The following is a 42,483-nucleotide window of genomic DNA, read 5'->3' on the forward strand; positions in this document are numbered from 1 at the left end:
ACGCGCGTGCGCAGCCAGTTCGCCAAGCTGTTCGAGCAATCGCTCAGCGTCGAACTGAAAAAGCAGGACGTGCGCCTGCTCGATTCCACCGTCCTGCACCGCAAGACGGCGGCGGGCGGCCGCGCCAGCGACATCGAATACGAGTCGCTGAGCCGCTCCGCGCGCTTTGTGCTCGAAGTCGAACTGCTGGTGGTAAACGGCGAAGTCGAGGCTGTGGCCACCCTGAAGGACCTGCGCAGCGGCGACATCGCGGCCAGCGTACGCCAGAAGGTCGACAACCTGGACAACGCGTCCGAGATCGACCGCGTCAACCGCCGCCTGGTGCAGCGCCTGATGCAATACAAGTCGGTGTAAAACCGCACGCCCCAGAACCGTCGCTCCCCGAGCGACGGCGCTATCTTGCATGGCCGATCGTTTATACTTCCGCCACGCAACTTTCCCACCACCATGAAAATCGATAAGAATATTCCCGCGCTAGCCATCAAAGCGGCAGCGGGCGACGTCGACCTGTCCACCCATCCCAAGTACCGCAGCGACATCGACGGCCTGCGCGCCATCGCCGTGCTGGCGGTGGTACTGTTCCACGCGTTCCCCTCGCTGCTGCCCGGCGGCTTCACCGGGGTCGACGTGTTCTTCGTGATTTCCGGCTTCCTGATTTCGACCATCCTGGTCAAGGAACACGCGCGCGGCAGCTTCACCTTCGGCAGCTTCTACGCGCGCCGCATCCGCCGCATCTTCCCCTCGTTGCTGCTGGTGATGGCGTGCTGCTTCGCGTTCGGCTGGTTCGCGCTGTTCCCCGACGAATTGAAGCAGCTTGGCCTGCACCTGCTCGGGGGCGCCGGCTTCGTGTCGAACGCCGTGCTGTGGAACGAAGTGGGCTACTTCGACCGCGCCGCCGACACCAAGCCGCTGCTGCACCTGTGGTCGCTCGCGATCGAGGAGCAGTTCTACATTTTCTGGCCGGTGCTGCTGCTGGTGGCCGCGAAGCGCCGCTTCAGCTTCATGGCGCTGGCGGCCGGCCTCGCGCTGCTGTCGTTCGCCATCAACGTCGGCTTCATCAAGGCCTTCCCCACCGCCGGCTTCTACTCGCCCGCCAGCCGCGCATGGGAGCTGCTGCTCGGCGCCGTACTGGCCTGCGCGATGCTGTCGCCGCGCGGCCTGCCACTATTGACAAATGCCGCCCCGGCGGCGCGCAACCTGCGCGCCGGCGCGGGCGCGCTGCTGCTGGCGCTCGGCCTGGCGCTGATCACGCGCGGCCACGCCTTCCCCGGCTGGTACGCGCTGCTGCCGACCGTTGGCACGGTGCTCCTGATCAGCGCCGGCCAATCGGCCTGGTTCAACCGCGCGGTACTGTCGAACCGCGTGCTGGTGTGGTTCGGCCTGATCAGCTATCCGCTCTACCTGTGGCACTGGCCGCTGCTGTCGTTTGCCCATATCGTCGAGTCGGGCACGCCGTCCGCACCGCTGCGCGCCGGCGCGGTGGCGCTGGCGGTCGTGCTGGCCTGGCTGACCTGGCGCTTCGTCGAGCGGCCGATGCGCTTCGGCGCCAGCCGCTACACGGTGGCGATCCTGGCCGCCGCGATGACACTGCTGGCGGCCATCGGCGGCATGGCCTGGTTCAATAATGGCGTGCCGGAACGTGCCGCCATCCTGGACAACGCGCGCCACCAGAAATCGCTGGTGATGGTCGAGGACAGGGACAACGCCGCGGCCTGCAAGCAGCGCTACGGCTTCGATTCGATGTACGAATACTGCCTGATGGCGCAGCCTGCCAGGGAACCAACGGTGGCCATGGTGGGCGACAGCCACGCCTACCATGTGTCGGCCGGGCTGCTGAAATACTATTCCAGCATCGGCGAAAACCTGGTCTATTTCGGCACCCGCCACCCGTACTGGAACCTGCCTGCGGAGGGCGACCCGTACCAGGAAGCCACCCAGCAGATGCTGGAACTGGCCCTGTCCACGCCGACCATCAAAACCGTGGTGATCTCGGCCCACGTGCGGATGGACGCCGTTTCCCCGTACGGCAAGCGCCTGGCCGACGCTGCACGCGACACGCTGCGGCGCTTCACCGCGGCCGGCAAGCACGTGATCTTCATGGACGACGTGCCGATCCTGCCGTTCGATCCGCGCGCCTGCATCAAGCGCGCCGGCGTGGCATCGTCCGCCACCCGCATCCCGTGCGCGATGCCGCGCGCCGAGGCCGAGGCGCAGACGCCGGAGCACTTCGCCGTGGTCGACGCTTTGATGAAGGAATTCCCGATGGTCGAGCGCTTCCGCCCAACGCCCTACCTGTGCGATGCGAAGCTGTGCTGGGTGATGAAGGACGGCGAACTGCTGTTCCGCGACAAGGACCACCTCAGCTATGAAGGCGACCTGTTCATTGGTAAAAAATTTGCCGAGGAGCAAGCCCTAAAGGCTGCCCGGCGGGCCGGAAAAACCCTACAATAGAATGATTCAGGGCATCACCCTTTCGATTTGAATCTGGAGCATCAACTTAGTGGAAATCCTTTTGTTCGCCCCTGCCGGATCGCTCGGCGCCGCCCTTGCCGCCGCCCTGCTCGGGCTATTGATCGGCAGCTTCCTGAACGTGGTGATCTACCGCGTGCCGACGATGATGCAGCGCGAATCGGACAACTACGTCGCCAGCGAAAGCGGCAAGGAACTGCCCCACACCGACCGTTTCAACCTGATGCTGCCGCGCTCCGCCTGCCCGCATTGCGGCCACCAGATCACGGCGATGGAAAACATCCCGGTGATCAGCTGGCTGGTCCTGCGCGGCAAATGCCGCGCCTGCAAGGCGCCGATCTCGCCGCGCTACCCGCTGGTGGAAGTCTTCACCGGCCTGGTGTCGGCCGCGATGGTCTGGCACTTCGGCAGCGGAGCGATGGGCCTGGCCACGCTGGTGTTCGCGTGGATGCTGATCGCGATGACCTTCATCGACTTCGACACCCAGCTGCTGCCCGACGACCTGACCTACCCACTGCTGTGGCTTGGCCTGCTGGTCAACCTGGACGCCATGTTCGTACCGCTGCGCGAGGCCGTCATCGGCGCCGCCGCCGGCTACCTGGTGCTGTGGGCGATCTACTGGCTGTTCAAGCTGGTGACCGGCAAGGAAGGCATGGGCTACGGCGACTTCAAGCTGCTGGCCGCCCTCGGCGCCTGGCTTGGCTGGGGTATGCTGCCGACGATTATCCTGCTGTCGTCGGTGGTCGGTGCAGTGGTCGGCATCAGCCTGATCGTCTTTACCAAGCATGGCCGCGAGAAGCCGATCCCGTTCGGCCCCTACCTCGCCGCCGCCGGCCTGATCGCCCTGCTGTTCGGGAACCAGGTGACCGCTTTCACCCAGTCCCTGCTGGCCTGATATGACTACCGGCGCTGCCAGCGACAAGACCAGCCGCTTCAGCGTCGGCCTCACCGGCGGCATCGGCTGCGGCAAGACCACGGTTTCCGACATGTTTGCGGCGCTGGGCGCTTCCATCGTCGACACCGACCAGATCGCGCACTCGATGACCGTGCCGCACGGTCCCGCCATGCCGGCCATCCTGGCCGAATTCGGCGCCGGTTTCGCGGCGCCCGACGGCTCGCTCGACCGCGCCAAAATGCGCGCCCTGGTATTCGCGGACAGTACCGCGCGCCACCGCCTCGAAGCCATCCTGCACCCGATGATCCGCGACGCCGCCTACGCGGCGGCCGCCATCGCCACCGGGCCGTACGTGATGTTCGTGGTGCCCCTCCTGATCGAATCGGGCAGCTGGGCTGACCGCGTCAGCCGCGTGCTGGCGGTCGACTGCCCCGAAGAACTGCAGGTGGCGCGGGTCGTCGCCCGTAATGGATTGGCAGAAGAACAAGTGCGCGCGATCATGGCGACCCAGGTAACGCGCCAGGCGCGACTCGCCGCGGCCGACGACGTGGTCGTCAATGACGCCGGACTGGAGGAACTGCGGCCGCAAATCGCCCGCCTTCATGCAAATTACATGGAATTTTCGGAGAGAATGGCTTGAATACCGCTGGAGCGTTTGTAATTTTGCTTCGCTTGGTTCAGAATCACGTGATTGTCGTTCAGCCTACATTAACAGGGATGTCATTTTGATCGTCTACGAATACCCTTTCAACGAGCGCATTCGCACGTTGTTGCGGCTGGAAGACCTGTACGAGAAATTCAAGTTCTTTGTTCATCAAGAACACGCGATGCAGCACCACGTCGCACTGTCGACGATCTTCGACATGCTGGAAGTGGCCGGCCGTGCCGACCTCAAGTCCGACCTGCTGCAGGAGCTCGAGCGGCAGAAACAAAGCCTGCTTAGCTACCGCTCCAATCCCAACGTGGTTCCCGAGATGCTCGACGCCGTGCTGTCCGAGCTGGAGACGGTCAGCGGCGCGCTGGTGGCGGCGCAGGGCAAGACAGGCCAGAACGTGCGCGACAACGAATGGTTGATGAGCATCCGCGGACGCACCATCATCCCGGGCGGCGCCTGCGAATTCGACCTGCCGTCCTACCACGCCTGGCAACAACGCCCGGCGGAGCAGCGCTTCCGCGACATCACCAACTGGTTCGCGCCGCTGGCGCCGCTGTTCGACGCGCTGGCACTGGTGCTGCGCCTGTTGCGCGACTCCGGCGGCCCGGTCAAGATGATCGCGGTGGCAGGCAGCTACCAGCAGATGCTGCAGGGGAAGGTGTACCAGATGCTGCGGCTGTCGATCGACGAAACGCTGGGTGCGATTCCGGAGATCTCTGCCAACAAATACATGTTGTGGGTTCGCTTCACAACGCAGGGCGGCGATTTGAAACCGAAGCCGCTGGAAGACGATGTGCCGTTCGAACTCACGCTTTGCAACTTTTAACGACGTGAGTTATTTATGCCAGTAGTAGCCTGCCCCACCTGCGGCAAGAAGGTCGAATGGACCGAAGCCAACAAGTACCGCCCGTTTTGTTCGGAGCGCTGCAAGCAGATCGACCTTGGCGCATGGGCCGAGGAGAAGTTCGTGATTCCGGGTCCGTCGGTCGATGACGATACGGTGCCGGATAAGGACAACGGTTAAGGTACGTTGAATTCGGCGGATGCGCTACGCTTATCCGCCCTACCGACCGTGGGATTCGAAGACACGTAGGGCGGATAAGCGAAGCGCATCCGCCGTGCACCGCGTTAGCCTATGCGTAACGCAATCTGTCCAACCACTCCAACAACGGTATCGTCGCCGGCAATAACGGTTCGACACCCACCGTCCCCTGCCACGCAAACGCCTGGCCTTCGAGGCTCTGCGGCTCGCCGCGCCATTCGCGGCTGATGAAGAAGTGCAGCCTCACGTGCGCGTGCTCATACACGTGCTCCACCCCGCACCACTCCTCCGCGCTGACGATCTCGATGCCCAGTTCTTCGACGAACTCGCGCTTCAACGCGTCCAGCACCGTTTCGCCCGGATCCACTTTCCCGCCCGGGAATTCCCAGTAGCCCGCATACGGCTTGCCTTCGGGCCGCTGCCCGAGCAGCACGTCGCCATTCGGCTTCATCAAAATACCTACCGCCACGTCGATCGGGGGCACAGTCGTATCGGTCATTCGGGCAGCTTCCCCGCATAGTCCTTTGCGAACTGCCATGCCACGCGCCCCGAGCGCGAGCCGCGTTGCAGCGCCCAGCGCAGCGCGTCGCCGCGCGCCGACTCCACCTGTGCGTCGTCGCAGCCGAAGCTGCGCAGCCAGTGGCCGACGATATCGAGGTAGTCGTCCTGCTTGAATGGATAGAACGATAGCCACAGGCCGAAGCGCTCCGATAGCGAGACTTTTTCTTCCACGGTTTCGCCCGGATGCAGGTCGCCGTCGCCGGTGGCGGTGTAGCCCGCGTTGTCCGACATTTTTTCAGGCATCAGGTGGCGCCGGTTGGAGGTGGCGTAGATCAGCACATTGTCCGACTGCGCCGACACGCCGCCGTCGAGCGCCACTTTCAGCGCCTTGTAGCCGCCTTCGCCCTCTTCGAACGACAGGTCGTCGCAGAAGATCACGAAGCGCTCGGGACGCCCGGCCACCAGGTCGACGATGTCGGCCAGTTCGGCCAGGTCGGCCTTGTCGACTTCGATCAGGCGCAGGCCGTCCGGCGCGAACTGGTTCAGGCAGGCCTTGATCAGCGAGGACTTGCCGGTGCCGCGCGCGCCCGTCAGCAGCACGTTGTTGGCCGGCCGGCCCTGCACGAACTGGCGCGTGTTCTGTTCGATCTGCTGCTTTTGCGCGGCGATGTTGTGCAGGTCGTCGAGCGCGATCTGCGACACGTGCACCACCGGCTGCAGGTAGCTGGCGCCGGTGCCGCGCTTGCGCCAGCGGAAGGCGAAGCTGCGCTTCCAGTCAGGCTCGCGCGGGTAGCTGGGTGGAAGCACCGCCTCCACCCGCTGCAGCAGCGCTTCGGCGCGCTGCAGGAACTGTTCGAGTGGAGTCATGCGGCTTACGAGCGGTAGTCGGCGTTGATGGTGACGTAGTCGTGCGACAGGTCGCAGGTCCACACCGTGGCGGTCGCATCGCCGCGCGCCAGCTTGACGCGCACGGTGATCTCGCTCTGCTTCATCACGCGCTGGCCGTCCGCTTCCTGGTAGTCTGGATTGCGGCCGCCATTCTTGGCCACCCACACGTCGTCCAGGTACATGTCGAGCTTCGTCACGTCGAGGTCGTCCACGCCGGCATAGCCTATCGCGGCCAGGATGCGGCCCAGGTTAGGGTCGGAGGCGAAGAAGGCGGTCTTGACCAGCGGCGAGTGCGCGATCGAGTACGCGATCTTGCGGCATTCCTCGACATCCTTGCCCTCGTCCACCGTGATGGCGATGAACTTGGTGGCGCCTTCGCCGTCGCGAATGATCTGTTGCGCCAGGTTGCGCGAGATGTCGGTGACGGCGTCGCGCAGTTCGGCGTATTCCGGCGCGTCGGTGGAATTCACTTCCAGGCTGCCGGCGCCGGTGGCGATCAGCATGAAGGAATCGTTGGTCGAGGTGTCGCCGTCGATGGTGATGCAGTTGAACGAGTGGTCGGCAGCGTGGCGCACCAGCTGGTCGAGCACCGGCTGCGCGACCTTGGCGTCGAATGCCAGGTAGCCCAGCATGGTGGCCATGTTCGGCTTGATCATGCCGGCGCCCTTGCTGATGCCGGTCATGGTGACGCTGTGGCCGCCGATGGTGACCGTGCGCGACGCCGCCTTCGGCTGGGTGTCGGTGGTCATGATCGCTTCGGCCGCGTTGTACCAGTTATCCAGCTGCAGGTTGGCGATCGCATCCGGCAGGCCGGCGATGATTTTCTGGACCGGCAGCGGTTCGAGGATAACGCCGGTGGAGAAAGGCAGGATCTGCTGCGGGTCGAGTTCGAGCATGCGCGCCAGCACCTTGCAGGTCTCGCGTGCGTTTTCCAGGCCGGACTCGCCGGTGCCGGCGTTGGCATTGCCTGTGTTGACCACCAGCGCGCGGATCTTCTTGCCGCCCGCGCCAGCCGCGGCCAGGTTGGCCTTGCTGATCTGGACCGGCGCCGCGCAGAAGCGGTTTTTGGTGAACACGCCCGCCACGGTGGCGGTCTCCGCCAGCTTCATGACCAGCACGTCCTTGCGGTCGGGCTTCTTGATGCCGGCTTCGGCAAAGCCGATTTCGATTCCGTTGACGGGTTTCAGGTCTTCGGCGACGGGCAGGGGGGAATTGACGGCCATGGCGGGTTCTCTAGCGGTGGAATGGAAGCCGCTATTGTACTGCCTGAAGCGCAAACGTGAGGTTTCGACCACATTCCCCGCTCGCCCCGCTCCTTCTAGCGGCGCGCCGTCGCGTCGGCGCTGGACCACACCTGCATGCACTGCGAGCCGGTCCAGCTGGTGCTTTCGGGGCAGGTGCACTGCTTGTCCCTGATCTCGCTGTTGGCGGGGCACTGGGCCTGCTGCGACTGGCCGACCGGTCCCGCCACCTCAGGCACATGCCGAGGCGGACGCACGCCCCACCACAAGGCGACCAGCAAGCCAGCAACAACGACAACCGCGGCGCGAAGCGAGTTCATGGCATCCTTCGTTATCAGGAATCGATGCTCCACGATTGCAGCAAGCCGCCGCGCTTGAGTTGGGAATAGTCAACTAATGTGCAGGGTGCCGGCACGCGGTACCGGATCGGTCAAGCGTGGGCGCTACAGCGCGGCCATTTTTCGCAGCGGGGCCTGCGGGCTGCCCTTGTAGCGCCGCAGGGCGTCGAGGGCGCGTTCGAAGCCGGCCAGCGAGATGGGCAGGACGATTTGCTGGCCGCCCTGGTGCAGGTAGGCGAAGTGCGCCTGCTTGCCGGTGCACCAGACCTGCAGCACCTCCGGCACCAGCCTGCCGGCCGCCTCGCAGCGGCTGCGGTCGCAGCTGCTGATGACCAGGCGCAGGGCGGGACGGTCGTCGATCCTGATGCCGATGCCGGCCTTCTGTACGGCGCTTGCGGAGAAGCGCGCGCGCAGGGTCGGCACCTGGTCGGAGTCGGCGAAATCGACCGTCAGCCCTACCACCACCTGGCGCTTCTGCAGATTGACGGCGACCAGCTGCGATACCATGCAGCGCTCGGCCTGAGCGCCGTGGCTGTAGCCTGCCACCGCGCATGAATAACCCCACGCGCCGAAGCGCTCCTCTCGCGTGACCCGCGGTTTGCCATCGGCAGGCGCCATGATGCCGCTGTCCTTCCCAGCCGCGCTTGCGGGCGCGGCGGACAGCAGTGCGGCCAGGGCGAGCGCGCCGGTGCAGCCTGCAGCAAGGAGCGCAAACAGCATTGGTATTGTTTTCATTATTTGCTCGCTTGGTCATGAAAGCGTGCCGACGAACCCTGTCCCAGGCCGACGCAAAAACCGTACCAATGCGAATGAATTTTAAAAATCAAACACTTACATGAAAACGTCGTCCATTTATGTAAGTAAAACCGACATGCACGTATGCATGCTGCGCAACAACCTTCGTTGCGACACCTTGCGCGAATGCGCAGGCCCAAAAGGAAAAGCGCCCCAGAGGACGCTTTTCTTCATTCAGGCGGCGGGTTTCAGGCCAGCTTGCCGTGGCACTGCTTGAACTTCTTGCCGCTGCCGCAAGGGCATGGGTCGTTGCGGCCGACCTTCATGCCCATGTAGCCTTCGTCGCCGTTGGCCAGCGCCGGCATTGGTGCCAGCAGGTCCTCCGGCGCCGCGTCCGGGTTGAAATCGGCGTGCTGGTAGTTGACGTTCTCGACGTGCGAGTGGGCCAGCGCAGCTTCGGCCGCATCGATCTCTTCGCGCGACTGGATCCGTACCGTCATGACCATGCGGACCACTTCATTCTTGATCATGTCCAGCATCGATCCAAACAGTTCGAACGATTCGCGCTTGTATTCCTGCTTCGGGTTCTTCTGCGCATAGCCGCGCAGGTGGATACCCTGGCGCAGGTGGTCCAGCGCGGCCAGGTGCTCGCGCCAGTGCGTGTCCACGCTTTGCAGCATGACGTTGCGCTCGAAGCCGCCGAACGATTCCTTGCCGACGATGGCGACCTTGGTGCTGTACGACTCGTCGGCCGCGGCCAGCACGCGCTCGAGGATGTCCTCGTCGTTCAGGCTCGGGTCGGCGGTCAGCATGTCGGCCAGCGGCACGTTCAGCTGCCACTCGTTGGCCAGCATCGATTCCAGCGTCTTGATGTCCCACTGCTCTTCCACCGATTCGGCCGGCACGCTGGTGCGTACCAGGTCGGTGAACACGCCCGCGCGCAGCGATGCGATCAGCTCCGAGATGTCGGTGGTTTCCAGCAGTTCGTTACGCTGGGTGTAGATCACCTTGCGCTGGTCGTTGGCGACGTCGTCGTATTCGAGCAGCTGCTTGCGGATGTCGAAGTTGCGGGCCTCGACCTTGCGCTGCGCCGATTCGATCGAACGCGAAACGATGCCCGCTTCAATCGGTTCGCCTTCCGGCATCTTGAGGCGGTCCATGATCGCGCGCACGCGGTCGCCGGCGAAGATGCGCAGCAGCGCGTCGTCGAGCGACAGGTAGAAGCGCGACGAGCCCGGGTCGCCCTGGCGGCCCGAACGTCCGCGCAGCTGGTTGTCGACGCGGCGCGATTCGTGGCGTTCGGTGCCGATGATGTGCAGGCCGCCCTGCGCGACCACCAGGTCGTGCAGCGACTGCCATTCGTCGCGCAGCTTCTGCGATTGCGCGGCCTTGTCGGCGTCCGCCAGCTCGGCGTTCGCTTCGATGAACTGGATCTGCTTTTCGACGTTGCCGCCCAAAACGATGTCGGTACCGCGGCCCGCCATGTTGGTGGCGATGGTGACCATCTTCGGGCGGCCCGCCTGCGCGATGATCTCCGCTTCGCGCGCGTGCTGCTTCGCGTTCAGGACGTTGTGCTCGATGCCGGCCTTTTTCAGGATGCCGGACAGCAGTTCGGAGTTCTCGATCGACGTGGTACCAACCAGCACCGGCTGGCCGCGTTCGCAGCAGTCGCGGATGTCGACCAGCATGGCGTTGTACTTCTCGTCGGCCGACTTGTACACCTGGTCCTGGCGGTCCTTGCGCTGCGAAGGACGGTTCGGCGGGATCACCACGGTCTCGAGGCCGTAGATTTCCTGGAATTCGTACGCTTCGGTGTCGGCGGTACCGGTCATGCCGGCCAGCTTGGCGTACATGCGGAAGTAGTTCTGGAAGGTGATCGAGGCCAGGGTCTGGTTCTCGTTCTGGATGCGCACGCCTTCCTTGGCTTCGACTGCCTGGTGCAGGCCGTCCGACCAGCGGCGGCCCGTCATCAGGCGGCCGGTGAATTCGTCGACGATCACCACTTCATTGTTCTGCACCACGTACTGCTGGTCCTTGTGGTACAGCGCGTGCGCGCGCAGCGCCGCGTACAGGTGGTGGATCAGGGTGATGTTGGCCGCGTCGTACAGCGATGCGCCTTCCGGCAGCAGGCCCATCTTGGTCAGGATCTCTTCGGCGTGCTCGTGGCCACGCTCGGTCAGCAGCACGGTGTGCGCCTTCTCGTCCTTGGTGTAGTCGCCCGGTACCTCGACCTTGCCCTTGCCGTCCGGCGTCTCTTCGCCGATCTGCAGGGTCAGCATGCGCGGCACTTCGTTCAGCTTGTAATACAGCTCGGTGTTGTTCTCGGCCTGGCCGGAGATGATCAGTGGGGTACGCGCTTCGTCGATCAGGATCGAGTCCACTTCGTCGACGATCGAGAAGTTCAGGCCGCGCTGAACGCGCTCGCCCGACTCGTACACCATGTTGTCGCGCAGGTAGTCGAAGCCGAATTCGTTGTTGGTGCCGTAGGTAATGTCCGAAGCGTAGGCCTTCTGCTTGGTGTCATGGTCCATCTGCGACAGGTTGACGCCGGTCGACAGGCCCAGCCAGCCGTACAGGCGCCCCATCCACTCGGCGTCGCGCTGGGCCAGGTAGTCGTTGACGGTAATCACGTGCACGCCCTTGCCGGACAGCGCGTTCAGGTAGGCCGGCAGGGTCGCCATCAGGGTCTTGCCCTCGCCCGTGCCCATCTCGGCGATCTTGCCGAAGTGGAGGACCATGCCGCCGATCATCTGGACGTCGAAGTGGCGCATCTTGAGGACGCGGCGCGCGGCTTCGCGGCATACCGCGAACGCTTCCGGCAGCAGCTCGTCCAGCGACGCGCCCGCAGCGACACGCGCCTTGAATTCGGGAGTTTTCGCCTGGAGTTCAGCGTCCGACAGCTTTTCGATCTGCGGCTCGAGTGCATTGATCTCTCGTACCGTTTTTTGGTATTGCTTAAGCAGCCGCTGGTTGCGGCTACCGAAAATCTGAGTCAGTAATGACATGCTTGAATTCTTGAAAAAAACGCCGAAAAAGAAGCCCGGATAATATCAAAATTACATCAACCCGTGACCGGCCATGGCAAAAAGTGTGTGATTTTATCACGCGAACCCGTCCCAATTGGGGATTATGGCCTGAAGTACAAGAGGGGTTGGTTCCGGCGCGCACTGGTACACCGGAAACCCGCAGCTGTGATATGTTTCGCGCTATGCATATTTATGGAACCAAGACTTGGAAGACCTTCGGCGCGACTGACTTCTTGCGCAAGAATGAGCGCATGGCAAGCCTGCTGCCGGCTGCGATGCGCATGGCCAGTCTCCAGAAGGACTGCGCTGACGCCCTGCCCCCGATGTTTTCCAGTTGCGATGTGCTGTCCTTCGAACAGGGCCAGCTGGTGCTGGCCACGCCCACGTCGGCGGTCGCCGCCAAGCTGAAGCAGCAGCTGCCGAAACTGCAGGCGGCGCTGCACAAGCGCGGCTGGCAGGTCGACGGCATCAAGCTGAAGGTGCAGGTAACGCGCAGCGCGCCGCCTGCGGTCGAGATCCGCAAGCTGTCGATGCCGGAAACGGCCGTGACGGCCTTCGAGGAACTGGGCGACACCCTGGCGCCGACGGCCCAGAATGAAAAACTGATCGCCGCCATCAAGTCGATGGCGGCCAAGCGCCGCGCTTATTAACTAGGCGACCACTCGCTCGCCATCTGGCGCGCGTACGATGCCGGCGCCTGGTCCAGCGAATTGAAACTGACGATCTCGTACGAGCTCGGATCCTTCAGCAATTCCAGCAGCAGCAGGTTGTTCAGCGCGTGGCCCGATTTGTGGGCGTGGTAGCTGGCGATCAGCGGATGCCCCACCAGGTACAAATCCCCGATCGCGTCCAGGATCTTGTGGCGCACGAATTCGTCCTCGTAGCGCAGCCCATCCGAATTGAGGATGCGGTATTCGTCCATCACGATCGCGTTTTCCAGCGAACCGCCGCGCGCCAGGCCCATGCCGCGCAGGCTTTCCACGTCCTGCATGAAGCCGAAGGTGCGCGCGCGCGCCACGTCGTGCACGTAGGAGACGTCGCCGAAATCGACCTCGGCGCGCTGCATGGTGCCGTCCACCGCGGGGTGGTTGAATTCGATGAAGAAGTCGAGCTTGTAACCGTCGTGCGGCGACAGGCGCGCCCACTTTTCGCTGTTGCCGGTGCCCTGGCGGACTTCGACATCCTTCAGCACGCGGATGAACTTCTTCGGCGCTTCCTGTTCCTGCACGCCGGCCTGCTGCAGCAGGTACACGAAGGACGAGGCGGAACCGTCCATGATCGGGATTTCTTCGGCCGACACGTCCACGTAAAGGTTGTCGATGCCAAGGCCGGCGCAGGCCGACATCAGGTGCTCGACGGTGGACACGCGCGCGCCGTCGCGGATCAGCACCGACGCCATGCGGGTATCGCCCACGACGTTGGCGCTCGATGGGAATTCGACAACAGGGTCGAGGTCGACGCGGCGGAACACGATGCCGGTATCGGCTGCGGCCGGCGACAGGGTCAGCACTACCTTGGTGCCGGAGTGCAGGCCGACACCGGTGGTACGGACCTGCTGTTTGACGGTTCTTTGTTTAAGCATCCCTCGATTATATCCGGCCTGGATTCGGGCTGCATTTACAGGCTCAGGGATGCTCGCTCTCCGCATGCACCTTCTCGTGGCGGATCAGGTAGATGCCGCTGCCGATAATGATCGCCGCGCCCACCAGGGTGTAATGATCCGGCAAGGTTTGCCACAGCATCCAGTCGATCGCCACGCCCCAGGCCAGCGCCGAATACTCGAAGGGCGCCACGCTGGACGCCTCGCCCGAGCTGAACGCCTCGGTGATGGCGATCTGGCCGAGGAAGCCGCTGATCGCGAGGCCCACCAGCAGCCAGGCATCGGAGGCGCGCACCGCCACCCAGTTGGGCGCGGCGATGATGCTGGCGCCCACCGCGATCATCAGGATCAGCCAGAACATCACGTGTTCCGAGCGGTCGGTACGGGCCAGGATGCGCGCCGCGATGGCGGACACCGCATAGGCGACGGCGGAGCCGAGGATGGCCAGCCCGCCAAGGGTGAGCATGCCTTCGCCCGTCGGACGCAGCACGACCAGCACGCCGGCGAGGCCGACGCCGATGGCGATCCAGCGCGGCGCCTCCACGGTCTCCTTCAGGAAGACCACCGACAGGGCCGTGATCAGCGCCGGGGCGATGAAGAAGATGGTGTAGGCCTCGGCCAGCGACAGGTTTCGCAGGCCGAAGGCGAACATGCCGAGCATCGCGATGCCAAGCACGCCGCGCAGCACCTGCAGCGACCAGCGCACCTTCATGATATTGCGGAAGGCGCCGCGCCATGCGAGGTAGCCGACCATCAGCGGCAGCGACGACAGCGCGCGCAGCGCGGCCACCTGCACGGCAGGATAGTGCTGGGACAGCAGCTTCATTGCCGTGTCCATCAGCGAGAACATGGCGACGGCGATCAGCATCGCGTAGATGGAGCGCAGGTTGCCGTTCACGGTTCGTGTTGTTGTGGTGCTCATATCAGGTACTGCAGAAATAAATGTAGGGCGGATAAGCGAAGCGCATCCGCCATGAGTCGCGTGGACGCATGCAATGGCGGATGCGCTTCGCTTATCCGCCCTACGAGGCGGAAAACGAATCTAGCTAGCTAGAATTTACGCCAGTTGCTTCAGCAAGGTTTCGGCATTCGACACTTCGAAGCCGCCGCCCTGCTCCACGTTCAGTTGCTTGACGACGCCATCTTCCACCAGCATAGAGTAGCGCTGCGAGCGCGTGCCCATGCCGTACTTGGAGAAGTCCGCGTCCAGGCCCAGGGCCTTGGATAACGATGCGTTACCGTCAGCCATCATGCGGACGATGCCGCTGGCCTTCTGGTCGCGGCCCCATGCGCCCATCACGAAGGCGTCGTTGACCGAGATGCACCAGATTTCATCGACGCCCTTGGCCTTGAACTCTTCCGCGAACTGGACGTAGCCAGGCACGTGCTGGACCGAGCAGGTCGGGGTGAAGGCGCCTGGCAGGCCGAAGATCGCGACCTTCTTGCCCTTGACGAGGTCGGCCACCTGGAAGGTATTCGGGCCCAGGGTGCAGCCTTCGGTTTCGTTTTCCACGAATTCAGCCAGGGTGCCTTCCGGCAGGCGTTCGCCGATTTTGATGGTCATGTATGACTCCTTCTAGTGTGTTGGGGAGGGTGAAATGCCTAGACAACCAGTATGCCTGATCCGCCATTTTCTTGCTGGCGGCGGGGCAAAAATAAAAACGGCGGACGGGCAAAATGCCCGTCCGCCGTTCGAACCGGCAGCTCGCGGTGCTTAGTCGGCCTGCTTGCGCAGGAACGCAGGAATGTCGTAGGTTTCCACGCCATTGCGCTGCATCGCCTGCACCTGCTCGGAAGCCGACTCGCGGCGCCATACCGCCGGCTGCTTCATGCCGCCCATCGCGTCCAGGCTTGACGCAGCGCCCATCGACATGCCCTGCGACACGGTGGTCGCGCCAGCCGACATGATCGGCTGGTTGTGGGTGCCGGTGCGCAGCATCGGGGTCTGTACCAGCTGCATCGACTTCTTGGCTTTGCCCAGGCCAGTCGCCACCACGGTCACGCGGATGTCGTCGCCCATCTCGTCGTCGTAGGCGATGCCCTGCGCGATCGACGCGTCAGGCGCTGCAAACGCGCGCACCGCAGCCATGACTTCCTTGATTTCCTTGCCCTTCAGGCCACGGCTCGCGGTGACGTTGACCAGCACGCCGCGCGCGCCGGACAGATCGATACCATCCAGCAGCGGCGACGCCACTGCCTGTTCGGCCGCGATGCGTGCGCGGTCCACGCCCGACGCGGTGGCGGTACCCATCATCGCCTTGCCCTGCTCGCCCATGATGGTCTTGACGTCGTTGAAGTCGACGTTGATGTGGCCCGGCACATTGATGATCTCGGCGATGCCTGCAACCGCGTTGTTCAACACGTCATCCGCGTGCTTCATCCAGTCCAGCATGCTTTCGTCTTCGTAGATCTCTTCCAGCTTTTCATTCAGGATGATGATCAGGGAGTCGACGTGCTGCGACAGCTGCTCCAGGCCTTCCTCGGCGATGTCCATGCACTTCTGGCCTTCGTACGAGAACGGCTTCGAGACCACGGCCACGGTCAGCGCGCCCATCGACTTGGCCACTTCCGCCACGATCGGCGCGGCGCCGGTGCCGGTGCCGCCGCCCATGCCGGCAGCGATGAAGACCATGTGTGCACCGCGCAGGGAATCTTCGATGCGGGCACGCGATTCTTCTGCCAGCGCGCGACCGACCGCAGGCTTCATGCCTGCGCCCAGGCCGGTCTCGCCGATCTGGATGATGTTGTGCGCGGACGATGCGGCCAGGGCCTGCGCATCGGTGTTTGCCGCGATGAACTCGACGCCATTCACGCCTTTGTTGATCATGTGCTGAACCGCATTGCCACCCGCGCCGCCAACGCCGACGACCTTGATGACCGTACCCAGTGCTGCGTTATCGACCATATCGAACTCCATGATGTACTCCTGAATTAATGTGCCGTTTCCAAGCGCCAGGGCTCTTATTAATATGAAACCTGGAGATTGAAAACTGCGGTTATTTATAAAAAATCTCGTTCCTGCAAATCCCAAACCGTGCTGCCCGACCCTGCCATTTGCGACTTAAGAAATACCTTAAAAATTACCCAAGAACCATTCCTTCATACGCTGCCACACCGCCTTCACCGAGCCATCCTGACGCGTCACGATGTGCCCCCGCAAATACTGCTTCTTCGCTTCCAGCAGCAGGCCGAGCACCGTCGCATAGCGCGGGCTGCGCACCACGTCCGCCAGCTGGCCGCGGTAGTCCGGCGTGCCGAGGCGCGCCGGCTTCAGGAAGATGTCTTCGGCCATTTCGGCCATGCCCGGCATGATCGAGGTGCCGCCGGTCAGGACGATCCCCGACGACAGCACGCCTTCGTAGCCCGACTCGCGCACCGCCTGGTGCACCATCGCGAACAGTTCCTCGACGCGCGGCTCGATCACGGCGGCCAGCGCCTGGCGCGACAGGTTGCGCGGGCCGCGGTCGCCCAGGCCAGGCACTTCCAGCGTCTCGCCCGGATCGGCCAGCACCTGCTTGGCGACGCCGTAGCGGATCTTGATTTCCTCGGCCTCGGAAGTCGGCGTGCGCAGCGCCATCGCGATGTCGTTGGTGATCTGGTCGCCGGCGATCGGAATCACCGCGGTGTGGCGGATCGCGCCGTCCGAGAACACGGCGATGTCGGTGGTGCCGCCGCCGATGTCGATCAGGACCACGCCCAGTTCCTTCTCGTCGCGGTCAGCTCACATGGTCGGCCGATGCCATCGCTGCAGGATCAGGTCGATATTTCGAGGCCGCAGCGGCGCCGCACTTGGACGATGTTTCTGCACCGCCCGGTACCGCGCCCGGTCACGATTGTGCACCGCCACTTCCAGGCGCAACGCCCGATCATGCCGCATCGCTCGCGCACAGTCTTCTGCTGTCGACTCATTGAACTCTGCGGCACCGTGTGCACAGCTGCTGTCGTCGGCGAATGGGTGACGGGCCCTTCGCAGGTTTTGTATCACGCGCGCTCACGTCGGTCGCGGTCACATTCTTGTCCTTGATGGATCGCGACCATGCCGCTCGAATTGAACGAACGGATATGGCTGCCCGCGATACCGGCATACACATTGCGGATCTTGCAGTCGGCCATCAGCTCGGCCTCTTCGAGCGCGCGCTGGATCGACTCGACGGTGGCCTCGATGTTCACGACGACGCCTTTCTTCAGGCCTTTCGACTCGTGCTGACCGAGTCCGATGACCTCATGCCGTCCGTCGGCCATCACCTCGGCCACCACCGCCACCACCTTGGAGGTGCCGATGTCGAGTCCGACGATCAGATTTTTCGCGTCTTTTGTCATTTTCCTGGCCTACTGTCTGTTCCGGTTTGTGCTGCTGGTTGATTTCGTTTTTTGTGATACAGCCTTTACAGGCTTGCTTATGTCCGACGGCACCTGCAATCCGTGGGCCGATAAAGCCAGCCCGTTTTGATACCGCATGTCCACCGTCGCGATGCCATCCTTCAGGAGGCTGGACAGCTGCGGGTAGATCCCCACCAGCCGCGCCACCCTGTTCTTCAGCGTCGCCGCATCCTGCTCCCTGCCCAGCGCCACTTCCATCCCGTTGCTGAACTGCGCCGTCCATGCATAGCGGCCGGAGAGGTTCAGCGCGGTCGGCACCAGGCTCGCCGGCGCGAACCAGTTGCGCAAGTCGATGAACCGTGCCAGTACTTCCTTCTCGCTCCCCTTCGGCCCATCGAAGGCCGGCAGTTCATGGTCCTCGTCCGCCTCGGCCAGGTTGGCGGTGAAGATGTCGCCCTTCACCGACAGCAGCCTGCCGTCCTCGCCCCACGTGCCCAGCGCTTCATGCTCTTCCACTTCGACGATCAGCTGGTCCGGCCACTCGCGCCTTACCGTTGCGCGCCGTACCCAGGGCACCGATTCGAACGCGGTGCGCACCTGCTCCAGGTCCGTCGTGAAGAAGTTGCCCTTCACCTTGCCCAGCACGCCCTGCGCCAGCGTCAGCCGGTTCACATGCTTGAGCTCCATGCCGTACATGTGCTCCACATACACCGTGCGCAGGTCGAACATCGGCCGCTGCGAAATCCACCAAACACCTGAAGCCAGCAAAGCGATGACAACCAGTGCCATCAGGCTATTCGCCGTTGCGTTCAAGGCCCTTACGTCTTGCCACATTCGCGCTTAGCCCTGTCCCTTCGCCATCTTCAGGCGTGCCGAACGCAGGATTTCCACGCACAGGTCTTCGTAGCTGATGCCCACTGCGCGCGCCGCCATCGGCACCAGCGAATGCGAGGTCATGCCCGGCGAGGTGTTCGCCTCGATCAGGAACGGCTTGTTGTCCGCCTCGCGCAGCATGAAGTCGATCCGTCCCCAGCCTTCGCAGCCAAGCGCGTTGTACGCCTGCACCGCAAGGCGCTGGATTTCGGCGGTGGTCGCTTCGTCCAGCGCGGCCGGGCAGAAATACTGGGTGTCGTCGCTGAAGTACTTGTTCTGGTAGTCGTAGTTACCGCCGGGCGCCACGATCTCGACGATCGGCAGCGCGAGCGCGGTGCGGCCCTTGCCCAGCACCGCCACGGTGAACTCGCGGCCGGTCACGAACTGCTCGGCCAGCACCGAATCGCCCAGGCTCGCGGCCAGGTCGACCGCCGCTTTCAGTTCACCCTCGGCGCTTACCTTGGTGATGCCGATGGTCGAACCTTCGAGCGGCGGCTTGATCATCACCGGCAGGCCAAGCTGGGCGACGACCTGGGACAGGTCGGAGTCCGCATCCAGCGTCGCATACTGCGGCGTCGGCAGCTTGTGCATCAGCCAGATCATCTTGGTGTAGATCTTGTCCATGCCGACCGCGCAGGCCATCACGCCGCTGCCGGTGTAAGGGATGCCCAGCTGTTCCAGCGCGCCCTGCAGGCTCCCGTCTTCGCCGAAGCGGCCGTGCAGCGCGATGAATACGCGGTCGAACTTTTCGGCCGCCAGTTCGGCGATGCTGCGCTCGGCGGGGTCGAAGGGGTGGGCGTCGACGCCCTTGGACTTCAAGGCGGCCAGCACGCCGGTACCGGACATGATGGACACTTCGCGCTCGGCGGAACGGCCGCCGAACAGCACGCCGACCTTGCCGAATTCAGAAAGGGAATTTGCGCTCACTTCGAGGCCTCTGCATAGGTTGTCAGTTTGTTGGGAATGCCGCTGATCGAGCCCGCGCCCATGGTGATCACGACGTCGCCATCGCGCACGACGCCCATCAGGGTCGAAGGCATGTCGGCCATCGATTCAACGAAAATCGGTTCGATGTTGCCGCGCACGCGCAGCGCATGCGCCAGCGCGCGGCCGTCGGCGGCCACGATAGGCTGCTCGCCGGCTGCATACACCTCGGACAGCACCAGCACGTCCGGCGCGGACAGCACCTTGACGAAATCTTCGAACAGGTCGCGCGTGCGGCTGTAGCGGTGCGGCTGGAAGGCCAGCACCAGGCGGCGGCCCGGATAGGCCGCGCGCGCTGCCTTCAGCGTGACTTCGGTTTCAACCGGGTGGTGGCCGAAATCGTCAACCAGCGCGAACGTACCGCCGCCGGGGATGGCGACGTCGCCGTAGCGGGTGAAGCGGCGGCCCACGCCGCGGAATTCGGCCAGGCCCTGCTGGGTGGCCGCGTCGTCGACACCCAGTTCGCGCGCGATCGCGATCGCCGAGCAGGCGTTCTGCACGTTGTGCATGCCGGGCTGGTTCAGCACGAAGTCGGTGTCGTCATAGCCATCCTGCACGACGGTGAAGTGCATCTGCAGGCCGTTGGCGCGCGCGTTCACGGCGCGCACCTGTGCGTCTTCCGAGAAGCCGTAGGTGGTGATCGGCTTGGTCACTTCGGGCAGGATGCTGCGCACGTGCGGATCGTCGATGCACAGCATCGCGCGGCCGTAGAACGGCAGGCGGTGGGTGAAGTTCACGAACGCCGCCTTCAGCTTTTCGAAGTCGTGCTCATAGGTTTCCATATGGTCGGCATCGATGTTGGTGATCACTTCCAGCATCGGCGTCAGGTTCAGGAAACTGGCGTCCGACTCGTCGGCTTCGGCCACGATGTATTCGCCGGTGCCCAGTTTGGCGTTGGCGCCGGCGCTGGTCAGGCGGCCGCCGATGACGAAAGTAGGATCGAGGCCGCCCTGCGCCAGCACAGATGCGACCAGGCTGGTGGTGGTGGTCTTGCCATGGGTGCCGGCGATCGCGATGCCGCGCTTGAGGCGCATCAGTTCGCCCAGCATGATCGCACGCGGGACAATCGGCACCATCGCGGCGCGGGCGGCGACCACTTCCGGGTTGTCGTTATGGACGGCGGTCGAGGTGACCACCGCGTCGGCGTTCGCCACGTTACCCGCGGCGTGGCCGAGCATCACCTTGGCGCCCAGTTCCGCCAGGCGCTGGGTCGCGGCGTTGCTGCCCAGGTCGGAGCCGGATACGTTGTAGCCGAGGTTCAGCAGCACTTCGGCGATGCCGCTCATGCCGCTGCCGCCGATGCCGACGAAGTGAATGTTCTTTATCTTGTGTTTCATGCTTTTTTACCCGTTCCTGCCAGTTGTTCCAACACGTTTGCGATCGCCTCGTTGGCATCGCGTTTACCCACAGCCTGCGCCGCCACTGCCATCGTGCGGCAGGCGTCGCGGGTGAGCGATTGCAGCAGGGCCGCCATGCTCTTTGCGTTCAGTTCCGATTGCGGCAGGTGGATCGCCGCGTTCTGGTTCGCCATCCACACCGCGTTGTCGCGCTGGTGGCTGGTGGTCGACGCCATGAAGGGCACCAGCACGCTCGCCACGCCGGCCGCGGTCAGCTCGGACACGGTGATCGCGCCGGCGCGGCAGATCACCACGTCGGCGTCGGCGTAGGCGGCCGCCATGTTGTCGATGAAATCGACCACATTGGCCTGCACGCCCGCTTGCGCGTAGGACGCGCGCAGCGCGTCGATGTTCTTCTTGCCAGACTGGTGAGTGACCACCGGCCGCGCATCGGCAGGCAGCATCGCCAGCGCGGCCGGCACGCTGTCGTTCAAGACCTTGGCGCCCAGGCTGCCGCCCACCACCAGGACGCGCAGCACGCCGGTGCGCGCGCCGAAGCGCGTCTCGGGCGACGGCATGTCGAGGATCTCGCGGCGCACCGGATTGCCGGTGACGATGGCCTTGGCGGCGGCGCGGCCGAAGTCCGCCGGGAAGCCGAACAGCACCTTCTGCGCAACCGGCGCCAGGGTCTTGTTCGACAACAGCAGCGCGGCATCGGCGTTGACCAGCGCCAGCGGCACGCCGGCGCAGCGCGCCATCAGGCCGCCCGGCACGGTGACGTAGCCGCCCATGCCCAGCACCACGTCCGGCTTGCGGCGGCGGACGATGCCCATGCAGGTGGCGAAGCTGGCCGCCATCTTGAACGCGCCGCGCACGGTGTGGCCGAGGCCCTTGCCGCGCAGGCCGGCGAAGTCGATCGTGTCCATCGGGATGCCGGCTTTCGGCACCAGGTCGGTTTCCATGCCGTGGGCGGTGCCCAGCCAGCTCACCTCCCAGCCGCGCTGGCGCATGGTCTGCGCGATCGCGATGCCGGGGAAAATGTGGCCGCCGGTGCCGGCCGCCATGATCATCAGTTTTTTCACAGGCGCCCTCCACGCATCAGGACGCGGTTTTCGTAGTCGATGCGCAGCAGGATCGCCAGGCCGACACAGTTGATCAGTACACCCGAGCCGCCGTAGCTCATTAACGGCAGGGTCAGGCCCTTGGTCGGCAGCAGGCCGAGGTTCACGCCCATGTTGATGAAGGTCTGGACGCCGATCCAGATTCCGATGCCCTTCGCAGCCAGGCCGGCGAAAGTCTGGTCGATAGCGATCGCCTGGCGGCCGATATCGAAGGCGCGCTTGACCAGCCAGTAGAACATCGCGATCACGACCAGCACCCCGGCCAGGCCGAGTTCCTCGCCGATGACGGCCATGATGAAGTCGGTGTGCGCTTCCGGCAGGTAGTGCAGCTTCTCGACGCTGGCGCCGAGGCCGACACCGAAGAATTCGCCGCGCCCGAAGGCGATCAGCGAGTGGGTCAGCTGGTAAGCCTTGTCCAGCGCGTTATCTTCCTGCCACGGGTCGAGGTAGGCGAACATGCGCGCGCGGCGGAACGGCGACAGCGCGATGATCGCGCCGAAGATCGCCACCAGCAGCATGCCGATGCCGCCGAACCAGACGATGTTGATCCCGCCCAGGAACAGGATGCCCATCGCGATGCAGACGATCACGCCGAAGGCGCCGAGGTCGGGCTCGAGCAGCAGCAGCCCGCCGACCAGCGCGATGGCGGCGGCCATCGGCATGAAGCCCTTGGTCAGCTTGTGCATGTATTCCTGCTTGCGCACGGTGTAGTCGGCTGCGTACAGCACCGCGGCGATCTTCATCACTTCTGATGGCTGCAGGTTGAAGATCTTCAGGTTCAGCCAGCGCTGCGCGCCGTTGACCGACACGCCGATGCCCGGGATCAGCACTGCCGCCAGCAGCACCAGCGTGGCGACGAACAGGACGGGCGCATAGCGCTGCCACACCGCGACGCGGACGCGGAAGGCGAAGGTGGCGACGATGATCGACACACCCACGAACATGGCCTGGCGTTTCAGGAAGTAGTTATTGGTGTAGTTGGCGAACTTGGGCGAATCGGGCAAGGCGATCGAGGCCGAATACACCATCACCATACCGAACAGCATCAGCAGCAGCGTGACCCAGACCAGCGGCTGGTCGTATTCCATCATTTTCGACGGACGCGCGCTGCCACCCGACAGGGCGGCGGTCGACGATCCGGAGAATTTGAATGGAAGCTGGATGGCCATCAGATCTCCTGCCCCTTGTCGAGCGCCAGCTCGCGCACCGCGTCGACGAACACCTGCGCGCGGTGCGCGTAGTTGGTGAACATGTCCATGCTGGCGCATGCCGGCGACAGCAGCACGGCGTCGCCCGAATGGGCCAGCGATGCGGCCTTCCGCACGGCTTCAGGCAAGGTGGCGCAATCGACCATGTCGACGCCGGCCGGCTCGATGGCGGCGCGGACCAGCGGCGCGTCGCGGCCGATCAGCACCACCGCGCGCACATAGCGCGAAGCCGGTTCCGCCAGCGGGTCGAATTCCTGGCCCTTGCCGTCGCCGCCGGCGATCAACACGATTTTTTGATGCTCGGCGCCGAAGGCCTTGCCCAGGCCATTCAGGGCCGCGACGGTGGCGCCCACGTTGGTTCCCTTGCTGTCGTCGTAGAAGTCGACGCCGTCGATGGTGGTCACCAGCTCGACCCGGTGCGGCTCGCCCTGGTATTCGCGCAGGCCGTGCAGCAGCGGCGCGAACGGCAGGCCGATGGCGCGGCACAGGGCCAGCGCGGCCAGCGCGTTCGATGCGTTGTGGATGCCGCGGATGCGCAGCGCGTCGGCAGGCATCATGCGGTTGACGATGGCAGGCACTTCTTCCACCGGTTCGTTCTTGCGGCGTTTCTTTTCGCTTTCCTCGCCCGGCGTGGCGTTGGCCAGCCACAGCACGCCGCGCTCGTTGACCAGGCCGAAGTCCCCTGCCTTCACGGGTTCGCCGATGCCGAAGGTGACCACGCTGGCGGTCGGCGCGGCCATGCGCATGACGGCGGCGTCGTCGCGGTTAAGCACGCGTACGGTGCCCTCGCCGAAGATGCGCGCCTTGGCGTTGGCGTAGGCGGCCATGTCGCCGTGCCAGTCGAGGTGGTCCTGGGTGACGTTCAGCACGGTGGCCGCGTCGGCGGCCAGGCTGAAGGTCGCGTGCAACTGGAAGCTGGACAGCTCAAGGATCCATGCCTGCGGCAGCGCGTCGGCGTCCATCGTTTCGCGCAGCACGTCGAGCGCCGCCGGGCTGATGTTGCCCGCCACGCGCGTCGCCAGGCCGGCGCGCTGGCACAGCAGGCCGGTCAGGCTGGTAACGGTGGTCTTGCCGTTGGTGCCGGTGATCGCGATGACCTTCGGCGCGTAGCCGCGCTCCTGCTTCAGGTGGGCCAGCGCCTGGGCGAACAGTTCGATCTCGCCCCACACGGGGATATTCCTTTCCAAGGCAGCCGGGGTGATGTCGGCCAGTTCGCGCTGCGGCATCAGGCCGGGGCTGACGGTCACGAAGTCCATGCCGTCGACCAGCGACGCGGCAAACGGCCCGCCGACGAATTCCGCGCCGGGCACGGAATCGCGCAACGCGGCCAGTCGCTGCGGCGCTTCGCGCGTGTCGGCGACGCGGACAAGCGCGCCGCAGCGCGCCAGCCATTGCGCCATCGCGAGGCCGGATTCGCCGAGCCCGAGCACCAGTGCTTTTTTGCCGTCGTAGATCATTCTCGTATTAGCGCAGCTTCAGGGTGGACAGGCCGATGAGGACCAGCATCATCGTGATAATCCAGAAGCGGACCACGACCTGGGTCTCCTTCCAGCCTTTTTGTTCGAAGTGGTGGTGCAGGGGCGCCATCAGGAATACCCGGCGTCCGGTGCCGTAGCGTTTCTTGGTGTACTTGAACCAGCTCACCTGGATCATCACCGACACCGTCTCGGCCACGAAAATGCCTCCCATGATGAACAGGACGATTTCCTGGCGCACGATGACGGCGATGGTGCCGAGCGCGCCGCCGAGCGCCAGCGCGCCGACGTCGCCCATGAACATCTGCGCCGGGTGTGCGTTAAACCACAGGAAGGCCAGGCCCGCGCCGGCCATCGCGCCGCAGAAGATCAGCAGTTCGCCCGCGCCCGCAATGTGCGGGATGAACAGGTATTTCGAATAGGTGGCGCTGCCGGTCAGGTAGGCGAACAGGCCAAGCGCCGAGCCGACCATCACGGTCGGCATGATCGCCAGGCCATCGAGGCCGTCGGTGATGTTGACCGCGTTGCTGGAGCCGACGATGACGCAATACGTCAGCGCGATGAAGCCCCACACGCCGACCGGATAGCTGATGGTCTTGAAGAACGGGACGATCAGGTCGGCCTTGGGCGGAAGGTCCATCGAGAAGCCCGACTGCACCCACGCGTAGAACAGCTCCCACACCTTGGCCGGAGTAGCCGCCGATACCGAGAACGCCAGGTACAGCGCCGCCGCGATGCCGATCAGCGACATCCAGAAATACTTTTCGCCGGAACGCATGCCTTCCGGATCCTGGTGCACCACCTTGCGGTAGTCGTCGACCCAGCCGATCGCGCCGTAGCCGAGCGTGACGACCAGCACCGGCCAGATCAGGCGGTTCGACAGGTCGGCCCACAGCAGCGTGGAGGTACCGATGGCGATCAGGATCAGCACGCCGCCCATGGTCGGGGTGCCGTGTTTTTTCAGGTGGGTCTGCGGACCGTAGGTGCGCACCGCCTGGCCGACCTTCATCTCGACCAGCTTGCGGATCACGGCGGGGCCGGCAATCAGGCCGATCAGGACCGCCGTGATGGTGGCGAACACCGCACGGAAGGTGATGAAGTTAAAAACGCGCAGTGGACCGAATTCGTCCTGGAACATTTGTGCGAGCCAGAGCAGCATATTAGTGGGCTTCCTTGCCAGTGTTGTGTTGACCAAGCAGGTGCTGGACCACGCGTTCCATCTTCATGAAGCGCGATCCCTTCACCAGCACGGTTGCGTCGGATTTGGTGCCCAGTTTTTCGTCCAGTGCCGCCAATAATTCGTCGAACTTCTCAAAATGCCGTGCGCCGGCGGCAGCCATGTGGCGCGCCAGCTCGCCCGTCGCCAGCACCGTGGCAATGCCGCGGCTGGCGGCGTAGGCGCCGATCTCTTCGTGGAACTCGCGTCCCTGGGTGCCGACCTCGCCCATGTCGCCCAGCACCAGCACGCGCGGTTCCGGACAGGCGGCCAGCACGTCGATGGCGGCGCGCACGGAATCGGGATTGGCGTTGTAGGTGTCGTCGATGACGGTCGCGCCGTTTGCGGCCTGCTTGCGCTGCAGGCGGCCGCTGACCGGCACAAAGGCTTCGAGGCCGCGCACGATGGCGTCGCGGCCGATGCCGGCCGCCACCGCGCAGGCGATCGCCGCCAGCGCGTTGCGCACGTTGTGCAGGCCGAAGGCGGCCAGGCGCAGCGCGAAAGTCCCGTCGCCCATGCCGATGCCGGCCACGGTAACAGTCATCTCGCTGCCGAAGTCCGCCGCGCGGTGGGTCGCGCTCACATTCGCCTGGTCGTCGAGGCCGAAGGTAACAATCTTGCGCCGCCCGCGCGACCGCGCCAGGCCTTGCCATAGCGCGGTGTAGGTATCGTCGCTCGGGAACACGGCGGTGCCGTTGTCCGGCAGGCCCTTGATGACCGAGCCGTTTTCCTGCGCCACCGCTTCCACGGTGTGCATGAATTCCTGGTGCTCGCGCTGGGCGTTGTTGACCATGCCGATGGTGGGCGCGGCGATCGTTGTCAGGCGGCCGATTTCGCCGGGGTGGTTCATGCCCAGTTCGATCACGGCCGACTTGTGCGAGGCTTCCAGGCGCATCAGGGTCAGCGGCACGCCGATCTCGTTATTCAGGTTGCCGCGCGTGGCCAGCCGGCCTTCTTCGCCGTGGGCCGCCGCGAGGATCGCCGCGATCATTTCCTTGACGGTGGTCTTGCCGTTGCTGCCGGTGACACCGATGACCGGGATCTCGAAGTTCGCGCGCCAGAAGTTGGCGATCTGGCCCAGCGCGGTGAGCGTGTCCGGCACCACGATGGCCGGCACCTTCAGGCCGGCCGGCAGCTGCTCGACCACCACCGCCGCCACGCCCTTGCCTGCTACTTCCTCGAGGAAGTCGTGGCCGTCGAAGGTCTCGCCGCGCAAGGCGACGAACAGCGCGCCCGGGCCTGCCGTGCGGCTGTCGGTCGATACCGATTCGAAGCTCGCGTTCTGCGTCATGCGCGCTTTGACAATCGACGGAATCATCAGGGCAAGGGAACCGCGCATCAGTGAGTCCTCATCATGGTGACGCGGGCGGCAAACGCCAGCGCCGCGTGTTCGGCGTCGGAGAAAGGCATCTTCCTGCCCTTGATTTCCTGGTAAGGCTCGTGGCCCTTGCCGGCGACCAGGATGACGTCGGCCTTGCCCGCATGCTTGACGGCCGACAGGATGGCCGCCGCGCGGTCCTCGATCGCCTGGTAAGTGGAGGTCGGATGCGCCGGATCCATGCCCGCCACGATCTGGGCAATGATCGCGCCCGGTTCTTCGCTGCGCGGGTTGTCGCTGGTGACCAGCACGTGCTCCGCGATTTGTGCGATGGCGCCCATCTGCGGACGCTTACCCGGATCGCGGTCGCCGCCGCAGCCGAACACGCACCACAGCTGGCCGCCGCGTTCATCGGCCACCTGGCGCAGCGCCTGCAGGGTTTTCTCGAGCGCGTCCGGGGTGTGGGCGTAGTCGACCACCACCATCGGCGCGTCATGGCCGCCGACCTGCTGCATGCGGCCCGGCGCCGGGCTCAAAGCTTCCAGCGCCTCGACGACGCTCTTGAGCGTGGTGCCCTTGGCCAACAGCGCACCCAGTACCGCCAGCGCGTTACTGATGTTGAAGTGGCCGACCAGGTGGGTCTTGACGTTGGCCGCGCCGAACGGCGACTCGAGGTGGAACTCGGTGCCCCCGTGGCGGCTGCGGAACTGCGAGGCGCGCAGGATCGCCACGCCTTCGATGGCCGGCTGGGCGGCGCTGTCGCGCAGCGTATAGCCGGTCAGCGGCAGTGCGTCGCCGAATTTGCCGCGCAGGTGGGAGACGAGGCGCAAGCCTGCCGGATCGTCCAGGTTGAGGACCGCGGTCTTCAGGTTAGGCCATTCAAACAATTTAATCTTGGCCGCTTCGTAGCTGGCCATGTCGCCGTGATAGTCGAGGTGGTCGCGCGTCAGGTTGGTGAACACCGCGACGTCAAAATGCATGCCGGAGGTACGGCCTTGCTCCAAACCGATAGATGATACCTCGATGGCGAGAGAAGCGGCGCCCGCTTGGCGTACCTGTGCAAGCTTTCCTGCGAGCAGCACCGCATCCGGGGTGGTGTAGCCGGTGACGTCGTATTCCGGTTCGCCGAGGCCACTGAACAGGCCGACACCGAGGGTACCGATGACGGCGGTCGGGCTGCCCAGCCGCGAGAGCGCCTGGCCGAGCCACACCGCGCACGAGGTCTTGCCGTTGGTGCCGGTGACGCCAACCGTAAACATGCCCTGGTCGGGCATGCCGTACCACGCGTGGGCTATTTCGCCGGCCTGCAGCTTCAGGCCGTCGACAGCCAGGTGCGGCACGTCGATGGCGTCGTCCCAGGCGAAACCGGCGCCGTCATACACGACAGCGGCCGCGCCCTGCCCCAAGGCGGCGTTGATGAAATTACGTCCATCGCCAGCTTCGCCCGGATAGGCGAAGAATACATCGCCCGCCTTGATGCGGCGCGAGTCGGAGGCCAGCTGCGCATTCGGCGCCGCTGCCTTGATCCACTGGCAGATCTCCTGGATTGTCACAGGCCTTCCTCCAACGGATGTTCAGGAATGATGATGTCCTTGATAGTCGAATCCGGCGTGATGTTCGCCGCACGCAGCGCACTGCCGGCCAAAGCCGCAAAAGTCGGCGCCGCCACCCAGCCGCCGGTGCGGAAGGCGCCGGCCGGATCGTCCACCATGACGGCGATGACGAAGCGCGGTTTCGACATCGGCGCGATGCCGACGAAGGAACCGACGTTGCGGGTGTTCGAGTAGCGGCCGTTGATCAGCTTTTGCGCGGTGCCGGTCTTGCCGCCCACGCGGTAGCCGGGCACCTGCGCCTTGGACGCGGTGCCTTCCGGGCCGACCACGCTTTCCAGCATGGTGCGCAGCTGGCGCGCGGTCTGCGGGGAGATCACCCGCTGGCCCATCGGCGGCTCGGTCACCTTCTGGAACGACAGTGGGATGATGTCGCCGTCGCGCGCGAAGATCATGTACGAACGGGCCAGTTGCAGCAGCGATACCGAGATGCCGTGGCCGAAGGCCATATTGGCCTGCTCGATCGGGCGCCACGACTTGTAGGGGCGCACGCGGCCCGCCACCGCGCCGGGGAAGCCGAATTTCGGTTGCTGGCCGAAGCCGGACTTGGTGAAGATCTCCCACATTTCCTGCGGCGGCATCGGCAGCGCGATCTTCGCCATGCCGATGTTGGACGACTTCTGGATGATCTTCGATACGCTGAGCATGCCGTAGCGGTGCATGTCGCGCACGCGCTTGTCGCCGATGACCATGTAGCCCGGCGCGGTGTCGAACATCGTGTCCGGGGTGACGCGCCTGGTTTCCAGGGCCAGCGCCACGGTGAACGGCTTCAGGGTCGAGCCAGGCTCGAAAGTGTCGGTGATGACGCGGTTGCGCAGCTGCTCGCCGGTGAGCAGGCGGCGGTCGTTCGGATTGTAGGTCGGGTAGTTGGCCAGCGCCAGCACTTCGCCGCTATGCACGTCCAGCACCACGGCCGCACCGGCCTTGGCGTTGAACTTCTCGACCGCTTCCTTGATGCTGGAGAAGGCGATGTACTGCAGCTTGCTGTCGATCGACAGGGTCAGGTCCTTGCCGTCATGCGGCGGCTTGGACAGGCCCACGTCCTCGACGATACGGCCGAGGCGATCCTTGATCACGCGGCGGCTGCCGGTGGTGCCCTGCAGCGTCTTCTGCTGCGCCAGCTCCATGCTCTCCTGGCCCGCGTCTTCGACGTTGGTGAAGCCCACCACGTGGGTCATCACTTCGCCCTGCGGGTAGAAGCGCTTGTATTCCTTGCGCGTGTCGAGGCCCGAGATCTTCAGCTTCTCGATCTTTTCGATCACGTCCATCTCGACCTGGCGCTTCAGGTAAACGAAGGTGCGGTCCGAATCGAGCTTCTTGCGCAGCTCGGCGTCGGACATTTCCAGCAGCCTGGCCAGCGCCGCCAGTTTTTCAGGCGGCGAAGCCAGTACGTCTTCGGGAATCGCCCACACCGCCTTGACCGGCAGCGAGGAGGCCAGCACCTGGCCGTTGCGGTCCATGATCTTGCCGCGCGTGGCAGGCAGCTCGATGGTGCGCTCGTAGCGGCTCTTGCCCTGCTTTTGCAGGAATTCGTTGGACATCCCCTGCAGCCACATGGCGCGGATGCCCAGCGCCGCGAACGCGGCGAACAGCACGAACAGGACCACGCGCGAACGCCAGGTCGGCAGGCTGACCGCCAGCACCGGGCTTTTCGAGAACGACACGCCTTTCGAGGCGGCGACCCGCGATCCGCTTACGCCGTTTGCGCCGCGCTTCATTCCTTGCCTTCCGTGAGGTACTGCGTGCGCGCCGGCGACAACGGAACCATGTTCAGGTCGGTGCGCGCGATCTGCTCGATGCGCGAGTTCTTGCCCAACGTGGACTGGTCGAGCTGGAGCTGCGCCCAGTCGATGTCGAGCTGGCGCGACTGCTGCTGCAGCTTTTCCAGTTCGATGAACAGGTTGCGGGCGCGGTACTGCGAGTTGACCAGCGCCAGCGCGCAGGCCACCAGGAGGGTCACCAGCAGGATATTCAGCTTCGAGCTCACGCCGCGCCTCCTTCCGGCAGGCGTTCGGCCACGCGCAGCACGGCGGAGCGCGAGCGCGGGTTGGCCTTGACTTCGGCGTCGGACGGCTTGATCTTGGCGATCAGCTTCATCAAAGGCTGCGGCAGGTCGACCGCGCGGATCGGCAGGCGGCGGTCGGGCTGGGCCACTTTCGCTTTGCTGGCAAGGAACTGCTTGACCATGCGGTCTTCCAGCGAATGGAAGCTGATGATCGACAGGCGCGCGCCAGGCGCGAGCAGCGCGTAGGCTTCGCTCAGGCCTGTTTCGAGATCTTCAAGCTCTTTATTGACGAAAATCCGGATAGCCTGAAAGGTACGGGTGGCCGGGTCCTTGCCCTTCTCGCGGGTCTTGACCGCGTTTGCCACGATACCGGCAAGCTGTCGTGTGCTTGAAATTGGCTCGACTGCCCGGCCAGCAACAATCGCCTTTGCAATCTGAAAAGCAAACCGTTCTTCCCCATAATCGCGTATTACCTTTTCCAGTTGTTGTTCGGTCGCCGTGGCCAGCCACTCGGCCGCCGACTGGCCGCGCGTGGTATCCATGCGCATGTCGAGCGGGCCTTCCTTTTGGAAGCTGAATCCGCGCGAGGCGTCGTCCACTTGCGGCGACGAGATGCCCAGGTCGAGCAGGATGCCGTCGACGTGGCTGATGCCACGTTCATGCAGCGCCGACTTCATGGTGGCGAAGCTGTCATGGACGATCTCGAAGCGCGGGTCGGTGATCTGCTGGGCGGTGGCGATGGCCTGCAGGTCCTTGTCGAAGCCGAACAGGCGCCCCTTCGGGCCGAGCCTGGACAGGACCAGGCGGCTATGGCCGCCGCGGCCGAAGGTGCCGTCGATGTATACTCCGTCCGCGCGCGCACCGCCGAGGTTGAGCGCATCGACCGCTTCGTCAAGCAGCACCGTACGGTGCTGAAATTCAGGCGCCGCCACTGTCGTCATCGGCGCCCTTAGAAGGAGAAATTGGAAAGAACGTCGGGCATGGCACCAGCCACGGCTTCCTGCTCGTTTTCAGCCAGCTTGGCGGCGTCCCAGATCTCGAAGTGCGTGCCCATACCGAGCAGCATCACGTCGCGGTTCAGGCCGACGGCCGTGCGCAGTTCAGGCGAAATCAGGATGCGGCCGGCCGAATCCATCTCGACGTCGATCGCATTGCCGAGGAAGATGCGCTGCCAGGCCCTGGCCGACATCGGCCAGGCGGCGATTTGCTCGCGGTGGGATTCCCACACCGGACGCGGGAAGAACAGCAGGCAGCCATGCGGGTGTTTCGTGAGCGTGAGGCGTCCTTCGCACTGGACCGCGAGGGCGTCACGATGCTTGGCAGGGATGGACATCCTGCCCTTTGCATCGAGATTGATTGCTGACGCGCCTTGAAACACGTGTTTGCCTAGGTTTTGGAATTAAGTTTTATGAAACTGCTGTTTTCTTGTGGGCTATCTTTCTCCCACAAAACTACACTTTTTCACACAGTTTCCCACTTTAGAGGAACGCAAAAGGGTGGTCAAGCGGTTTCCGTAACGAAAATCCGAAATTTTCCAATGAACTCAAGGACTTAGCGCACATCGCTCAAGTCGCATATACAGAAAATGTGTCATAAAACAGGCACTTAGAAAAGACATTGAATGTGCTACCTCATCTATGAACATGGGTTTCCTTACGTTTGATGGGGCTCGAAATAAATACGCCCGTTACTTTTTGACAACGGACGCTACGGTTGCGCAAAATTGCGTGAAGGTGGGTGCCGGGTTAGGATAAAGGTGCAGGCAGCAGGCTTTTACCGCAGGAGATCGTCATGAACATCACCCTGGCCCGGACCCGCGCCGTGTACGACCTGAACGACGTGCAGGGCGCGCTCGAACGCAGCAAAGGGCGCTCGCCCGAACTGGACGCGTTCTACGAGCGCATGCTCGACAAGGGCGCCGAACGCTTCGTCACCACGCCCTCCTCCAGCGGCGCGCTCACTCCCCTGATGGACGAATGCCCCAACTTCGGCGAAGTGGTGGCCGACCTGCGCCGCTACGTGGCACTGGCCAACGCGGGCGACGCCGGCATCAACGTCATGCCGATCCTGCTCCTGGGCGACCCGGGCGTGGGCAAGACCCACTTCGCCAAGCGGCTGGCCAGGGCGATGGCGACCGAGTGCGAGTTGATCAGCATGAACGCGCTGTCGGCGGGTTTTGTCATCACCGGCAGTTCGGCCAGCTGGAAAGGGGCCAAGTGCGGCAAGGTGGCCGAGCGGCTGGTGCGCGGGCAGTACGCGAACCCGGTGGTGGTGCTCGACGAGGTGGAAAAGGCGACCGGTTCGTCGCAGTCGGATCCGCTGGCCGCTTTATATCAGTTGCTGGAGCCTGAGACCTCGCGCGCCTTCCGCGACGAATTCATCGACGTGGAGATCGACGCCAGCCAGATATTCTGGGTGCTGACGGCGAACAGCACCGAGGGGATTCCGTCGCCGCTGCTGAACCGGATGGCGGTATACGACGTGCCGGCGCCGACCAGGGAGCAGGCGGCGGGGATCGCGCAGAGGATTTATGCGGGGCTGCTGGCGGAGTTGGGGCTATCGAAGTTCGGGCCGGAGCTGTCGCAGGGGGTGCTGGATAAACTGGCGGGGGTGTCGCCGCGCGATATGCGCAAGACCTTGCTCGATGGGCTGGGGTATGCGGCGGCCGAGGGGCGGGATGAAGTGGCCGTGGCCGATATACGGTTCAGGGGTGGAGCGGCTAAAGGACGGATCGGCTTTTAAGCGGTGGAGCGCTGCTACGCCCACCCTTTGGAGCGCACCACCGCCTCATTCCATCGCCCCATCAACGCACGCCGCTGCTCATCCCCGATCGCCGGTTCGAACACCCGCTCCGCCCTCCACTGCGCCGCAATCTCCTCCTGCGACTCCCAAAATCCCACCGCCAGCCCGGCCAGGTAGGCCGCGCCCAGCGCCGTGGTCTCGGTCACCTGCGGCCGCACCACCGGCACACCCAGCACATCGGCCTGGAATTGCATCAGCATGTCGTTCCTGGCGGCGCCGCCGTCGGCGCGCACTTCCGCCACCGGGCAGCCGGTATCCCTGCACATCGCATCGAGCAATTCCGCGCTCTGGTAGGCGATGGCCTCCACCGCCGCGCGCGCGATGTGGCCGCGGTGCGTCCCCCGCGTCATACCCACCAGCGCGCCGCGCGCATACGGGTCCCAGTGCGGCGCGCCCAGTCCCGCGAACGCGGGCACCAGGAACACGCCGCCGTTATCGGGCACGCTGGCCGCAAGCGCTTCCACCTCGTGCGACTCGCGGATGATCCCGAGCCCGTCTCGCAGCCACTGCACCGTGGCGCCGCCCATGAAAACGCTGCCTTCGATCAGGTAGTCGGTCCGGCCATCGACGGTCCAGCCGACAGTGGACAGCAACCGGTTGTGCGACACCGCAGGGCTGCGACCGGCGTGCATCAGCATGAAACATCCAGTGCCATAGGTGTTCTTGACCATGCCGGGCTTGTGGCAGGCCTGGCCGAAGGTGGCCGCCTGCTGGTCGCCCGCGATGCCGGCGATCGGCACGGGGCCGCCGAACCACTCGGATGAGGCGGGGCCGATATCGCCGGAGCTGGCGACGACCTCGGGCAGCATCGCTTCGGGAATCGAGAACAGTTCGAGCAGGCCGGCGTCCCACTGCATCGTGTGAATATTGAACAGCATCGTGCGCGACGCGTTGCTGGCGTCGGTCACGTGGCGTCCGCACAGCTTGAATACCAGCCAGCTGTCGACGGTGCCGAAAGCCAGCTCGCCGCGTTCTGCCCGTGCGCGGGCGCCCGGCACGTGTTCCAGCAGCCAGGCCAGTTTGCTGGCCGAGAAATAGGCGTCGAGTTCCAATCCGGTTTTCGCCTGGATGCGTTCTGCCCATCCTGCCTCGCGCAAGTGGTCGCAGGCTTCGGCGGTGCGCCTGTCCTGCCAAACGATGGCCGGCGCGATGGGCTCGCCGCTGTGGCGGTCCCAGACGACGGTGGTTTCGCGCTGGTTGGCGATGCCGATGGCAGCAAGATGGAAGCTGCCGACGCGATGCGCGCGCAGCACCTCGCGCGCCACGGCGAGCTGGCTGTTCCAGATATCGCGGGGATCGTGTTCCACCCATCCGGGCTGGGGAAAATGCTGGGGGTATTCCTGCTGCGCGCTGCCGTGGATGCGGCCGTCGCGGTCGAACAGGATGGCGCGGGAACTGGTGGTGCCCTGGTCGAGGGCGAGGATATATTGACTCATCAATCAGGTCCCCAGCGCGGGCCCGCGGATGTGCCGGGGGCCTTGAATATCAGTGTAAAGCAGGCCGGTAGGCCGGATTCTGTATACGGCGCACGCCCTTGCGGACGTACGCTATGACAGCCATTCCTCTAGGCGCCGAATTACTCCGGCGCTCAAGCTTCCTACCCGCACGCTCCGCGAGCAACATCAACGCGTGCCTATTTGGAATTGCTCCAGGTGGAGGTTACCGCGTTTCACCGTAACTTAATACGCTCGTCTCTGTGGCCCTATTCCTCGCCTTATACCCCCGCTTGCGCGGAAAGCTTTCAGCGGACGGCCGTTAACCGTCACCCTGCTCTATGGAGTCCGGACCTTCCTCCCGCCGGGCATTACGCACCGGCCAGCGGCTGCCTTGGCCTGCTTCACCGGGCGTATTGTAACAGGCGGGTTCGAATTCTTAAATTTGGTGTCGTTATTTCAAAAGCCCTGCCGCGCATGGTTCGCATAGAATCAGGCATACCAAACATCAGAGGCGAGACACATGACGCACCCTTCCCGTACCGGCGGCCAGATCCTGGTCGATGCGCTCAAGATCCATGGCGTGGACACTGCCTTCGGCGTGCCCGGCGAGAGCTATCTCGACGTACTGGACGCGCTGCACGATTCGAGCATCCGCTTCATCATCAACCGCCAGGAAGGCGGCGCGGCGTTCATGGCCGAGGCCTACGGCAAGATGACCGGCAAGCCGGGCATCTGCTTCGTCACCCGCGGCCCTGGCGCCACCAATGCGTCGATCGGCGTACATACCGCCTACCAGGACTCGACCCCGATGATCCTGTTCATCGGCCAGGTCGGCGGCGACTTCATCGACCGCGAAGCCTTCCAGGAAATCGACTACCGCCGCATGTACGGCCAGATGGCCAAGTGGGTCACCCAGATCGACCGCGCCGACCGCATTCCCGAATACCTGGCGCGCGCCTTCCAGGTGGCCACCAGCGGCCGCCCCGGCCCGGTAGTCCTGGCCCTGCCGGAGGACATGCTGACCGAAATGGCCGCTGTCGGCGACACCCGCAGCTACCAACCGGTGCAGGCCTCGCCTTCCGCCGCGCAGATCGAGACCCTGCGTACGATGCTGGCCGAAGCCCAGCGTCCGGTGCTGCTGCTGGGCGGCGGCACGTGGAACGCGCAGGCCTGCGCCGACCTGCGTACCTTCGTGGAAGCGAACGCACTGCCGGTCGGCTGCACCTTCCGCTTCCAGGACCTGCTCGATAACGCCCACCCCAACTACATCGGCGACGTCGGCATCGGCATCAACCCGAAACTGGCCGCGCGCGTGAAGAACTCCGACCTGGTGATCGCCATCGGCCCGCGCCTGGGCGAGATGACCACCGGCGGCTATACACTGCTGGCTTCGCCCGTACCGCAGCAAAAGCTGGTGCACTTCCACTGCGACGCCGAGGAACTGGGCAGCGTGTTCCAGGCCGACCTGATGATCAACAGCGGCGCGCCGCAGGCCTGCGCGATGCTGGCCGCGATGGCGCCGGTCGATGCAGCCGCATGGCGCGCCACCGTCGCCGAAGCAAAGGCGGAACTGGCCGCGTACCAGGAGCAGCCGCCGGTCTTCAAGGACGGCAAGGCGCCGCTCGACCTGTGGCAGGTAGTGCAGGACCTGATGAAGGCGGTCCCGCATGACACCATCATCACCAACGGCGCCGGCAACTACGCGTCGTGGGCGCACCGCTTCTACCGCTATGGCGGCATGCGCACGCAACTGGCGCCGACCAATGGCGCGATGGGCTATAGCGTACCGGCCGGCGTGGCCGCAAAGATCATCGACCCGGCGCGCACCGTCGTCACCTTCGCCGGCGACGGCGAATTCATGATGAACGGCCAGGAGCTGGCGACCGCTGTGCAGTACAAGGCCGGCGTGGTGATCATCGTGTTCAACAACAACATGTTCGGCACCATCCGCATGCACCAGGAGCGCGATTATCCGGGCCGCGTGTCAGGCACCGAACTGCACAATCCCGATTTCGCGGCGCTGGCGCGTGCCTACGGCGGGCATGGCGAGCAGGTCGACAAGACCGCCGACTTCGCGCCGGCGCTGGCGCGCGCACTCGAACATGCGCGTTCGAAGAACCTGCCGGCGCTGATCGAGTTGCGCTACGACGGCAACCTGATCACACCGAACGCCACGCTCGAGACGATCCGCCAGACCGCGCAGGCGGCGAAGGCAGCAAAGTAAGTGGAACGAAGGGCTGGCCGGATGGCCGGCCCTTGTAGTTTAGACATCGCAGCGGGAAACAGCGGCCCGCTCTGGTAGAATACGCGCGATCGATTTCACCGTGCCCGGCGCCGCCCGGCATGTTCATGCAGCGCCCGCTCCCACATACCAATGTTTAGTTTTTTTAAGAAGAAACTCTTCTCCTCGGAGACTCCGCAGCCGGAGCCAGTCGAAACACCCGCTCCCGCGCCGATTGAACCCGTACCTGTAGCGCCGCCACCGCCCGCACCTGCCGTCACCGAAGCGCCGGCAGCCGCGCCGGTAACCCACGCGCGCCGTTACGGCACCACGTCGACCTTCCATGCACCGCCGACGCCCGCACCAACCACGGCTCCGACTATTGCGCCAACCGCGGCTCCGACGCCCGCTCCGACTGCGGCTCCGGCTCCGGCTCCGGCTCCGACTGCAGCACCTGCGCCCACCCGCGCCCCGGCTCCTCCTCCTACGCCGACCCCGGCCCCGGCGCCTGCCTTCGAAGCGGCCGAACTGATCCCGGAAACCGCCGAACGCCTCGGCAGCGAAGCGGAGAAGAAAAAATCGTGGATGGACCGCCTGAAGGCCGGCTTGTCCAAGACATCGAGCAACCTGAGCCTGCTGTTCGTGGGCGCGCGCATCGATGAAGACCTGTACGAAGAACTCGAGGCCGCGCTGTTGATGTCCGACGCCGGCATGGACGCCACCCAGTTCCTGCTCGACGGCCTGCGCCGCAAGGTCAAGGAAGACAAGCTGCTCGACGCCGCCGCCGTCAAGGCCGCGCTGAAGGTGCTGATGACCGACATGCTGCGTCCCTCGAAAAGCCGCTCGAACTGGGCCGCCACGAGCCGCTGGTGATGATGATCGCGGGCGTCAATGGCGCCGGCAAGACCACCACTATCGGCAAACTGGCCAAGCACATGCAGCGCTACGAGCAGTCGGTGCTGCTGGCCGCCGGCGACACCTTCCGCGCCGCCGCGCGCGAGCAGTTGATGGTCTGGGGCCAGCGCAACAACATCACGGTGATCTCGCAGGCTTCGGGCGACCCGGCCGCCGTCGCTTTCGACGCGGTCCAATCGGGCAAGGCGCGCGGCATGGATGTGGTGATGGTCGATACCGCCGGCCGCCTGCCGACGCAACTGCACCTGATGGACGAACTGAAGAAGATCAAGCGCGTGATCGGCAAGGGCATGGACGGCGCGCCGCACGAGATCCTGCTGGTCATCGATGGCAACACCGGCCAGAACGCGCTGGCGCAGGTCAAGGCCTTCGACGATGCGCTGAACCTGACCGGCCTGGTGATCACCAAGCTTGACGGCACCGCCAAGGGTGGCGTGCTGGCGGCGATCGCGCGCACGCGCCCAGTGCCTGTGTACTTTATCGGCGTCGGCGAAAAGATCGACGACCTGCAGCCGTTCAAGGCTGACGAATTTGTCGAAGCGCTGCTCGGATAAGGCCACATGATCGAATTTCAGTCGGTATCAAAACAGTACTCCGCAGAGGCAGTGGCGCTGCGTGACGTGTCCCTCAGCGTCGCCAAGGGCGAGCTGGTCTACCTGGCCGGGCCTTCGGGCGCGGGCAAGTCCACGCTGTTCAAGATGATCGCGGCGATCGAACGCCCGACCACCGGCAAGGTGCTGGTCAACGGCGAAGACATCGGCAAGCTTGGCAAGGCCGCCGTGCCTTTCCTGCGCCGCAAGCTGGGCCTGATCCTGCAGGAACAGCGCCTGCTGACCGACCGCTCGGTGCTGGCCAATATTATGCTGCCGCTGCTGGTCACCGGCGCCCCGAAGCGCGAGGCCGAGCAGCGCGCCCGCGCGGCGCTGGACAAGGTCGGCATGCTGGACCGCGCCAATGCGGCCCCGCTCGAACTGTCCGGCGGCGAGCAGCAGCGCGTGGCGATCGCGCGCGCCATCGTCAACCGCCCGCAGATCATCCTGGCCGACGAACCGACGGCCAACCTCGACCGCGCCAGCGCCGACAAGGTGCTTGACGCCCTGCGCGCCTTCAATGCCGTCGGCGTCACCTGCATGATCTCGACCCACGACGAACAGGTGCTGGCAAGCGCTTCGCGCGTGATCCACCTCGATCACGGCCAGCTGGCAGGAGGTGCGGCATGAAGAGCTGGTTCCGCCAACACCGCTTCGCCTTCGACGGCGCCCTGGCAACCCTTGGCCGCGCGCCTGGAAGCTTCTTCTTCAATGTGATCGTGGTCGCCATCGCGCTGGCGCTGCCGTTTGCGGGACTGACGGTGCTCGATAACGTGCGTCCGCTGTCGCAGCAGCTGGCGGTCGATCCGGAGATCAGCCTGTTCGTGTCGCCGGCGGCCACGCGCGAAGCTTCGCGTGCGCTGGCGCCGTCGCTGCAGAAAGCGCTGGGCTCGCAGCGCGCGCAAGTCACCTTCGTTTCGCGCGAGGATGCGCTGGACAAGCTGAAAGCCAAGAGCGCGATGGCCGACGTACTGGGTACGCTGGGCGAGAACCCGCTGCCGGACAGCTATGTGATCAAGCTCGATGGCTACGCCAGCACGAAGGATGCGGCCGGCATCGACGCCATCGCTGCGCAACTGCGCGCGCTGCCGAACGTCGACGCGGTGCATGTCGATTCGGCCTGGGTCAAGCGCCTGGCGGCGCTGCTGAACGTCCTGCGGCTGGTGCTGATGCTGCTGGCCGTGACGCTCGGGACGGTGGTGATCGCGGTGGTGTTCAACACCATCCGCCTGCAGGTGCTGACCCAGCGCGACGAAATCAACGTCGCCAAGCTGCTGGGCGCGACCGATATCTTCATCCACCGGCCGTTCTATTACACCGGTGCGCTGCTGGGCCTCGCGGCGGGAGCCGTGGCGCTGGGCGCGGTGGCCTTGTCGCTGCAGCCGCTGAATGGGGCGATCGGCGAATTTGCACGCCTCTATGCGTCCGAATTCCAGCTGCTGCCGCTTGGGCCGCTGGAAAGCGCCGGCCTGCTTGCGATCAGCGCCGGCCTCGGACTCGTCGGCGCCATGCTGTCGATCCAGCGGCATCTGGCCCGGGTCAAGTAACCCTCACCCCAAAACCGTCGTTTCCGGCAGTGCCGGAACGACGGTTTTGCGGCCAACGCTCTCCACACGCCCCCTGTGAAACGTCGTACAGATTTCTCCCGCCCCCTTGCATAAACTGCATTCGTCGCCATTTTTGACAACTGATGAGTTCGACCGCGATTTTTCCGCAGCGCTGTTGAGCCAAGTCAAGCCACGGTTTCCATGCGCGGCTAGAGTGAAATGTGCGTAGAAATTTCCACAGAGCAATTTAGCACTATCCGGAAAGCAAGAAAGGGCATCCTTAGCACTCTTGGCTTGGGAGTGCTAATATATGGAAACGCAACGCGGGGTAGCTCAAAAGTCCACCGCTAGCGTCCGGTAAGAAACCGTAACAATCGTGCCATGGGCCTGATGGACATGGCAAATTGACGATGCAAGCAGCGCTCAAATTAGAGGGAAATAGATGACTATGACGTCCGCACAATCCGCACTGGTTCCGATGACCAGCAGCCGTGCTCTCGGACTAGGGTTTACTGGCAATCTTGGCAATATTGACGCCTACATTTCGGCCGTCAACCGCCTGCCTATGCTGACGCAAGAGGAAGAAGTTTCGCTGGCCAAACGCCTGCGCGACAACAACGACCTCGGCGCCGCGCAGGAACTTGTGCTTTCCCACCTGCGCCTGGTGGTGTCGATCGCGCGCGGCTACCTCGGCTACGGCCTGCCTCACGCCGACCTGATCCAGGAAGGCAATATCGGCCTGATGAAGGCCGTCAAACGCTTCGACCCGAACCAGGGCGTGCGCCTGGTGTCGTACGCCATGCACTGGATCAAGGCGGAAATGCATGAATACATCCTCAAGAACTGGCGCCTGGTAAAGGTCGCGACCACCAAGGCCCAGCGCAAGCTGTTCTTCAACCTGCGCAGCAACAAGGTTGGCCTGGACGCGATGACGCCAACCCAGATCGATGCGCTGGCCAAGCTGCTCGACGTCAAGCGCGAGGAAGTCATCGAGATGGAAACGCGCCTGTCCGGCCGCGACATCGCGCTGGAATCGCCAACGGACGACGAAGACGACAAGTTCGCGCCGATCGCCTACCTGTCGTCCGACCTGTCGGAGCCGACCAAGGTGCTCGAAGCCGCACAGGTAACGCGCCTGCAGTCCGAAGGACTGGAAACCGCGCTGTCCAGGCTCGACCCGCGTTCGCGCCGCATCGTCGAAGCGCGCTGGCTGGCCAACGACGACGGCTCCGGCGCCACGCTGCACACGCTGGCCGAAGAATTTGGCGTGTCGGCCGAGCGTATCCGCCAGATCGAGGCGGCCGCGCTCAAGAAGATGAAAGGTGCGCTGTCGGCTTACCTGTAAGCCCCGGCCACCCGGATACAAAGGCGCCTGCGGGCGCCTTTTTGTTTGCCCGCGCGCGGGCGGATGATGGCAAATGATATACACTCATTGCTCCACCCAGACTGGATCGAGCCATGACCGCCCTCCGCGCAAGTCTCCTGGTTTTCGCAGCCATTGCCGCCGTCATAGCCGCCGGCTGCGCGACGAAGCCTGCCGCCGATGCACCAGTACGCGACGCCGTCCTCACGCTGCAGGAAATGCAGACCCTGCCCCTGGGCGACACCATCAGCCTGCGCTATGAGCGCGCCGACGACAGCCGCTGCCCGTCCAACGTCAAGTGCATCTGGGCCGGCAAGATCGTCTACCAATTCACCCTGATCGGCCGCGCCGGCGCCGAGCCGCTGGCGCTCGAAGCCGACACGCCCGCATTCGAATCGCAGATCTTCAAGGGCGTGCGCCTGGTCCTTGGCGCCACCGAACCGCCGCCAAGGGGCATGGCGCACGAGACGCCGCCACACCCGGTCACCGTCAGCATCACCAACACCTGAAACACGGCCCCCACTCCCTATGACATCCAGGCACCTCACCAAAACCGTCCTCGCCGCTTCCCTTTCCCTTTTTCTCTGCGCTGGCCATGCCAGGACCCCCGTCGCCGTCGGCACCGGCGGCGCGGTCGCGACCATCAGCGAGCAGGCCTCGCAGGCCGCGATGACCATCCTTAACAAGGGCCGGCAATGCGGTCGATGCGGCGGTTGCTGCGGCGGCCACGCTGGCATCACCGATCCGTTCAG

General features: G+C 64.5%; 37 protein-coding genes, 1 other RNA gene and 3 pseudogenes. 15 read left to right on the forward strand and 26 right to left on the reverse strand.

Features of this window, described 5'->3' with window-relative positions:
* The 6 genes from D3872_RS25875 to D3872_RS22795 form a co-directional block, all read left to right on the forward strand.
* Positions 1–354 (forward strand): hypothetical protein (locus tag D3872_RS25875; protein ID WP_182915901.1); only part of this gene is annotated, 354 nt, incomplete at its 5' end.
* Between the two features lie 93 nt (positions 355–447).
* Positions 448–2,451 carry an acyltransferase family protein gene (locus D3872_RS22775; RefSeq protein ID WP_119812911.1) on the forward strand — a complete coding sequence of 668 codons (2,004 nt, stop codon included), beginning with the start codon at positions 448–450 and terminating at the stop codon, positions 2,449–2,451.
* Between the two features lie 49 nt (positions 2,452–2,500).
* Positions 2,501–3,364 (forward strand): prepilin peptidase, encoded by an 864-nt coding sequence (locus D3872_RS22780; protein ID WP_119812912.1) that lies wholly within the window; start codon positions 2,501–2,503, stop codon positions 3,362–3,364.
* Position 3,365: 1 nt separating this feature from the next.
* Entirely contained in the window at positions 3,366–4,004 is a 639-nt protein-coding gene (gene coaE / locus D3872_RS22785; RefSeq protein ID WP_119812913.1) for a dephospho-CoA kinase, read from the forward strand.
* Positions 4,005–4,089: 85 nt separating this feature from the next.
* Positions 4,090–4,845, forward strand: coding sequence for a cell division protein ZapD (gene zapD, locus D3872_RS22790; protein WP_119812914.1), 756 nt, complete (start codon positions 4,090–4,092; stop codon positions 4,843–4,845).
* A 15-nt stretch (positions 4,846–4,860) separates the two neighbouring features.
* Positions 4,861–5,043, forward strand: a complete 183-nt coding sequence (locus D3872_RS22795; RefSeq protein WP_119812915.1) for a DNA gyrase inhibitor YacG — start codon at positions 4,861–4,863, stop codon at positions 5,041–5,043.
* Positions 5,044–5,152: 109 nt separating this feature from the next.
* On the opposite strand, the gene D3872_RS22800 is transcribed toward D3872_RS22795, so the two are convergent.
* The 6 genes from D3872_RS22800 to secA form a co-directional block, all read right to left on the reverse strand.
* The gene (locus D3872_RS22800; protein WP_119812916.1) at positions 5,153–5,560 is read right to left on the reverse strand and encodes an NUDIX domain-containing protein; all 408 of its coding nucleotides are present in this window, start codon (positions 5,558–5,560) and stop codon (positions 5,153–5,155) included.
* Positions 5,557–6,429 carry an ATP-binding protein gene (locus tag D3872_RS22805; RefSeq protein WP_119812917.1) on the reverse strand — a complete coding sequence of 291 codons (873 nt, stop codon included), beginning with the start codon at positions 6,427–6,429 and terminating at the stop codon, positions 5,557–5,559. Before D3872_RS22805 ends, D3872_RS22800 begins: the two co-directional genes overlap by 4 nt.
* Positions 6,430–6,434: 5 nt before the next feature.
* Positions 6,435–7,673 carry a bifunctional glutamate N-acetyltransferase/amino-acid acetyltransferase ArgJ gene (gene argJ, locus D3872_RS22810; RefSeq protein ID WP_119812918.1) on the reverse strand — a complete coding sequence of 413 codons (1,239 nt, stop codon included), beginning with the start codon at positions 7,671–7,673 and terminating at the stop codon, positions 6,435–6,437.
* Between the two features lie 95 nt (positions 7,674–7,768).
* A complete protein-coding gene (locus tag D3872_RS22815; RefSeq protein ID WP_119812919.1) occupies positions 7,769–8,011 on the reverse strand; it encodes a hypothetical protein in 243 nt (80 codons plus the stop codon).
* Between the two features lie 123 nt (positions 8,012–8,134).
* Positions 8,135–8,764 carry an invasion associated locus B family protein gene (locus D3872_RS22820; RefSeq protein WP_119812920.1) on the reverse strand — a complete coding sequence of 210 codons (630 nt, stop codon included), beginning with the start codon at positions 8,762–8,764 and terminating at the stop codon, positions 8,135–8,137.
* 248 nt (positions 8,765–9,012) lie between these two features.
* Complete coding sequence (gene secA / locus D3872_RS22825) at positions 9,013–11,769, reverse strand: preprotein translocase subunit SecA (RefSeq protein WP_119812921.1); 2,757 nt, start codon at positions 11,767–11,769, stop codon at positions 9,013–9,015.
* Between the two features lie 272 nt (positions 11,770–12,041).
* On the opposite strand from secA, the gene D3872_RS22830 reads away from it, so the two are divergent.
* A complete protein-coding gene (locus D3872_RS22830) occupies positions 12,042–12,440 on the forward strand; it encodes a DciA family protein (RefSeq protein ID WP_307719455.1) in 399 nt (132 codons plus the stop codon).
* Here the strand turns inward: D3872_RS22830 and lpxC are convergent.
* The 18 genes and pseudogenes from lpxC to mraZ form a co-directional block, all read right to left on the reverse strand.
* Positions 12,437–13,372 (reverse strand): UDP-3-O-acyl-N-acetylglucosamine deacetylase, encoded by a 936-nt coding sequence (gene lpxC, locus D3872_RS22835; protein WP_119812923.1) that lies wholly within the window; start codon positions 13,370–13,372, stop codon positions 12,437–12,439. The two genes, D3872_RS22830 and lpxC, sit on opposite strands and share 4 nt — an antisense overlap.
* A gap of 43 nt (positions 13,373–13,415) precedes the next feature.
* Entirely contained in the window at positions 13,416–14,258 is an 843-nt protein-coding gene (locus D3872_RS22840; RefSeq protein WP_119812945.1) for a DMT family transporter, read from the reverse strand.
* 189 nt (positions 14,259–14,447) lie between these two features.
* On the reverse strand, positions 14,448–14,954 hold the full coding sequence (locus D3872_RS22845; protein ID WP_119812924.1) for a peroxiredoxin: 507 nt from the start codon (positions 14,952–14,954) through the stop codon (positions 14,448–14,450).
* 150 nt (positions 14,955–15,104) lie between these two features.
* On the reverse strand, positions 15,105–16,307 hold the full coding sequence (gene ftsZ, locus D3872_RS22850; protein WP_119812925.1) for a cell division protein FtsZ: 1,203 nt from the start codon (positions 16,305–16,307) through the stop codon (positions 15,105–15,107).
* 156 nt (positions 16,308–16,463) lie between these two features.
* Positions 16,464–17,710 (reverse strand): annotated as a pseudogene (gene ftsA, locus D3872_RS22855) (cell division protein FtsA).
* A gap of 9 nt (positions 17,711–17,719) precedes the next feature.
* Positions 17,720–18,544: a cell division protein FtsQ/DivIB gene (locus tag D3872_RS22860; RefSeq protein ID WP_119812926.1), complete on the reverse strand. Its 825-nt coding sequence runs from the start codon at positions 18,542–18,544 to the stop codon at positions 17,720–17,722.
* Positions 18,545–18,550: 6 nt separating this feature from the next.
* The gene (locus tag D3872_RS22865) at positions 18,551–19,510 is read right to left on the reverse strand and encodes a D-alanine--D-alanine ligase (RefSeq protein ID WP_119812927.1); all 960 of its coding nucleotides are present in this window, start codon (positions 19,508–19,510) and stop codon (positions 18,551–18,553) included.
* Entirely contained in the window at positions 19,507–20,904 is a 1,398-nt protein-coding gene (gene murC / locus D3872_RS22870; protein ID WP_119812928.1) for a UDP-N-acetylmuramate--L-alanine ligase, read from the reverse strand. Before murC ends, D3872_RS22865 begins: the two co-directional genes overlap by 4 nt.
* Positions 20,901–21,974: an undecaprenyldiphospho-muramoylpentapeptide beta-N-acetylglucosaminyltransferase gene (murG, locus tag D3872_RS22875; RefSeq protein ID WP_119812946.1), complete on the reverse strand. Its 1,074-nt coding sequence runs from the start codon at positions 21,972–21,974 to the stop codon at positions 20,901–20,903. The genes murC and murG overlap by 4 nt, the downstream gene beginning before the upstream one ends.
* Before the next feature lie 8 nt (positions 21,975–21,982).
* Positions 21,983–23,293 carry a putative lipid II flippase FtsW gene (gene ftsW / locus D3872_RS22880; protein ID WP_370660988.1) on the reverse strand — a complete coding sequence of 437 codons (1,311 nt, stop codon included), beginning with the start codon at positions 23,291–23,293 and terminating at the stop codon, positions 21,983–21,985.
* On the reverse strand, positions 23,194–24,690 hold the full coding sequence (gene murD, locus D3872_RS22885; RefSeq protein WP_119812930.1) for a UDP-N-acetylmuramoyl-L-alanine--D-glutamate ligase: 1,497 nt from the start codon (positions 24,688–24,690) through the stop codon (positions 23,194–23,196). The genes ftsW and murD overlap by 100 nt, the downstream gene beginning before the upstream one ends.
* A gap of 7 nt (positions 24,691–24,697) precedes the next feature.
* Positions 24,698–25,867 carry a phospho-N-acetylmuramoyl-pentapeptide-transferase gene (gene mraY / locus D3872_RS22890; RefSeq protein WP_119812931.1) on the reverse strand — a complete coding sequence of 390 codons (1,170 nt, stop codon included), beginning with the start codon at positions 25,865–25,867 and terminating at the stop codon, positions 24,698–24,700.
* Between the two features lies 1 nt (position 25,868).
* The gene (locus D3872_RS22895) at positions 25,869–27,263 is read right to left on the reverse strand and encodes a UDP-N-acetylmuramoyl-tripeptide--D-alanyl-D-alanine ligase (protein ID WP_119812932.1); all 1,395 of its coding nucleotides are present in this window, start codon (positions 27,261–27,263) and stop codon (positions 25,869–25,871) included.
* Positions 27,263–28,795 (reverse strand): UDP-N-acetylmuramoyl-L-alanyl-D-glutamate--2,6-diaminopimelate ligase, encoded by a 1,533-nt coding sequence (locus D3872_RS22900; RefSeq protein WP_119812933.1) that lies wholly within the window; start codon positions 28,793–28,795, stop codon positions 27,263–27,265. The genes D3872_RS22895 and D3872_RS22900 overlap by 1 nt, the downstream gene beginning before the upstream one ends.
* Positions 28,792–30,570, reverse strand: coding sequence for a peptidoglycan D,D-transpeptidase FtsI family protein (locus D3872_RS22905; protein ID WP_119812934.1), 1,779 nt, complete (start codon positions 30,568–30,570; stop codon positions 28,792–28,794). Before D3872_RS22905 ends, D3872_RS22900 begins: the two co-directional genes overlap by 4 nt.
* Entirely contained in the window at positions 30,567–30,839 is a 273-nt protein-coding gene (gene ftsL / locus D3872_RS22910) for a cell division protein FtsL (RefSeq protein WP_119812935.1), read from the reverse strand. The genes D3872_RS22905 and ftsL overlap by 4 nt, the downstream gene beginning before the upstream one ends.
* On the reverse strand, positions 30,836–31,798 hold the full coding sequence (gene rsmH / locus D3872_RS22915; RefSeq protein WP_119812936.1) for a 16S rRNA (cytosine(1402)-N(4))-methyltransferase RsmH: 963 nt from the start codon (positions 31,796–31,798) through the stop codon (positions 30,836–30,838). Before rsmH ends, ftsL begins: the two co-directional genes overlap by 4 nt.
* 8 nt (positions 31,799–31,806) lie before the next feature.
* Positions 31,807–32,235 carry a division/cell wall cluster transcriptional repressor MraZ gene (gene mraZ, locus D3872_RS22920; protein WP_119812937.1) on the reverse strand — a complete coding sequence of 143 codons (429 nt, stop codon included), beginning with the start codon at positions 32,233–32,235 and terminating at the stop codon, positions 31,807–31,809.
* A gap of 413 nt (positions 32,236–32,648) precedes the next feature.
* Here mraZ and D3872_RS22925 point away from each other — a divergent pair, with 413 nt between their 5' ends.
* Positions 32,649–33,599 carry an AAA family ATPase gene (locus D3872_RS22925; protein WP_119812938.1) on the forward strand — a complete coding sequence of 317 codons (951 nt, stop codon included), beginning with the start codon at positions 32,649–32,651 and terminating at the stop codon, positions 33,597–33,599.
* 14 nt (positions 33,600–33,613) lie between these two features.
* On the opposite strand, the gene glpK is transcribed toward D3872_RS22925, so the two are convergent.
* Positions 33,614–35,095, reverse strand: coding sequence for a glycerol kinase GlpK (gene glpK, locus D3872_RS22930; protein ID WP_119812939.1), 1,482 nt, complete (start codon positions 35,093–35,095; stop codon positions 33,614–33,616).
* A gap of 52 nt (positions 35,096–35,147) precedes the next feature.
* An RNA gene (rnpB, locus tag D3872_RS22935) (RNase P RNA component class A) lies at positions 35,148–35,498 on the reverse strand.
* A 117-nt stretch (positions 35,499–35,615) separates the two neighbouring features.
* Here rnpB and D3872_RS22940 point away from each other — a divergent pair.
* From D3872_RS22940 to D3872_RS26145, 7 genes and pseudogenes are all read left to right on the forward strand, one after another.
* Positions 35,616–37,319: a thiamine pyrophosphate-binding protein gene (locus D3872_RS22940; protein WP_119812940.1), complete on the forward strand. Its 1,704-nt coding sequence runs from the start codon at positions 35,616–35,618 to the stop codon at positions 37,317–37,319.
* Between the two features lie 150 nt (positions 37,320–37,469).
* Positions 37,470–38,785 (forward strand): annotated as a pseudogene (ftsY, locus tag D3872_RS22945) (signal recognition particle-docking protein FtsY).
* Positions 38,786–38,791: 6 nt separating this feature from the next.
* Positions 38,792–39,451, forward strand: coding sequence for a cell division ATP-binding protein FtsE (locus D3872_RS22950; protein ID WP_119812941.1), 660 nt, complete (start codon positions 38,792–38,794; stop codon positions 39,449–39,451).
* Complete coding sequence (gene ftsX / locus D3872_RS22955; protein ID WP_119812942.1) at positions 39,448–40,368, forward strand: permease-like cell division protein FtsX; 921 nt, start codon at positions 39,448–39,450, stop codon at positions 40,366–40,368. Before D3872_RS22950 ends, ftsX begins: the two co-directional genes overlap by 4 nt.
* A gap of 442 nt (positions 40,369–40,810) precedes the next feature.
* Positions 40,811–41,713, forward strand: coding sequence for an RNA polymerase sigma factor RpoH (gene rpoH, locus D3872_RS22960; RefSeq protein ID WP_182915902.1), 903 nt, complete (start codon positions 40,811–40,813; stop codon positions 41,711–41,713).
* Between the two features lie 113 nt (positions 41,714–41,826).
* A complete protein-coding gene (locus D3872_RS22965; protein ID WP_119812944.1) occupies positions 41,827–42,240 on the forward strand; it encodes a hypothetical protein in 414 nt (137 codons plus the stop codon).
* Positions 42,241–42,259: 19 nt separating this feature from the next.
* Positions 42,260–42,483, forward strand: a pseudogene (locus D3872_RS26145) (gamma-glutamyltransferase); the annotation flags it as partial.

Source organism: Massilia cavernae (genome assembly GCF_003590855.1).
In the GTDB taxonomy this organism is placed as follows: domain Bacteria; phylum Pseudomonadota; class Gammaproteobacteria; order Burkholderiales; family Burkholderiaceae_D; genus Telluria_A; species Telluria_A cavernae.

Coding starts and splice junctions, on each gene's coding strand:
- D3872_RS22840 (WP_119812945.1), bottom strand. CDS start 14,258: ATGCTGATCGCCGTCGCCATGTTCTCGCTGATGGACACGGCAATGAAG.
- lpxC (WP_119812923.1), bottom strand. CDS start 13,372: ATGCTTAAACAAAGAACCGTCAAACAGCAGGTCCGTACCACCGGTGTC.
- glpK (WP_119812939.1), bottom strand. CDS start 35,095: ATGAGTCAATATATCCTCGCCCTCGACCAGGGCACCACCAGTTCCCGC.
- ftsW (WP_370660988.1), bottom strand. CDS start 23,293: ATGCGCCAGCATGGACATGTTCACCAACTACGCGCACCGCGCGCAGGT.
- D3872_RS22940 (WP_119812940.1), top strand. CDS start 35,616: ATGACGCACCCTTCCCGTACCGGCGGCCAGATCCTGGTCGATGCGCTC.
- rsmH (WP_119812936.1), bottom strand. CDS start 31,798: ATGACGACAGTGGCGGCGCCTGAATTTCAGCACCGTACGGTGCTGCTT.
- D3872_RS22925 (WP_119812938.1), top strand. CDS start 32,649: ATGAACATCACCCTGGCCCGGACCCGCGCCGTGTACGACCTGAACGAC.
- D3872_RS22905 (WP_119812934.1), bottom strand. CDS start 30,570: ATGAAGCGCGGCGCAAACGGCGTAAGCGGATCGCGGGTCGCCGCCTCG.
- argJ (WP_119812918.1), bottom strand. CDS start 7,673: ATGGCCGTCAATTCCCCCCTGCCCGTCGCCGAAGACCTGAAACCCGTC.
- ftsZ (WP_119812925.1), bottom strand. CDS start 16,307: ATGGAGTTCGATATGGTCGATAACGCAGCACTGGGTACGGTCATCAAG.
- coaE (WP_119812913.1), top strand. CDS start 3,366: ATGACTACCGGCGCTGCCAGCGACAAGACCAGCCGCTTCAGCGTCGGC.
- secA (WP_119812921.1), bottom strand. CDS start 11,769: ATGTCATTACTGACTCAGATTTTCGGTAGCCGCAACCAGCGGCTGCTT.
- rpoH (WP_182915902.1), top strand. CDS start 40,811: ATGACTATGACGTCCGCACAATCCGCACTGGTTCCGATGACCAGCAGC.
- D3872_RS22860 (WP_119812926.1), bottom strand. CDS start 18,544: ATGTGGCAAGACGTAAGGGCCTTGAACGCAACGGCGAATAGCCTGATG.
- murG (WP_119812946.1), bottom strand. CDS start 21,974: ATGATCATGGCGGCCGGCACCGGCGGCCACATTTTCCCCGGCATCGCG.
- D3872_RS22895 (WP_119812932.1), bottom strand. CDS start 27,263: ATGCGCGGTTCCCTTGCCCTGATGATTCCGTCGATTGTCAAAGCGCGC.
- D3872_RS22820 (WP_119812920.1), bottom strand. CDS start 8,764: ATGAAAACAATACCAATGCTGTTTGCGCTCCTTGCTGCAGGCTGCACC.
- ftsX (WP_119812942.1), top strand. CDS start 39,448: ATGAAGAGCTGGTTCCGCCAACACCGCTTCGCCTTCGACGGCGCCCTG.
- D3872_RS22950 (WP_119812941.1), top strand. CDS start 38,792: ATGATCGAATTTCAGTCGGTATCAAAACAGTACTCCGCAGAGGCAGTG.
- D3872_RS22795 (WP_119812915.1), top strand. CDS start 4,861: ATGCCAGTAGTAGCCTGCCCCACCTGCGGCAAGAAGGTCGAATGGACC.
- murC (WP_119812928.1), bottom strand. CDS start 20,904: ATGAAACACAAGATAAAGAACATTCACTTCGTCGGCATCGGCGGCAGC.
- mraY (WP_119812931.1), bottom strand. CDS start 25,867: ATGCTGCTCTGGCTCGCACAAATGTTCCAGGACGAATTCGGTCCACTG.
- D3872_RS22815 (WP_119812919.1), bottom strand. CDS start 8,011: ATGAACTCGCTTCGCGCCGCGGTTGTCGTTGTTGCTGGCTTGCTGGTC.
- murD (WP_119812930.1), bottom strand. CDS start 24,690: ATGATCTACGACGGCAAAAAAGCACTGGTGCTCGGGCTCGGCGAATCC.
- D3872_RS22800 (WP_119812916.1), bottom strand. CDS start 5,560: ATGACCGATACGACTGTGCCCCCGATCGACGTGGCGGTAGGTATTTTG.
- D3872_RS22845 (WP_119812924.1), bottom strand. CDS start 14,954: ATGACCATCAAAATCGGCGAACGCCTGCCGGAAGGCACCCTGGCTGAA.
- D3872_RS22805 (WP_119812917.1), bottom strand. CDS start 6,429: ATGACTCCACTCGAACAGTTCCTGCAGCGCGCCGAAGCGCTGCTGCAG.
- D3872_RS22775 (WP_119812911.1), top strand. CDS start 448: ATGAAAATCGATAAGAATATTCCCGCGCTAGCCATCAAAGCGGCAGCG.
- D3872_RS22965 (WP_119812944.1), top strand. CDS start 41,827: ATGACCGCCCTCCGCGCAAGTCTCCTGGTTTTCGCAGCCATTGCCGCC.
- D3872_RS22830 (WP_307719455.1), top strand. CDS start 12,042: ATGGCAAGCCTGCTGCCGGCTGCGATGCGCATGGCCAGTCTCCAGAAG.